The sequence below is a fragment of the Symbiopectobacterium purcellii genome (genome assembly GCF_019797845.1).
In the GTDB taxonomy this organism is placed as follows: domain Bacteria; phylum Pseudomonadota; class Gammaproteobacteria; order Enterobacterales; family Enterobacteriaceae; genus Symbiopectobacterium; species Symbiopectobacterium purcellii.
Genome location: NZ_CP081864.1, coordinates 4,890,814 through 4,942,431, shown reverse-complemented (window position 1 = coordinate 4,942,431; position 51,618 = coordinate 4,890,814). Strand labels below are relative to the sequence as shown.

47 protein-coding genes and 8 pseudogenes (1 of these 55 only partly in view) are annotated in these 51,618 nt (G+C 50.7%); 15 read left to right on the top strand and 40 right to left on the bottom strand.

The window, feature by feature from the left end; genetic code table 11:
• Window positions 1-646 precede the first annotated feature (646 nt).
• The 6 genes from rpmH (at window position 647) to K6K13_RS22980 (ending at window position 4,920) form a co-directional block, all read left to right on the top strand.
• Window positions 647-787, top strand: coding sequence for a 50S ribosomal protein L34 (rpmH, locus tag K6K13_RS23005; protein ID WP_004093983.1), 141 nt, complete (start codon window positions 647-649; stop codon window positions 785-787).
• Window positions 788-805: 18 nt separating this feature from the next.
• On the top strand, window positions 806-1,165 hold the full coding sequence (gene rnpA / locus K6K13_RS23000; RefSeq protein ID WP_222159002.1) for a ribonuclease P protein component: 360 nt from the start codon (window positions 806-808) through the stop codon (window positions 1,163-1,165).
• Window positions 1,129-1,386 carry a membrane protein insertion efficiency factor YidD gene (gene yidD, locus K6K13_RS22995; protein ID WP_222159001.1) on the top strand — a complete coding sequence of 86 codons (258 nt, stop codon included), beginning with the start codon at window positions 1,129-1,131 and terminating at the stop codon, window positions 1,384-1,386. The genes rnpA and yidD overlap by 37 nt, the downstream gene beginning before the upstream one ends.
• Before the next feature lie 2 nt (window positions 1,387-1,388).
• The gene (gene yidC / locus K6K13_RS22990; RefSeq protein ID WP_222159000.1) at window positions 1,389-3,035 is read left to right on the top strand and encodes a membrane protein insertase YidC; all 1,647 of its coding nucleotides are present in this window, start codon (window positions 1,389-1,391) and stop codon (window positions 3,033-3,035) included.
• A gap of 77 nt (window positions 3,036-3,112) precedes the next feature.
• A complete protein-coding gene (mnmE, locus tag K6K13_RS22985) occupies window positions 3,113-4,477 on the top strand; it encodes a tRNA uridine-5-carboxymethylaminomethyl(34) synthesis GTPase MnmE (protein ID WP_222158999.1) in 1,365 nt (454 codons plus the stop codon).
• A gap of 125 nt (window positions 4,478-4,602) precedes the next feature.
• Window positions 4,603-4,920: a putative quinol monooxygenase gene (locus tag K6K13_RS22980; RefSeq protein ID WP_222158998.1), complete on the top strand. Its 318-nt coding sequence runs from the start codon at window positions 4,603-4,605 to the stop codon at window positions 4,918-4,920.
• A 98-nt stretch (window positions 4,921-5,018) separates the two neighbouring features.
• Here the strand turns inward: K6K13_RS22980 and K6K13_RS22975 are convergent.
• Together K6K13_RS22975 and K6K13_RS22970 are read right to left on the bottom strand one after the other, a co-directional pair.
• A pseudogene (locus tag K6K13_RS22975) lies at window positions 5,019-5,183 on the bottom strand (hypothetical protein); the annotation flags it as partial.
• 80 nt (window positions 5,184-5,263) lie between these two features.
• A complete protein-coding gene (locus K6K13_RS22970; RefSeq protein ID WP_222158997.1) occupies window positions 5,264-5,998 on the bottom strand; it encodes a T3SS effector SopD family protein in 735 nt (244 codons plus the stop codon).
• 224 nt (window positions 5,999-6,222) lie between these two features.
• Between K6K13_RS22970 and ddlA the strand changes: the two genes are divergently transcribed.
• Window positions 6,223-7,320 carry a D-alanine--D-alanine ligase gene (ddlA, locus tag K6K13_RS22965; protein WP_222158996.1) on the top strand — a complete coding sequence of 366 codons (1,098 nt, stop codon included), beginning with the start codon at window positions 6,223-6,225 and terminating at the stop codon, window positions 7,318-7,320.
• Window positions 7,321-7,436: 116 nt separating this feature from the next.
• On the opposite strand, the gene K6K13_RS22960 is transcribed toward ddlA, so the two are convergent.
• The 4 genes and pseudogenes from K6K13_RS22960 to K6K13_RS22945 form a co-directional block, all read right to left on the bottom strand.
• Window positions 7,437-8,159, bottom strand: a complete 723-nt coding sequence (locus K6K13_RS22960; RefSeq protein ID WP_222158995.1) for a T3SS effector SopD family protein — start codon at window positions 8,157-8,159, stop codon at window positions 7,437-7,439.
• Window positions 8,160-8,347: 188 nt separating this feature from the next.
• Complete coding sequence (locus K6K13_RS22955; protein ID WP_222158994.1) at window positions 8,348-9,004, bottom strand: DUF799 domain-containing protein; 657 nt, start codon at window positions 9,002-9,004, stop codon at window positions 8,348-8,350.
• Window positions 9,001-9,360 (bottom strand): DUF4810 domain-containing protein, encoded by a 360-nt coding sequence (locus K6K13_RS22950; RefSeq protein ID WP_222158993.1) that lies wholly within the window; start codon window positions 9,358-9,360, stop codon window positions 9,001-9,003. The genes K6K13_RS22955 and K6K13_RS22950 overlap by 4 nt, the downstream gene beginning before the upstream one ends.
• A gap of 20 nt (window positions 9,361-9,380) precedes the next feature.
• A pseudogene (locus tag K6K13_RS22945) lies at window positions 9,381-10,052 on the bottom strand (CsgG/HfaB family protein).
• Between the two features lie 644 nt (window positions 10,053-10,696).
• Here K6K13_RS22945 and aegA point away from each other — a divergent pair.
• Together aegA and K6K13_RS22935 are read left to right on the top strand one after the other, a co-directional pair.
• A pseudogene (gene aegA, locus K6K13_RS22940) lies at window positions 10,697-12,697 on the top strand (formate-dependent uric acid utilization protein AegA); the annotation flags it as partial.
• Between the two features lie 296 nt (window positions 12,698-12,993).
• On the top strand, window positions 12,994-13,728 hold the full coding sequence (locus K6K13_RS22935) for a 4'-phosphopantetheinyl transferase family protein (RefSeq protein WP_222158991.1): 735 nt from the start codon (window positions 12,994-12,996) through the stop codon (window positions 13,726-13,728).
• Window positions 13,729-13,779: 51 nt separating this feature from the next.
• On the opposite strand, the gene K6K13_RS22930 is transcribed toward K6K13_RS22935, so the two are convergent.
• Window positions 13,780-15,117: an NCS2 family permease gene (locus tag K6K13_RS22930; protein WP_222158990.1), complete on the bottom strand. Its 1,338-nt coding sequence runs from the start codon at window positions 15,115-15,117 to the stop codon at window positions 13,780-13,782.
• A 320-nt stretch (window positions 15,118-15,437) separates the two neighbouring features.
• On the opposite strand from K6K13_RS22930, the gene yieH reads away from it, so the two are divergent.
• The gene (gene yieH, locus K6K13_RS22925) at window positions 15,438-16,103 is read left to right on the top strand and encodes a 6-phosphogluconate phosphatase (RefSeq protein WP_222158989.1); all 666 of its coding nucleotides are present in this window, start codon (window positions 15,438-15,440) and stop codon (window positions 16,101-16,103) included.
• Window positions 16,104-16,118: 15 nt separating this feature from the next.
• Here yieH and K6K13_RS22920 read toward each other — a convergent pair whose 3' ends face one another.
• The 3 genes from K6K13_RS22920 to K6K13_RS22910 form a co-directional block, all read right to left on the bottom strand.
• Window positions 16,119-16,856: an amino acid ABC transporter permease gene (locus tag K6K13_RS22920; RefSeq protein WP_222158988.1), complete on the bottom strand. Its 738-nt coding sequence runs from the start codon at window positions 16,854-16,856 to the stop codon at window positions 16,119-16,121.
• Between the two features lies 1 nt (window position 16,857).
• Window positions 16,858-17,610 (bottom strand): amino acid ABC transporter permease, encoded by a 753-nt coding sequence (locus K6K13_RS22915; RefSeq protein ID WP_222158987.1) that lies wholly within the window; start codon window positions 17,608-17,610, stop codon window positions 16,858-16,860.
• Between the two features lie 130 nt (window positions 17,611-17,740).
• Window positions 17,741-18,580, bottom strand: a complete 840-nt coding sequence (locus K6K13_RS22910) for an ABC transporter substrate-binding protein (RefSeq protein ID WP_222158986.1) — start codon at window positions 18,578-18,580, stop codon at window positions 17,741-17,743.
• 440 nt (window positions 18,581-19,020) lie between these two features.
• Here K6K13_RS22910 and K6K13_RS22905 point away from each other — a divergent pair, with 440 nt between their 5' ends.
• From K6K13_RS22905 to K6K13_RS22895, 3 genes are read left to right on the top strand one after another with little or no spacing between them, the layout of a single operon-like run.
• Entirely contained in the window at window positions 19,021-19,260 is a 240-nt protein-coding gene (locus tag K6K13_RS22905) for a pepsin/retropepsin-like aspartic protease family protein (RefSeq protein ID WP_222158985.1), read from the top strand.
• A 5-nt stretch (window positions 19,261-19,265) separates the two neighbouring features.
• Window positions 19,266-20,012, top strand: coding sequence for a pepsin/retropepsin-like aspartic protease family protein (locus K6K13_RS22900; RefSeq protein ID WP_222161233.1), 747 nt, complete (start codon window positions 19,266-19,268; stop codon window positions 20,010-20,012).
• Window positions 19,972-20,244 carry a PDZ domain-containing protein gene (locus tag K6K13_RS22895; protein ID WP_222158984.1) on the top strand — a complete coding sequence of 91 codons (273 nt, stop codon included), beginning with the start codon at window positions 19,972-19,974 and terminating at the stop codon, window positions 20,242-20,244. Before K6K13_RS22900 ends, K6K13_RS22895 begins: the two co-directional genes overlap by 41 nt.
• A gap of 75 nt (window positions 20,245-20,319) precedes the next feature.
• Here K6K13_RS22895 and phoU read toward each other — a convergent pair whose 3' ends face one another.
• The 6 genes from phoU to K6K13_RS22865 form a co-directional block, all read right to left on the bottom strand.
• On the bottom strand, window positions 20,320-21,054 hold the full coding sequence (phoU, locus tag K6K13_RS22890; protein WP_195313242.1) for a phosphate signaling complex protein PhoU: 735 nt from the start codon (window positions 21,052-21,054) through the stop codon (window positions 20,320-20,322).
• 14 nt (window positions 21,055-21,068) lie between these two features.
• Window positions 21,069-21,845, bottom strand: a complete 777-nt coding sequence (gene pstB / locus K6K13_RS22885) for a phosphate ABC transporter ATP-binding protein PstB (RefSeq protein WP_222158983.1) — start codon at window positions 21,843-21,845, stop codon at window positions 21,069-21,071.
• A 51-nt stretch (window positions 21,846-21,896) separates the two neighbouring features.
• A complete protein-coding gene (gene pstA, locus K6K13_RS22880) occupies window positions 21,897-22,784 on the bottom strand; it encodes a phosphate ABC transporter permease PstA (protein WP_222158982.1) in 888 nt (295 codons plus the stop codon).
• Window positions 22,784-23,743 carry a phosphate ABC transporter permease PstC gene (pstC, locus tag K6K13_RS22875; RefSeq protein WP_222158981.1) on the bottom strand — a complete coding sequence of 320 codons (960 nt, stop codon included), beginning with the start codon at window positions 23,741-23,743 and terminating at the stop codon, window positions 22,784-22,786. Before pstC ends, pstA begins: the two co-directional genes overlap by 1 nt.
• 122 nt (window positions 23,744-23,865) lie before the next feature.
• The gene (pstS, locus tag K6K13_RS22870) at window positions 23,866-24,909 is read right to left on the bottom strand and encodes a phosphate ABC transporter substrate-binding protein PstS (RefSeq protein WP_222158980.1); all 1,044 of its coding nucleotides are present in this window, start codon (window positions 24,907-24,909) and stop codon (window positions 23,866-23,868) included.
• Window positions 24,910-25,103: 194 nt separating this feature from the next.
• Complete coding sequence (locus K6K13_RS22865) at window positions 25,104-26,033, bottom strand: LysR family transcriptional regulator (protein ID WP_222158979.1); 930 nt, start codon at window positions 26,031-26,033, stop codon at window positions 25,104-25,106.
• A 67-nt stretch (window positions 26,034-26,100) separates the two neighbouring features.
• Between K6K13_RS22865 and K6K13_RS22860 the strand changes: the two genes are divergently transcribed.
• A complete protein-coding gene (locus tag K6K13_RS22860; RefSeq protein ID WP_222158978.1) occupies window positions 26,101-26,712 on the top strand; it encodes a LysE family translocator in 612 nt (203 codons plus the stop codon).
• 95 nt (window positions 26,713-26,807) lie between these two features.
• On the opposite strand, the pseudogene K6K13_RS22855 reads toward K6K13_RS22860, so the two are convergent.
• The 20 genes and pseudogenes from K6K13_RS22855 to glmU form a co-directional block, all read right to left on the bottom strand.
• Window positions 26,808-28,050 (bottom strand): annotated as a pseudogene (locus tag K6K13_RS22855) (beta-ketoacyl-ACP synthase).
• Window positions 28,047-28,779 (bottom strand): annotated as a pseudogene (locus K6K13_RS22850) (3-ketoacyl-ACP reductase FabG2). Before K6K13_RS22850 ends, K6K13_RS22855 begins: the two co-directional pseudogenes overlap by 4 nt.
• A complete protein-coding gene (locus tag K6K13_RS22845) occupies window positions 28,766-29,257 on the bottom strand; it encodes a hotdog family protein (RefSeq protein WP_222158977.1) in 492 nt (163 codons plus the stop codon). Before K6K13_RS22845 ends, K6K13_RS22850 begins: the two are co-directional and overlap by 14 nt.
• On the bottom strand, window positions 29,250-30,407 hold the full coding sequence (locus K6K13_RS22840; protein WP_222158976.1) for a beta-ketoacyl-[acyl-carrier-protein] synthase family protein: 1,158 nt from the start codon (window positions 30,405-30,407) through the stop codon (window positions 29,250-29,252). Before K6K13_RS22840 ends, K6K13_RS22845 begins: the two co-directional genes overlap by 8 nt.
• A 1-nt stretch (window position 30,408) precedes the next feature.
• Window positions 30,409-30,984 carry a DUF3261 domain-containing protein gene (locus K6K13_RS22835; RefSeq protein ID WP_222158975.1) on the bottom strand — a complete coding sequence of 192 codons (576 nt, stop codon included), beginning with the start codon at window positions 30,982-30,984 and terminating at the stop codon, window positions 30,409-30,411.
• Window positions 30,981-33,302 carry an MMPL family transporter gene (locus tag K6K13_RS22830; RefSeq protein WP_222158974.1) on the bottom strand — a complete coding sequence of 774 codons (2,322 nt, stop codon included), beginning with the start codon at window positions 33,300-33,302 and terminating at the stop codon, window positions 30,981-30,983. The genes K6K13_RS22835 and K6K13_RS22830 overlap by 4 nt, the downstream gene beginning before the upstream one ends.
• Entirely contained in the window at window positions 33,274-33,879 is a 606-nt protein-coding gene (locus K6K13_RS22825; RefSeq protein ID WP_222158973.1) for a LolA family protein, read from the bottom strand. Before K6K13_RS22825 ends, K6K13_RS22830 begins: the two co-directional genes overlap by 29 nt.
• Window positions 33,876-34,298, bottom strand: a complete 423-nt coding sequence (locus K6K13_RS22820; protein ID WP_222158972.1) for an acyl-CoA thioesterase — start codon at window positions 34,296-34,298, stop codon at window positions 33,876-33,878. The genes K6K13_RS22825 and K6K13_RS22820 overlap by 4 nt, the downstream gene beginning before the upstream one ends.
• A gap of 2 nt (window positions 34,299-34,300) precedes the next feature.
• Window positions 34,301-36,010, bottom strand: a complete 1,710-nt coding sequence (locus K6K13_RS22815; RefSeq protein WP_222158971.1) for a glycosyltransferase family 2 protein — start codon at window positions 36,008-36,010, stop codon at window positions 34,301-34,303.
• Window positions 36,001-36,393 (bottom strand): 3-hydroxyacyl-ACP dehydratase FabZ family protein, encoded by a 393-nt coding sequence (locus tag K6K13_RS22810; RefSeq protein WP_222158970.1) that lies wholly within the window; start codon window positions 36,391-36,393, stop codon window positions 36,001-36,003. Before K6K13_RS22810 ends, K6K13_RS22815 begins: the two co-directional genes overlap by 10 nt.
• A pseudogene (locus K6K13_RS22805) lies at window positions 36,380-37,736 on the bottom strand (class I adenylate-forming enzyme family protein). Before K6K13_RS22805 ends, K6K13_RS22810 begins: the two are co-directional and overlap by 14 nt.
• Window positions 37,733-38,293 (bottom strand): COG4648 family protein, encoded by a 561-nt coding sequence (locus tag K6K13_RS22800; RefSeq protein WP_222158969.1) that lies wholly within the window; start codon window positions 38,291-38,293, stop codon window positions 37,733-37,735. Before K6K13_RS22800 ends, K6K13_RS22805 begins: the two are co-directional and overlap by 4 nt.
• Window positions 38,294-38,308: 15 nt before the next feature.
• Window positions 38,309-38,557, bottom strand: coding sequence for an acyl carrier protein (locus K6K13_RS22795; protein WP_222158968.1), 249 nt, complete (start codon window positions 38,555-38,557; stop codon window positions 38,309-38,311).
• A gap of 19 nt (window positions 38,558-38,576) precedes the next feature.
• Window positions 38,577-38,843: a phosphopantetheine-binding protein gene (locus K6K13_RS22790; protein ID WP_222161232.1), complete on the bottom strand. Its 267-nt coding sequence runs from the start codon at window positions 38,841-38,843 to the stop codon at window positions 38,577-38,579.
• 20 nt (window positions 38,844-38,863) lie between these two features.
• Window positions 38,864-39,643: a lysophospholipid acyltransferase family protein gene (locus K6K13_RS22785; RefSeq protein ID WP_222158967.1), complete on the bottom strand. Its 780-nt coding sequence runs from the start codon at window positions 39,641-39,643 to the stop codon at window positions 38,864-38,866.
• Window positions 39,636-40,376 (bottom strand): annotated as a pseudogene (locus K6K13_RS22780) (beta-ketoacyl synthase chain length factor). Before K6K13_RS22780 ends, K6K13_RS22785 begins: the two are co-directional and overlap by 8 nt.
• A gap of 46 nt (window positions 40,377-40,422) precedes the next feature.
• Window positions 40,423-41,493, bottom strand: coding sequence for a methyltransferase (locus K6K13_RS22775; RefSeq protein WP_252120378.1), 1,071 nt, complete (start codon window positions 41,491-41,493; stop codon window positions 40,423-40,425).
• Between the two features lie 61 nt (window positions 41,494-41,554).
• A complete protein-coding gene (locus tag K6K13_RS22770; protein ID WP_222158965.1) occupies window positions 41,555-41,941 on the bottom strand; it encodes a hypothetical protein in 387 nt (128 codons plus the stop codon).
• 499 nt (window positions 41,942-42,440) lie between these two features.
• Window positions 42,441-44,273, bottom strand: a complete 1,833-nt coding sequence (gene glmS / locus K6K13_RS22765) for a glutamine--fructose-6-phosphate transaminase (isomerizing) (protein WP_222158964.1) — start codon at window positions 44,271-44,273, stop codon at window positions 42,441-42,443.
• 179 nt (window positions 44,274-44,452) lie between these two features.
• Entirely contained in the window at window positions 44,453-45,826 is a 1,374-nt protein-coding gene (glmU, locus tag K6K13_RS22760; RefSeq protein ID WP_222158963.1) for a bifunctional UDP-N-acetylglucosamine diphosphorylase/glucosamine-1-phosphate N-acetyltransferase GlmU, read from the bottom strand.
• Between the two features lie 344 nt (window positions 45,827-46,170).
• Here glmU and K6K13_RS22755 point away from each other — a divergent pair.
• A pseudogene (locus K6K13_RS22755) lies at window positions 46,171-48,377 on the top strand (right-handed parallel beta-helix repeat-containing protein).
• Between the two features lie 118 nt (window positions 48,378-48,495).
• On the opposite strand, the gene K6K13_RS22750 reads toward K6K13_RS22755, so the two are convergent.
• From K6K13_RS22750 to atpG, 4 genes are all read right to left on the bottom strand, one after another.
• Window positions 48,496-48,765: a hypothetical protein gene (locus K6K13_RS22750; protein WP_222158962.1), complete on the bottom strand. Its 270-nt coding sequence runs from the start codon at window positions 48,763-48,765 to the stop codon at window positions 48,496-48,498.
• A 158-nt stretch (window positions 48,766-48,923) separates the two neighbouring features.
• Window positions 48,924-49,343, bottom strand: a complete 420-nt coding sequence (locus tag K6K13_RS22745) for a F0F1 ATP synthase subunit epsilon (RefSeq protein WP_222158961.1) — start codon at window positions 49,341-49,343, stop codon at window positions 48,924-48,926.
• Window positions 49,344-49,362: 19 nt separating this feature from the next.
• Window positions 49,363-50,745: a F0F1 ATP synthase subunit beta gene (gene atpD / locus K6K13_RS22740; RefSeq protein WP_222158960.1), complete on the bottom strand. Its 1,383-nt coding sequence runs from the start codon at window positions 50,743-50,745 to the stop codon at window positions 49,363-49,365.
• 47 nt (window positions 50,746-50,792) lie between these two features.
• Window positions 50,793-51,618, bottom strand: partial view of a F0F1 ATP synthase subunit gamma gene (gene atpG, locus K6K13_RS22735; protein WP_222158959.1) — the 3' portion only. The gene runs 38 nt beyond the window's last position; 826 of the gene's 864 nt are visible here — the last part of the coding sequence; its start codon lies beyond the right edge, outside the window; it ends in the stop codon at window positions 50,793-50,795.

The following is a 51,618-nucleotide window of genomic DNA, read 5'->3' as shown; positions in this document are numbered from 1 at the left end:
GGCGGACTCCACTCGAACAAGATTAAAATAGAAAAGAATCAGATACGTTATTTAGTGTAATTCATGATTATGACCCGGAAGCTGCAATGGCAGTCCCCTGGGTGCACCGCGCATCTGATGATGTCCATGCGGTTGCCGAGACGATCCCGAAGAAGGATCGTTCACGGGACGGCGGATCATAACCTAATCCTCGGCAGAGATCTTCCCTTTCCGCACAGTTTCGATCCTTTTTATCCACAGGCTATTCTTATCATTCATGGCCGCCACGTGCCGCACAACGATGACGCAGGCTTGTATCATGCGGACACCTAGCATAACTGAATCAGCATTCACGCTGGAGTGACAGCGATCATGATCCCGCATTAAGGATCGTGTCAGGATCCTTGCGATTTAATGTAGAGTACGTATAATCCTCAGCCCGACGCGTTGATGCTCTTCTGTGCTATTTTAGACAGAAAATTCCCCAAATTTATTGCGGAAAGGGCTCCATAGGCGTGTGATGCCAATTGACTCGGGACTGTACAATTATTACAATCCCGCCTCTTTATCTTTGATGTATGCGATTGAGGCGTCGGTCAGTGTTCACGCCGGAGCGCCAAACGCGTTTACTGTGAAGTCAATTATCCAAGTTTAGGTAGAAATCGCCATGAAACGCACTTTCCAACCGTCCGTATTGAAGCGTAACCGTAGCCACGGTTTCCGTGCTCGTATGGCCACTAAAAATGGTCGTCAGGTTCTGGCCCGCCGTCGTGCAAAAGGCCGTACTCGTCTGACTGTTTCTAAGTAATAAAAGCTAACCCTCCTAGTGGTTAAGCTCGCTTTTCCCAGGGAGTTACGTTTGTTAACTCCCAGCCATTTCACTTTCGTCTTCCAGCAGCCGCATCAGGCTGGCACGCCGCAAATCACCATCCTCGGCCGCCTGAATTCGCTGGGGCATCCTCGCATCGGTCTTACTGTCGCTAAAAAGCATGTCAAACGGGCGCATGAACGCAATCGGATTAAACGTCTGACGCGGGAAAGCTTTCGTTTACATCAACATACCCTACCTGCGATGGATTTTGTGGTGATCGCCAAAAAAGGGGTAGCCGACCTGGATAATCGCGCGTTGACGGAAGCATTGGAAAAATTATGGCAACGGCACTGTCGCTTGGCTCGCGCCTCCTGATCGGGCTGATACGCGGTTATCAGCTCGTTATAAGTCCGTTGTTAGGGCCTCATTGCCGTTTTCGCCCAACCTGTTCACAATACGGCATTGAGGCGATACGCAGGTTCGGCATGATAAAAGGCAGTTGGTTGACGCTTAAACGCGTATTAAAATGCCACCCTTTGAACCCTGGTGGTGATGATCCCGTACCGCCAAAACCCGACAATAACAGAGAACATTAACGATGGATTCGCAACGCAATCTTCTCCTCATCGCTCTGCTATTCGTAAGCTTTCTGATCTGGCAGACGTGGGAGACGGACAAAAATCCGCCTGCCGCTTCAACGCAAGCCATCCAGCAAGCGACGAACGCAGTCAACGGTGATACCGCCAGCCAGGGCGTGCCTAACAGCGGTCAGGGTAAACTGATCACGGTGAAAACCGACGTACTGTCGTTGACTATCAATACGCGCGGCGGCGATATCGAACAAGCCAATCTGCTGGCGTTCCCTGACAAACTGCACTCTGCTACGCCATTCCTGCTGCTGGAAACCACGCCGGAATTTGTGTATCAGGCACAGAGTGGATTGACGGGTAAACACGGTCCGGATAACCCGGCGAACGGCGCACGTCCGCTGTTTACTGCTGCACAGGATCACTTTGAACTGGCTGACGGACAGGACGCACTGACCATTCCGTTGACCTACACCAACGCTGACGGCGTGACCTTCACCAAAACGTTCGTGCTTAAACGTGGCAACTATGCGCTGAACGTGAACTACAACGTGAACAACACCAGCGCGCAACCGTTGGAGTTGACGCTGTTTGGTCAGTTGAAACAGTCTATTGACCTGCCGAAACACCGCGACACTGGCAGCAATAACTTTGCACTTCATACCTATCGTGGCGCCGCGTTCTCCTCCAGCGACGATAAGTACAAGAAATACAGCTTCAGCGACATGAAAGAAAACCTGAACGTCACCACTGAGGGTGGCTGGGTTGCCATGTTGCAGCAGTATTTTGCTACCGCATGGATCCCGACCACCGCGGGTGCCAACACCTTCTATACCTCACAGTTGGGTAACGGTTTGGCTGCCATTGGCTTTAAAGCCACACCGGTAACAGTTGACGCTGGCGCCCAGAAAGACATCAGCGCAGTACTGTGGGTTGGCCCGGAAATTCAGGACAAGATGGCGGCGATTGCACCGCATCTGGACCTGTCAGTGGATTACGGTTGGTTGTGGTTTATCTCCCAGCCGCTGTTCAAGCTGCTGAAATTCCTGCACGGCTTCATCGGTAACTGGGGCTTCTCCATCATCGCCATCACCTTTATCGTGCGCGGTATCATGTACCCGCTGACTAAGGCGCAGTACACCTCGATGGCGAAAATGCGTATGCTGCAACCGAAAATGCAAGCCATGCGCGAGCGTATCGGTGATGACAAGCAGCGCATGAGCCAAGAGATGATGGCGCTGTACAAAGCGGAGAAAGTGAACCCGCTGGGCGGCTGCTTCCCGCTGCTGATCCAGATGCCTATCTTCCTGGCGTTGTACTACATGCTGATGAGCTCGGTTGAGCTGCGCCATGCGCCGTTCATCCTGTGGATCACTGACCTGTCTGCACAAGACCCGTTCTACATCCTGCCGATCCTGATGGGTATCACGATGTTCTTCATTCAGAAGATGTCGCCGACCACAGTGACCGACCCGATGCAGCAGAAGATCATGACCTACATGCCGGTTATCTTTACCGTGTTCTTCCTGTGGTTCCCGTCAGGTCTGGTGCTGTACTATATCGTTAGCAACCTGGTCACCATTATCCAGCAGCAGTTGATTTACCGTGGGCTGGAGAAGAAAGGCCTGCACAGCCGCGACAAGAAAGAGAAGAAATAAGCGGACTGCACCAGTCTGAGAATAAGGCGGCTATGGGCCGCCTTATTTTTTTGTTTAATTGCCACAGAGAAGCCATCATGAGCCATACCGATACCATCGTAGCCCAAGCCACGCCCCCCGGACGCGGCGGCGTAGGTATTTTGCGCGTGTCCGGCCAGCAGGCCGCCGACGTGGCGCGTGCCGTACTGGGTAAATTACCCAAACCGCGCCATGCGGATTATCTGCCGTTTCGCGATGCCGACGGTAGCGCGCTGGATCAGGGTATTGCCATATGGTTTCCTGGCCCCAACTCCTTCACCGGCGAGGATGTGCTGGAACTGCAAGGGCACGGTGGCCCGGTTATCCTTGATTTGCTGATGCAGCGCATTCTGGCACTGCCCGGCCTGCGCATTGCGCGCCCCGGCGAGTTCTCCGAGCGTGCGTTTCTCAATGACAAACTCGATCTGGCACAGGCCGAAGCTATCGCAGACCTGATCGATGCCAGCTCTGAGCAAGCGGCACGATCTGCGCTGAATACCCTGCAAGGCGCCTTCTCTACCCGCATTCACCGTCTGGTGGAGGCGCTGATTCACCTGCGCATCTATGTCGAGGCGGCCATTGATTTCCCTGATGAAGAGATCGATTTCCTCTCTGACGGCAAGATTGAAGCGGAACTCAACGGCGTGATGGCCGATCTGGCGGATGTTCAGGCCGAAGCGCATCAAGGCAGTCTGCTGCGTGAAGGCACGAAGGTAGTGATTGCAGGTCGCCCCAATGCGGGGAAATCGAGCCTGCTCAACGCACTGGCCGGGCGTGAGGCGGCAATCGTGACCGCTATCGCGGGTACCACGCGCGACGTGCTGCGCGAACATATCCATATCGACGGCATGCCGCTGCATATCATCGACACCGCCGGGCTGCGCGATGCCAGCGACGAAGTGGAGCGCATCGGCATTGAACGCGCCTGGCAAGAGATTGAACAGGCGGACCGCGTACTGTTTATGGTCGATAGCACCACCACTGACGCCACATCGCCTGCTGAAATTTGGCCGGAGTTTATGGCACGCCTGCCCGCCACACTGCCGATTACCGTGGTGCGCAATAAAGCCGACATTACGGGCGAGCAACAAGGCATTGAAGAGGTAAACACTTACTCACTGATTCGCCTGTCCGCCAAAACCGGTGATGGCGTCGATATCCTGCGTAACCATCTAAAACAGAGCATGGGCTTTACCAGCAACACCGAAGGGGGCTTCCTGGCACGCCGCCGCCACCTGCAAGCGCTGGAAACCGCCGCACAGCATCTGGAACAGGGCAAAGAACAGTTAGTGAGCGCTTACGCAGGTGAACTGCTGGCAGAAGAGCTGCGGCTGGCACAACAGGCACTGAGTGAGATCACCGGGGAATTTACTTCCGATGACTTGTTGGGGCGGATTTTCTCGAGTTTTTGTATTGGCAAGTAGTCGCCCTAGACGCTATAGACGTTAATCTCATCATTACCGGCTATAGCGTATAATAAAAATCTGCAATATGAGGCCAACGCCATGATGAACGTTTCCTACCTCAGCCTAAAAAACCGAGCATCTACATGCTAAAAGTGATTGCTGAAGATTTTATCCAGCCAGAGGCGATTGAAATCGTCCTCCCGCTGTATCGAGAGTTGGTTGAGGCCACCAAGAGAGAGCCGCTGTGCATTGCCTACGATTTGTATGTCGACGAGAAAGACATCGGGCACTTTATCTTCATCGAAGAGTGGCCAGACCGTGCGGCGCTGGATGAGCACTGCGCCAGCGAACACTTCAAACGCCTGGTGCCGATGATCGATCAGTACAAGCGAAAAGAGGCGACCTATATATTGATGGGCGCTTTTGATGAAAATAATGACACGCGGCTATTTAACCAATAGCAATCAAGAATGAACGTCAGGCCAGTATCAGCAGGAGCTTGATCGGTGCAAAACAAGGTCATACGCGACGCTGGCATCACTGCCAAGGGCGTTCAGGCCTACTGCAATATTCCCACCACCCCCGAAAGAACAAGCTCCACCTGACTCTCCTTGAGCCGTGCTTTCAACGCCGCAGGCGGCATTTCATCAGTAAACAGCGCGGCGGCTTGCGTGATATTGCCGATATCCACCGCTGCCGAAACGTGATACTTGGTGTGATCGGCGGCGCAATGCTCGGCCTGCTGCATATCGTCGGCTGTGGGGTAGTACCAATGCACGTCAAACCCCACTGCCGATAAATATATCACGCCCTGTAATCCCTGCTCTCAAGATATTTGAGTGACACTTGCAAGGTGATCAGTCGGTAATTGATCTTTCCTATTCTATCATCATCGCCTTTGAGTTGAGCCTCCATGTCGTTTACAAAAGCGTTGGTGATATCCAGATCGAAAAGACCGTACTCAAGCAGAGTGAGTTTAATGTCCGGGTTTTTCTCTAAAAAAAAGCAGCTATAATCCATAACCTCATCCCCACCGTAGTTATCTTTTATCTTGGTATCCGGGAATTGTCTTGCAAACTCAATGTCATTATCGGCGGCGAATTTTTTAACAATAGCGCTGTAGTTTTCAACCAAAGGCAACTGATTAACTGACAACTCAGACAGTGATTGCCAATTATTGGGTGTGTCGAAGCTGTAAATATCGACCTTGTCGATTGAAAATGTGTACCGTGTCCCATTCATGCCCAGCGGTTGTGCATTTACTTTAAAAAGATTTCTGTATGCGGGTAATGCTAACGCTTTGAGCTTCTCAAAATTATAAAAACGATAATAGACTGTGCCACCGAGTTTGGCGGCAGGATACTCATTAATGTTTTCATAAAGAGAATCAATAACGTCTTTTTTCGGCGAAATTCTGAAAAGATCGAGAAATCGTTGCCATAAATTCAACGCCGTTGCTTTTTTTTTATCGTCATACTGTACTAAATTCGTCATATTGCAATGGTGTAATTTCCTTCCCCCTGCAAGTTCTATTTCCATCTTGCGATTCCTCCCTCTGTGTTTATTAATGACATCGCCTAGCGTAGGCCACGTATTCGAAACAACAGCACAATGCCGTTTCAACCCGTCATACACGCATCATTCCCTGAGCGGGGATTTTTTTTACCCGTAATACCGTGAAGCGCTTGATCGCAGAGGCACTTGATTATCTAATCAATACCCTAAGCGCTACGGGGTTGGCACTACAACACAGGAATCAACGCATGAAAAAGCTACGCGTGGGCATCATTTTTGGCGGTAAATCCGCTGAGCACGAGGTCTCGTTACAATCGGCCAAGAATATTATTGATGCCATTGATAAAGCCAAGTTTGATGTGACACTGCTTGGTATCGACAAGCAGGGGGCGTGGCATATCAACGATGCGTCTAACTACCTGCTGAATGCCGAGAACCCCGCGCTGATCGCGTTGAACCGCTCCAACAAAAGCGTAGCGCTGATCCCCGGCCAAACACAGCAGCAAGTGATCGAAAGCCAGAATGCCCACGCCCTTACCCAGTTGGATGTTATTTTTCCTATCGTGCACGGCACGCTGGGGGAAGACGGTTCACTGCAAGGCTTGCTGAGAATGGCCAATATTCCGTTTGTTGGCAGCAGCGTACTGGGCTCCGCGGTCAGCATGGATAAAGACGTCACCAAACGTCTACTGCGTGATGCAGGCTTGCTGGTAGCACCGTTTGTTACCCTGAATCGCGCCAATCGCCAACATCACAGCTTCACCAGCGTCAGTCGCGCGCTCGGGCTACCACTGTTTATCAAGCCAGCCAATCAGGGCTCGTCTGTCGGCGTGAGCAAAGTTCGTAACGAAGCAGAATTTCAGCAAGCCGTGGAGCTGGCTTTCCAGTTCGATCACAAGGTGCTGGTGGAAGCGGCAATTGTTGGCAGAGAAATTGAGTGTGCGGTGCTGGGTAACGATCACCCGAAGGCCAGCGTCTGTGGCGAAATTGTGCTGAGCGACGAGTTTTACTCTTACGATACCAAATACATCAACGAACAAGGTGCGCTGGTGCGAGCGCCTGCGGATCTTACGCCTGACATTAACGAAAAAATCCAACATATTGCCTTGCAAGCTTTCCAGGCGCTGGAATGTCAGGGCATGGCGCGTGTCGACGTTTTCCTCACGCCGGACGATGACGTGATTATCAATGAAGTGAATACGCTGCCCGGCTTCACCAACATCAGCATGTATCCAAAACTGTGGCAGGCCAGCGGCCTAAGCTATACCGACCTCATTACGGCATTAATCGAGTTAGCGTTAGAGCGACAGGAAAGCGATCGCGCTCTGGCAAGTTCTGTTCGATAATTCAACACGGCGATTCGTGTTATCGTCAGGCTGTGAAGGTATTTCATTCACAGCCTGGTTGCGGTGTGATGTGATTTTTATCACTGTCGGGAAAAGGCATGTTTTGCATGCCTGCGTTACATCGCATCCCCTTCCAAAGGGTATTCCATTCTCAATGACCCAGCGATGGTTGTAAGGGCAAATCCTCGTCGATTATCTTCAACAGGGATAGTTTTATCCATATCATATTTAATTTCATCCATGACATCGATATTGATAATGCCTCGTTCTAACAGTGTTTTTTTCACTTCACCATGGTTATTTAAAAAAAAGCGACTGTAATTAATTAACTCATCCGAACTGTAATTATCCGTAATCCTAGTCTTTTTATATTCATTTAAAAAATTGATTTCATTGTCTTTAACATAACCATAGACAATCTTCTCATAATTATCGATCAACGGCATTGAATTACATTCTAGTTTGTAAAGGTCGTCCCACCCCTTAACAGACACAGTGGTTATTTCCACATTATCGATTAAAAAAACATATTTATTCTCATCGCCATTTATTTCAGCAACACGCGTGGTAAACAAATGTCTATCATCAGGATCGGCCATATGTCTTAATTGTTCAAAATGATAAAACGCATTTTTTCCGCTATTATCATGACTGCGGCCATCACCATGAATAAGATTAAAGAAAGTATCAATAACTTCACTTTTCTTGCACTTTCTGAACAGATCACAAAACTTGTCCCACAAATTTAAATGGGTCGCTTTATCCTTTTCATTATGCTTTATTAAATTAGCATAGTTTTTAATACTTAACCGTTTTTCACCCAACAGATTAATAGCCATTTTGCACCTTTGAATAAGATTCTGAGTTTTTTCTATTTTGTATTTTTTTATCAAAAAAACTACTAACAATCGGCTTTAGGTGAAGGGGGGTTCCTGAGAACAAACAGATAAGTAACGTGGAGCGCAACCACCGCGCTCCACGTAGGGTGACAATGCCTTCAGGCATTATCGCTCGTGCAGAAAATCACTTACAGGCCATCTTTACCATATTGCAGCGAACGTGGGCCATACAGCACACCGCGCGGCGTGCCCGCGGAGAGCAGGCGCACGCTGGTGATACCCGCAATATCGTGCCCTTTGTCAGACACCGTGCTGGCGATCTGTTCTATCGCCGCCTGCACCAGCGCACCAAGGACGCCATTGGAGTTGGATTGCTGCTCGCTGCTGGAAGCCGTGGCAACGCCGTTCCAAATCTGCTTGCCGGTTTTCAAATCCACCAGCTTTGCTTCCGCCGTTACACGGGTTTCGCTGCTAAGCACCATGTACTTGGAGCCGTAATCTTTAACATCCAAATAAAGCGCAGCATCAGCCCCGAAAATCTGGCGCAGCTTATCGATGCTAACAGCATGAATATCCTGCGCTGTGGTCATGCCGTTTTGCTTGAAGGTTTCATCCACTACCGCCACCGGCAACACATAATATCCCGCTTCCGCCAGCGGATAGGTCACCTGTGTCAACATGCTGGGACCCGCTTTAATATCCGGGGAGTGGTTGAGCGGCGGCAGCACCAGAATAGATTTCGGCCGACTTTGCTTAAACGCGGTGTAATCATACGGTGCCGGCTTGGCACAACCGGTCAGGACCAAAGCGAATGCCAGTCCGAGAAATCCCAACAAACGCGTCATTTGGCCACTCCTTTATTTTTGCTCAACAGAAAATCCATGTACGGCGCAGATTCTGGAAATTGCGCTTTTTCCGTTTCGAACTGTTGACGAGCTTCCGTGCCCCGCCCGGTATTGGCGTAGAGTAAGCCAAGCTGAGCGTGTAAGCCGGGCGGAACCGGTTTATTTTTCGCTTTGGCCTTTTCCAGCGCCAGATTCAGCGCGGTGATCTGTTCTTCAGGGCTGGTTTTGTCCTGTTGATAATATTGATACAGCGTCGGTTGATAATTATCCCAGCTGTAAATCGTTTTGGGTTCTGTGGCACAACCTGCCAACACCGCTGCCGCCAGCAGCAGTGCGCCTTTTTTTCCATAAGACATACGTAGCAATCCCTATGCTGTTAGTTGCTGGGGCGCCATGCGCCGCTCTCAATCCCTGACACCAGGTTGTTCACTGCTTCACGAATAGCAAGATCCAGCACTTTGCCATTCAGGGTGGAGTCATAGCTTGCCGTGCCGCCAAAGCCGATAATTTCACGGTTGGAGAGCGTGTATTACCCCGCCCCTTGCACCGAGTACACCACTTCTGACGTTTGCACATTGACCACGTTCAACGTGGTTTTGGCGTAGGCAACCTGGGTTTTTCCGCGGCCGAGAATGCCCCACAATTGGTGATCGCCTACTTCTTTGCGCCCAAATTCGGTCACATCACCGGTGATGACATAACTCGCGCCTTTGAGTTTCTGCTGCTGACCTTTGATACCCGCTTCGGCCTTGATCTCTTCCATGTTGGTACGATCCAACACGTTGAAGCGACCGGTCTGCTGAAGGTGGCTCACCAGAATGGTTTTTGATTGATTTCCCAGGCGGTCAACGCCATCAGAGAAAATACCGTTCATGTAGTTCGAGCGGTTTTCAAATTTTCCGACAGATATTGGGCTGCGAACGCCCTGATAGGCTGTTTGGTAGGAGGTAACTTTAGGTGTCTCTACGCTGCGTGAAGACTCTGTTGCACATCCACTTAATAATGCCGCGGATACCAATAGAGAACCCAGGATGATTTTTTTGTTCATGGACCAATCCCTTATCAATATTCTTTTGTGATCTCGATAGACCATTTCCGTGGAAATTACATAAATATCGAATAAATTCATTATGTTAAATGTAATTTATTCGCGCCATTACAATATGATGAATGTAAAGACCTGTCACTAGCTGTTTTTCTTAATTTTAATAACAAAAAACGCCAAAACCCCAACAACACCAAGGTTATCGTTTATTATTTCGTCATTTTTTGGCACATTATGCTGAATAATCAAGGTTACCTTAAGTAAAACACCGTAACGTAACCCACTGAGACAACACACTATTTTGTTTTCACTTCCTTCAACGCGTCTCCCCTCATTAACCCTCTATTTACATGTCCTACATCAAGATTACAGACAGAGGGAGCCAGTAGGATGAAAGACAGTAAATGGGGGGAAGTTGTATTTTTTCTTGTGTTTTCTCCTGCAAGTACGAGACCCGTGCCAACCCCTTCCAAACCGCTTTCTGGGTGACCAGACAAAAAATCGAACGTTAACAATCAGAGAGTAACGCCTCGCCGATGATCTTTGCGCATCCGGCGCGGGAAATGTACGCGGCAAACACGCTGCGGGACGTTTGTCGTCACCACTCTGGGTTCTTTTTTATCGGCTAGATGTGTCAGGGAGAGGTTATGAATCGCTTTGTTATTGCTAACGCTCAAGATTGCATGGGCTGTAAAGCCTGTGAAATCGCCTGTGTCATTTCACACAACGACAACCAGTATCCTGCGAGTGCGGACGCGTTTTTACCCCGCATCAAGGCCTTCAACACGCCGGAACTGCGTTCAGCGGTAACCTGCCGCCATTGTGAAGATGCGCCCTGCGCCAGCGTGTGCCCCACTCAGGCGTTGGTGCGCAAAGACAACAGCATCCAACTGTTAAAAGATAAATGCATCGGTTGTAAAACCTGTGTGCTTGCCTGCCCGTTTGGCGCGATGTCGATGGTTGCAGAACCCACCAGCCCAGCCTCACTGGCGCATAAATGCGACCTGTGTATCGGCCGCCCCGAAGGCCAGGCGTGCGTGGCAGCCTGCCCGACGCAAGCGCTCACGCTGGTGAGCGAACAGACGCTGGAGGCGAAGCGGAAAGCCAAGCAACAGGCAATGGCGCAGCGCTCTGCCACCCACTGGCAGCGTGCTACGCCGATCATGCCGACCAAAAGCGTCAATCCACTTAAACAGCGCCAAAACTGGCCGCGCGTTGAGGCGAAGAAAAAGCCCATTGAACTGCGCAAAACCACGTTTGACGAAATTTACCACGGCTTCTCCGCTGAGCAGACGCAAGATCAGGCAAGCCGCTGCCTTTCCTGTGGCAACCATTCCATTTGTGAATGGACCTGCCCGCTGCACAACAGTATCCCGCACTGGATCAGTCTGGCGAAGCAGGGCCGCATACTGGAAGCGGTAGAACTTTCACACCAAACCAGCAGCCTGCCGGAGATCTGCGGTCGGGTATGCCCGCAGGATCGCTTGTGCGAAGGTGCCTGCACGCTGGGTAAAGAGTTCGGTGCGGTTACCGTCGGCAATATCGAGCGTTACATCACGGACAGCGCCATGGCGATGGGCTGGAAACCAGACATGAGCGGCGTTACCCCCACGGGTAAACGCGCGGCGATTATCGGTGCCGGGCCTGCGGGTTTAGCCTGTGCGGACGTACTGGCACGCAACGGCGTTGAGGTTACCGTGTTCGATCGTCACCCTGAGATTGGTGGCCTGCTGACCTTTGGTATTCCACCCTTCAAGCTGGACAAAAAAGTACTGACCCATCGCCGCCACCTGTTTAGCGAAATGGGCATTCACTTCCAGCTCAATACCGAAGTCGGGAAAGATATCGCGCTGTCGCACATCATGGAGGAATACGAAACCCTGTTCCTCGGCGTCGGCACGTACCGTTCGATGAAAGCGGGTCTGGAAAATGAGGACGCGCCCGGCGTTTACGATGCCTTGCCGTTCCTGATTGCCAACACCAAACGGGTCATGGGCTTACCCGATCTGGAAGAAGAACCCTATATTTCGATGGAAGGAAAGCGCGTGGTGGTGCTTGGCGGTGGTGACACGGCGATGGACTGCCTGCGGACCTCATTGCGTCAGGGTGCGGCATCAGTAACCTGCGCCTATCGCCGCGATGAATCCAACATGCCGGGATCGAAAAAAGAGGTGAAAAACTCGCGCGAAGAGGGTGCGGAATTTATGTTTAACGTCCAGCCGCAAAAGATTTGTCTGGATGAGCAGGGCAACGTCTGCGGCATTAGCCTGGTCAGAACCGAGATGGGCGAGGCCGATGCCAGTAAATGTATTGGCTGCCGCACCTGTGAAATCGCCTGTGCCGTCGCCCATGCGGGCGGCGCTGATGCCACCATCGACAAAGCGCGTTTCTTCCCGCGCCTGAAAGTTATCAAAGGTGCGCAGGTGAGCGTGCCGGTATTGTGCCGCCAATGCGAAAATGCCCCCTGCGCCAGCGTGTGTCCTCATGATGCGCTGGTGCGCCATCACGACAGCATTCAGGTCATTCAATCTCGTTGCATTGGTTGTAAAAGTTGCGTTATTGCCTGTCCTTTCGGTGCTATTGACGTGGTGGTGGTGTCGCAAGGCGCTGCGGCAAAAAGCGAGGTGCACAAGTGCGATCTCTGCGTCGATGTTGCTGCATCCCCCTCCTGCGTGCGGGTGTGTCCGACCTCGGCACTGACACTGGTAAGCAACAGTGAACTGCAACAACGGAGTTTCAAAAAGCAGCAACAAGCGGCGCGAGATAACGCGGATATTCGCCTGCTATAAGTAAAATACGATGGCGCCATGGCGCGCCCATCCCCCAAACTTATGGGTGTTTTTACTTTTGTTCATATAATAGTCTGTTAATATGCATATGGTTTATATTTTATCGGGGTGAATCGGAGAGTGCTCACCCCCTGGTGACTATCACGGAGTGAAGCATGACCTGCCATTTTGTCAAGTGGACCGGCACGGAGGCATTACCCGATCTACAACGCTTGCCCGATGCACTGATCGCCGCCGCGCAGGAGCTTCCTGCCTGGCGGCGTGAGCGCTACTTAAAGAGCCGAGCACTGCTGGCTGAGATGATGTTCTATTTTTTCGGCTATCCAGTATTACCTGCCATAACGCTTTCACCGGATGAATGGCCTCATTTCATCGATCCCTATCTTCCTGATTTCAGCCTGGCCTATGCGGGCAATACGCTGGCAATACTGCTTAGCGAAGAGGGGAAAGTGGGGATTGATATCGAGATTGTCCATCTGCGCCCCGCCCATGTCGCATCGATCCATACACAGACGAAAACGCCAGCAGAAACCGCCTGGATCAACGCCCAAAGCGATCCCTTAGAGGCGGCCACACAGCTCTGTACCCTCCGACAAGCCATCACGAAAATATCGGACCCTGAGCTTAGCCATGGCGATAACCTGCGGCTGCACCCTGCCTCCGGTCGATTACGCTCAACCTACTTCCCCTCACTGGAAGCCATCAGTGATATCGATGGCTATCTGGCTTGGGCCTGCGCGCGGACGCCGACCATAAACCATTTAATGACCTGGCGTTATCAGGGGAACGGCGTGATGCATAAAACCGGTGAGATAATCCAGCAGCAACGACAATCGCGCAGTTACATCAAGCTCACCAGCCACGTCACAGAGAAAGTCCCTTCAGCGTGACAGATAAAAAGCCCCGCAAGCGGGGCTTTTTATCACTGGCTGCGCGTGCAATTAATGCGCGTCGATAAAGATAAACTTCAGCAGGAACAGCGCAGCAACCACCACCACACAAGGGCTGATTTCACGCCAGCGTCCAGTCGCTGCTTTCATCACCACATAGGAGATAAAGCCCAGGGCAATCCCTTCCGTGATGGAGAAGCTAAACGGCATCATTACCGCAGTAATAAACGCAGGCACCGCTTCGGTAAGATCGTCCCATTTCACGCGCGCCAGGCTTGAGGTCATCAACACCCCGACATAAATCAGCGCGCCAGCCGCCGCATAAGCAGGCACCATACTGGCCAATGGAGAGAGGAAAATCACCAGCAGGAACAGAAGACCAACCACAACCGCCGTCAGCCCAGTGCGCCCACCAACTGAAACACCGGAAGAACTTTCGATATACGCGGTCACGGAGGAGGTCCCGATAAAGGAACCGGCCACCGAGCTAATGCTATCAACGTAAAGCGCCTGCTTCATACGCGGGAATTTACCGCGTGCGTCGACGAGCCCGGCTTTATCCGTCACACCAATCAGGGTGCCGGAGGAATCGAACAGGTTGACCAACATAAAGGAGAAAATCACGCCGGAAAGCGCCAAATTCAGCGATCCCGCCAGATCGACCTGACCAACCACGGACGTGACGCTTGGCGGCATAGAAAACACGCCAGAAAATTTCACATCACCCAGCAACAGGCCAATAAACGTGGTCACCACAATGGAAATCAGCACAGCGGCGTGAATGTTACGTGAGGCCAGTACCGCAATGATAAAGAACCCCAGCGCACCCAGCAGAACGCTATGAGACGTCAGATTGCCGATGGTCACCAGCGTTTCCGGGTTAGCAACAATGATACCGGCGTTTTTCAGGCCCATCATGCCGATAAACAAACCGATACCGCTGGCAATCCCTAAACGCAAGCTGATCGGAATGTTAGCGATCATCCAGTAGCGAATTTGGAACAGGGTCAGTATCAAAAAGCCGACTGCGCCCCAAAAGATAGCCCCCATCGCGACCTGCCAGGAAATCCCCATGGCGCCGACGACGACGAACGCAAAAAAAGCATTCAGCCCCATGGCGGGAGCCAATGCAACCGGCAGGTTAGCCACCAGTCCCATCAAAATACTGCCAAACGCGGCAATCAGACAGGTGGTCACAAATACCGCTTGAGTATCCATGCCCGCAACACCCAGAATCTGCGGGTTTACGAAAACGATATACACCATGGTAAGAAAGGTCGTGAACCCAGCAATCGTTTCCGTACGCGCCGTAGTGCCATGTTGGCGCAGTTTGAATACGCGCTCCAATAAGCCTTGCTCTCCCGCAAGCTCAGGTTGTGATGTTTTCATTATCAACGTTCCAGATAAGGAATTATGGTCGGTGGGTATCCTATAACAAAATGTACAGAGATTAACGCCATTGGCCGGTTTTTTTTCTTGCTATAAGCCGATGTTATCGCAACCGTTGCCCTCAACGGCATCAGGTACCCTTTTTCCTGCAAATACGCGAGAAAAACAGCGAACGAGCCATATCTCTACGCCTTCAGAACAAAAGATGAAAACCAGGTGAAAAACAGGCTTTTATCGTGTTTACGCCCGGTAAGGTCAAAATACTGACGCCGTGGGGTAAAGTAGTGGGTGAACCACACGCGTTACCAATAAGGAACCCCATGTCTTCGATTGATTGTGTTTTTTTCGATTGTGATGGCACGCTGGTCGACAGCGAAGTGATTTGTTGCCAGGCCTATGTGAATATTTTTATTCCGTATGGCTTACAGTTGTCGCTTGAAGAGGTCATCAAGACCTACAAAGGCGTCAAGCTCTACGACATTATCGACCGTGTAAGTGCACAACATGGCCTGACGGTGGTGCCTGAAACGCTGGAAAAACACTTCCGTGCAGAGATCGCCCGGCTGTTTGAAGAATCTCTGCAACCTATTGACGGCATTCCAGAACTGCTTGCCGCAATTACCGTACCAATGGGCGTGGTGTCGAACGGTCCGGTCAGCAAAATGCACCACTCGCTCGGATTAACCGGGCTGCGTGAGCATTTCGCCGATCGCCTGTATAGCGGTTACGATTTGAAAAAATGGAAACCCGATCCTGCCGTTATTTATCACGCCGCTCAGCAGATGCAGGTCAATCTGGAGAACTGCCTGCTAGTGGAAGATTCGTTTTCAGGCGTGGAAGCGGGTATCGCGGCGGGCATTCCGGTGTACTACTACTGCGCCGACCCGCACAATCCGCCCATCGATCACCCGCTGGTCACCACCTTCCACAACATGGGTAACTTACCGCAACTGTGGCGCGAAAAAGGCTGGAACATCACCGCCTGACGGGAGCAGGCCGCGCTACGCTGGGCGCGGCCGCCAGCGCCACCAAAACCGACGTTTTGGCGCATCAACCCGAGCGTGCACCGCATAGCGCTGGCTGACGCGATGCGCCAGCAGCTCCAATGCCACACAGATAATGAAGTAAACCAGCGCCACAAACAGGAACACCTCAGTGGGGTAGACCATACTGCGGTTATTAACCTGCGTGGCCAGAAACGTCAATTCACCCACACCCACGATATACGCCAGCGACGTATCCTTGATTAAGGAAATCCACTGGTTGATAAACGATGGCACCATCATGCGTAGCGCCTGAGGCAGCACGATAAACCAGAGTACGCGCCAGCGACTGAAACCCAACGACAGCCCAGCCTGCCACTGCCCCTGACTGATAGCGACAATCCCCGCCTTGACGCCATGCGCCAGATAGGCCGCGCCAATAAACGCCAGCGCACACACCACGGTGGTGATTTCAGGAATATCGACACCAAATACGATGGGCAGCAGGAAGTAAGTCCAAAAAATCAGCATGATCACTGGAATAGCACGGAAAAAACCCAGCACCAGCGCCAACAACGCGCCCAGCCAGCCGCGAAACATCGCCAGCGCCACCCCCAGTACCGTGCCCAAAACCGCAGAAGCGATACCGGCCAATGCGCTGATGACGAGCGTCAATGCTGCGCCACCAAGCGGCCCCTCGGGAAAGGTGCCCCACAGCAGATAGCTGAGGTTATCGCTGATAATCGTAAAATCCACGTTAGTGCCCTCGCGCCAATTGACGTTGTTGTCGCCACATGCCCCAGCCCTCAATCAGCGCAATGACAGCGATATACAACACCGTCGCTACACCGAACGCCTGAAAGGTGCGCAAGGTTTCGGTCTCTACCTGACGTGAGGCGTAAGAGAGTTCAGCTACGCCAATCGCCATCGTTAAAGAGGAATTCTTGATGATATTCATGTATTGCCCCAGCAGCGGTGGCATAGCAATTTTCAGCGCCTGAGGCAGCACGACATAACGCATGGCTTGCCAGGGCGTCAGCCCCAATGCCAGCGATGCGTGTTTTTGTCCACGCGCGACCCCGCCTATTCCTGCCCGAATCTCTTCGGCAATAAACGCGCTAGAATAGAGCGTCAGGCCAATCAATCCAGCAAGAAACTCGAAAGAGGGCCAACTTAAAACCTGACCGGCAATGGTCACATCGTGGGGTGAATTCAGCCATTGCAACAGTGCACCCGGCAGCAACTGCGCCGCACCGAAATACCAAAAGAACAACTGCACCAGCAACGGCGTATTGCGAAACAAAGCACTGTAAGCGATTACCGGCCAGCGCAAGAGGTTACGTTGATTGTCTCTTGCCGCGGCAAGCACCATTCCCAGCAACGTTGATAGCACAACCACACACAGTGAAAGCCACAGTGTCAGCAAAAAACCGTGCCACAACCATGACAGATAACGAGGTGCCAGCAGCCAGTTTTCCAAAAAAGAAGCAACGCTTTCAGTCAATGTCATACCCTGTTTGCGGTAGTAAAAACGCTTTGTTGCAGAAACGACAATGCCCTCTGGTCGACAGAGGGCAGAATGCAGTGTTACCTGAAACGTCCTGTAGCCTCACGTTGGCACGTGTGGACGAAGAATGGCATCAGGCTTTAGGTTGTTTATCCAACGGCGCAAAGGTGAAATCACCACGCGGTTGAGCAGATTTTGTTGTCGGTCCAAACCAGCGATCGTAGGTCTGTTTCGCTTCACCGGTTTTTTCCAGTTGCAGCAGCGTTTCATCCACCTTTTGTGTCAGGCGATCTTCGCCCTTAGGCACGCCCACCCCTTGGTATTCCTTAGTGATGCTAAACGGAGAGATCTCAAACTCGGCTTTTTGCGCATCTGGCACGTTGGCCAGTAAGCCAACCAGCTTGGCATCATCCTGAGTAATGGCCTGTACGTTGCCATTGCGCAAGGCGGCGAAAGCAAGCGGTGTGTCGTCATAAGAGATCACTTTTGCCGTCGGGTAATGTTCACGCAACGTGATCTCTTGCACGGTCCCTTTATCCGCACCAATACGCAGCGCTTTAATGTCTTCTGGCGTTTTCAGCACGCCTTTACGGGCGATAAATTTCTGTCCGGTAGCGAAGTAAGGAATACTGAAATTAACCTGCTTGGCGCGCTCATCGGTAATGGTGAAATTGGCGGCGATCAAATCAACTTTCTGCGAGGTCAGCAAGGGAATACGGTTAGCCGGGTTGGTAGCACGCAGTTCGACTTTCACACCCAGCGCTTTGCCGATAGCTTCCGCGATATCCACGTCATAGCCCACCAGCTTTTTGGTTTGCGGATCGACAAAGCCAAACGGCGGGTTGCTGTCAAACACCGCAATTTTTACTACGCCCGCTTTCTGAATATCATCCAGCTTGTCCGCCTGAGCGATACCGGAAACAGAAATTAAACCCGCCAATAACGTTAATGTAACAAATTGTTTTTTCGCCATTTCCCTTATAACCCTTCTACGTTTTGTTAGCCAGCACGCTAACAGCCCGCGGGGCAATCAGGAAATAATAAAAATGGATAATATTATAATCTTATGTCACATAGCCGAGTTTCAGACTCGGAGAAGGCGTTTGAGCAAAGAGAAAACCCAGGTGATGAGGGACAAAAACGGACGATTCGTCCGGGGCATGGGTTTAGATCGTGTATTGCACACTGAAAGCACCACCGAACCAGTCAGCCTCTTTCAGGTAACCACCGCAGTTGGAAATCGACTATGCTTTCAACATGTAAAAAAATTCCGTTGCCCTATTACATACCGTCCAATCAAGGCGCCCCAGACTTAAGAATAGGTCTAATTATTTTAAACAAAAGCATTGTTTATATGTTGTTTAAATCAATAACAATAGAATTTTCAAAAAAATTCAGCAAATAGGAATAAAAATGCCTCTAAGCCATGAAAAAACAACCCAAATAGCATCAATATTACTCTGTTTATCAAGCGTGACCGGATGTGATTATCTGGAAAAGAACCAGCGTGAAACGCCAAATAATAAAAAAGACGGGACGGTTCTCGAAACGAGTATCGAAGATGACATTGTCATTCCGGTCGTGATAAATAACAAAACATTAAACTTTCTCGTTGATACCGGTGCCAGCTCGTTGATACCGGTGCCAGCGTAACCGTTATTGATGAGAAAATAGCGAACACGATAACTCGCCCCTTACTCTCATCAGAAATCCCAAAGAATTATCGCCAGGAATTTTCAAATGTCTCAACGGTTTCCGGACGCTTAGAGGAACATCAATTCTCTCTATTGAAACCAACCGCCTTCGTCATTGGCACAAAAGAGATCAATGACAGCGACATATGGGTTTCACTCGATTTGTCACTGCTGACGCAATCGATGGGAACAAAGATAGACGGCATCATCGGCATTGATACCTTTAGGCGGTTCAATTGGAAAGTCGATAATGACAAGAAAAAGGTGATTATTTCCGACACGCTCCCCTCCGCATCGGATTATCAAGCGTGCACTGGCTATGATGACAGTTATAACCGAATGCCACAACTCTGGTTTAAATATAAAAATAATGATGTGGCATTTCGCATGGATACCGGTGCCGATCACAGTTTTGTTTCCAATGAATTCCTCAATTATGTCAAAGAGAACAAGCTATCGCTTGAATTATTGTCTAGCAATGAACCGACGGCTGAAGCGGGTGGCTTAACAAAAAGCACCCAATATATTTTGCAGGACTTTGTATTTAATGGGTTGCCATTGAATAAAATGGAGTTCTCTGATAATCAGGAGGGGAATTTTCATGTCGGGATGGATTTCTTGTCTCGGTTCAAACGCTATACGTTTATCCCTTCACGTATGATGTTTTGCTATGATGCTGACTCTATTGAAAAAAAACAGCATTCCACATGAACGTTCCATTGCAATTCGCTATTTGGATGGAAGCATTGAAGTATTTTACAACAATAACGAAGAAATACAGAAATATGGATTAAAAAATGGCGATAAGATATTAACCATCAACAACACCACGTATTCACCAGAGAAAATAAAAACGGTGAGAAAACTGTTACTTCAGGAGCCCAAAGGAACCTTGGCGCTGACTATTCAGCGTGAAAATCAAGTAATGGATATTGTGCTGTAAAATAATACGCTTAACGTCTGCCCCGCCTATACCCGTCATACTACGCCCCGTTAGGGGCGTAGTGGCCTGCAAAAATCACTGAGGTGCAGGCCCGTTTTTCTCTTTTTCCAGCAGTTTTTCCAACGCATCACCGCCGATATGGCGGAAATCCTGCCCTTTAACGAAGTAGAAAATAAACTCGCAGATGTTCTGGCAACGGTCGCCGATGCGTTCGATTGAGCGGGCGCAAAACAGCGCGGTCAATACGCTCGGAATGGTGCGTGAGTCTTCCATCATGTGCGTCATCAGTTGGCGCACAATGCCTTCATACTCTTTATCGACCTTCTTGTCTTCGCGATAAATACGGATAGCTTCATCCAGATCCATGCGCGCAAAGGCGTCCAGTACGTCATGCAGCATTTCTACCGTATGGCGACCCAATGACTCCAGGCTAACCAGCAACGGCTGATGCTGATGCGAATATTTCTCCAACGCAGTGCGACAGATTTTATCCGCAACGTCACCAATACGCTCCAGCTCAGAAATGGTCTTGATGATTGCCATCACCAGACGCAAATCACTCGCCGTTGGCTGGCGCTTGGCGATGATACGCACGCAGGCTTCATCGATGGTCACCTCCATCAAGTTCACCTTGGCATCACCTTCAATCACGCGCTGGGCCAATTCCGCGTCACGGTTATGCATTGCCGTAATGGCATCCGTCAGTTGCTGCTCGACCAAACCGCCCATGGTCATCACCTGGGTGCGAATGTGCTCAAGCTCAGCGTTGAACTGCCCGGAAATGTGTTTGTTCAGATTCAGATTGTCCATGATGCTTCCTGTAATCAACCATAGCGACCGGTAATGTAGTCTTCGGTCTGTTTCTGTTTGGGCGCGGTAAACAGGGTATCTGTATCGCTAAATTCGATCAGTTCGCCCAGGTACATAAATGCCGTATGATCCGAACAGCGTGCTGCCTGTTGCATGTTGTGGGTGACGATCACCACGGTATAATCTTTTTTCAATTCGGAAATCAGCTCTTCGATGCGTCCCGTAGAAATAGGGTCCAGCGCCGAACAGGGTTCATCAAGCAGCAACACATCGGGACGAATAGCGATACCGCGCGCAATGCACAAACGCTGCTGCTGACCCCCCGAGAGGCTGTATCCGCTCTGGTGCAGCTTATCTTTGGTTTCCTGCCACAATGCGGCTTTGGTCAAAGCCCACTGCACGCGCTCATCCATATCAGCGCGGGAAAGTTTTTCGAACAAGCGCACACCAAAGGCAATATTGTCATAAATCGACATCGGGAACGGGGTTGGCTTCTGGAACACCATGCCTACCTTGGCGCGTAGCAGTGCCACATCCTGCTTGTCGGTAAGAATATTGTTGCCATCCAGCAAAATATCCCCTTCCGCACGCTGCTCCGGATACAGTTGATACATTTTATTCAGCGTACGCAACAGCGTGGATTTACCGCAGCCAGACGGACCGATAAACGCAGTCACCTGATTGGTGGCAATATCCAGCGTAATGTCTTTCAGTGCATGGAATTTTCCGTAATAGAAATTCAGATTGCGCACCTGGATTTTGTGGTTGGATGTCTCGGTAGCAATACTCATTAAGACTTCTCTCTTTTAACTGGCGTGTCGTCCGACACGCCGTTGAATCCATTAATATTTTTTATTCGCAAACAGAATGCGCGCCACAATGTTCAACAACAGCACGCACAGCGTAATCAGCAACACTCCCGCCCACGCCAACTGTTGCCACTCGATAAATGGGCTCATGGCGAATTTGAAGATAGTCACTGGCAGGTTGGCGATCGGGTGCATCATGTCGGTGTTCCAGAACTGGTTGGACAGCGACGTAAACAGCAACGGTGCGGTTTCCCCGGCGATGCGGGCGATTGCCAGCAGCACGCCAGTGATAATGCCGGAAACAGAGGCTTTTAATGTGATGGCCGAAATCATTTTCCACTTCGGCGTTCCCAGCGCATAGGCCGCTTCACGCAGGCTATCGGGAACCAGTTTCAGCATGTTCTCCGTAGTACGAATCACGATAGGCACCTGCAACAACGCCAGCGCAATCACCCCCGCCCACCCCGAGAAGTGCTGCATCTTGGTCACGACAATCGAGTAGACAAACAGGCCAACCACAATGGAAGGTGCCGACAACAATATATCGTTAATAAAGCGAATTACTTCGGAAATAATGGATTTACGACCGTATTCCGCCAGGTAGATACCCGCCATAATGCCGAGCGGTGTACCCAATACAGTGGCCCAGAAAATCAGCAATCCGCTGCCAACAATGGCGTTGGCAAGCCCACCGCCTGCGGTATTGGGCGGTGGCGTCATTTCGGTAAACAGCGCCAGCGACATGCCGTCGATCCCTCTCACCACAGTGGAGAACAGGATCCACACCAGCCAGAACAGGCCAAACGCCATGGTGGTCATGGAGAGGCATAGCGCAATGCGGTTCTTCTGGCGGCGCCAGGCCTGCATTTTCTGCCGGGTACGCGCCAGCGTGGCTTCTTGTTCCATTCCTAACGCAGCCATTAGCGTGCCCCCTCATTTTTTGCCAAACGCATAATCATCAACTTAGACAGCGCCAGCACGATAAAGGTAATCACAAACAGAATAAGACCAAGCTGCATCAATGCCGCCGTGTGCAGGCCAGATTCTGCTTCGGCAAATTCGTTCGCCAGCGCGGAAGTGATGCTGTTGCCGGGCATAAACAGCGACAGGCTGTCCAACTGGTAGGTGTTACCGATAATAAAGGTTACTGCCATGGTTTCACCCAGCGCACGCCCCAACCCCAGCATGACGCCGCCAATCACCCCGTTTTTGGTGTAAGGCAATACAATGCGCCAAATCACTTCCCAGGTAGTACAACCAATGCCGTAGGCTGACTCTTTCATCATTACCGGTGTTTGCTCAAACACGTCGCGCATTACGGCAGCGATATAAGGAATGATCATGATAGCCAGAATCACGCCAGCGGCCAGAATGCCGATACCAAACGCCGGGCCAGAAAATAGTGTGCCCAAAATAGGAATGCCGGACAGGATACTCCCGACCGGTTGCTGGAAGTATTTGGCAAACAACGGTGCGAAGATGAACAGACCCCACATGCCGTATACGATACTCGGAATGGCGGCCAATAATTCGATGGCAACGCCCAGCGGGCGTTTTAACCAGTTCGGTGCCAGTTCGGTCAGAAACAAGGCGATACCGAAGCTGATAGGAATAGCGATGATCAGGGCAATCAGCGAGGTCACGACGGTACCGTAAATCGGCACCAGCGCACCAAACTGCCCGGCAGGCGCGTCCCACTCTTTAGTCCACAGAAACGCAAAGCCAAACTTCTCAATGCTCGGCCAGGATGCCACGATCAGCGATACGATGATGCCACCCAGCAGCAGCAGCGTCAGCAGCGCGGAGAATCTCACCAATGCGCTAAAGATGACGTCGCCCAGCTTTCCGGGGGCTTTCATGGTTGGCTTATACTCAGCCATAGGGCTCTCTTCTTCAGTGTTAATCATTTGACAGGCAAAGGCGGACGGGCTTCCCGCCCATCCGCCATAACTTATGTCAGTGCCTTGTTAACCGCACAAGGGCTTGCATAGCGTTTCAATGCTTATTTAAACAGCGCGTTACCGCTGCTGTCTTTTACACTGGTTTTCCATGCGGCACGAATTTGCTCAACCACTTCGGTTGGCAACGTAGCGTAATCCAGCGCTACCGCTTGCTCACCGCCTTTCTTGAACGCCCAGTCAAAGAACTTCAGCACTTCAGCGCCCTGCTCTGGTTTGTCTTGTTTCTGGTGAACCAGAATGAAGGTAGTAGAGGTTATTGGCCATGCGTCAGCACCGTGCTGGTTGGTCAGGTCCTGAGCAAAAGATTTGCTCCAGTCGATGCCCTTGGCCGCGTTACTGAATGATTGGCCTGTCGGTTGAACGGCTTTACCGTCGGCAGAAATCAGCTTGGTGTAAGCCAGGTTATTCTGCTTGGCATAAGCGTATTCAACATAACCGATTGAGCCTGGCAGACGCTGAACGAATGCGGCAATACCGTCGTTACCTTTACCGCCCAGACCGGTCGGCCAGTTAACCGTAGAACCAGCACCAATTTTCTCTTTCCATTCAGCGTTCACTTTCGCCAGATAGCTGGTGAACACGAAAGAGGTACCGGAACCATCAGCGCGACGAACGACGGCGATATCCTGATCCGGCAGTTTAACGCCCGGGTTCAGTTTAGTAATGGCCGCATCATTCCATTTTTTGATTTTACCCAGGTAGATATCACCCAACGTTTTACCATCCAGCGTCAGTTCGCCAGATTTAATACCCGGGACGTTTACCGCCAATACCACACCACCGATTACGGTAGGGAACTGGAACAGGCCATCTTCAGCCAGCTTTTCATCAGCCAGTGGTGCATCAGATGCACCGAAATCAACGGTTTTTGCTTGAATCTGCTTAACGCCGCCAGAAGAACCAATACCTTGATAGTTAACTTTATTGCCCGTTTCTTTCTGGTAAGAGTCTGCCCACTTGGCGTAGACCGGCGCTGGGAACGTAGCACCTGCACCGGTAAGGTTAACGGCAGCTGAGGCGTTGACCGCCGTCAGGGAGAAGGTTGCCATAACGAGACCGGCAATCGTGGTACGCATCAGTTTCATAATCCCTCCTGTGGGATTTTTTAAAGGTGTCGACCCAGATTCTTTATTGATCAGAGTGTAGTTCGCAGGAGGAAAAATAGGACAATTACATGACAGTAAAATGTATTTAATGTGACAGTTTTATGACATACAAAGTTTGTTCACGAGCAATTGCATTAAACGCGGCATTTTACCTGAACGCGCGCGGCGTTGATTCAGGCCATAGCACGCAACCAGGCCAATAAATCTGCCTGAAAAGTATCAGGAAATAATGGGGAGGGCGATAGCAGACAGTAACAGGAGCCCTCCTCGACAAATCCCAGCGGTGCGGCCAGAACCCCACTGGCGATATCATCTCTGACCAATTGCCACGGCCCAATGGCGACCCCTAATCCGGCAACGGCAGCCTGTAAGCTGAAATAAAAATGCTCGAAGGTTTGTCCGCTATTGTCATGCAGTGGGTGTTGCGTGACCACACTCCATGTTTGCCAGGCACTTAAACGCGTGCGGCTGTGTAAACGTGGCGCAACGGTTCGCAATGACAATCCGTTTTCCGCGGGAGAAAACCAGTCAGTCACGTTATCAGGCCGGCAAACCGGCCCGACTTTTTCACTGAACAGGTATTCTGCATGGTAACCGTCAGGTAACGGGAAATCATCGCGCCGAATGGCCAAATCAATGCCAGAATTAAATGAAAAAGCCCCTCCGCCAGCAACCAGATGAATATCCCGATCCGGATATTTTGCCTGAAACGCTGGCCAACGGGGAATGAGCCAACGCATCAGCAGAGTGGGTTCACATGACACCACCCAGCGCCGTTGCTGACGCGCGCTGGCACGCAGTTCACTGGTGGCGCGCTGCATGACCGCCAACACTTCATTTACCGCCTGCGCCAGCGTACGGCCTGCTTGCGTCAGAAAAACGCGGCGACTGCGCCGTTCAAACAGCGCGACCCCTAAATCATCCTCCAGCATACGCACCGCACGACTAATTGCACCGTGCGTAAGATGTAACGCTTCGGCAGCACGCGTGAAGTTCTCAAACCGTGCAGCGGCCTCAAAGCAGCGCAAGGCTATCAGTGAAGGAAGGCGGGTTTGATTTAGCGCTAATGGTGAGTCTAGCTCACCATTGCTGTCAGAAATCATCGTTAGTTATCCCTACATCGTTTGCATAGCATGTTGATATATAATTTAATGTTAAAAAAGGTTATCTATGGTCGAGTATCTCGCTGTATTCACAATAACACTGTTTGCCGTTATTAGCCCGGGGCCTGATTTTGCCATGGTGACACGCAATAGCCTGATGCTGTCGCGCCGCGCGGGAATCTTAACGGCTATCGGGATCGGTGGCGGCATTCTGGTCCATGTGAGCTACACCCTTATAGGCATTGGCTTTATCATTCAGCAATCGCTTTGGCTGTTTAACATGATCAAACTGATTGGCGCGGCATACCTCATTTGGCTCGGCGTGAAAATGTTACGTGCCAACCCCACCAGCGCTCAGCCCGATACCGGTATCGCCTCGGTTTCCGATGGGATAGCGCTACGCACCGGCTTTCTCACCAATGTATTAAACCCGAAAACAACAATATTCATCATCAGCCTGTTTATGCAGGTAGTAAGCCGACAGACACCGTTGGCGGTGCAAATCGGTTACGGTATTTTTATCTCCGTAGCGCACATCTCATGGTTTTGTCTGGTCGCCCTGTTCTTCTCTTCAGGTGCAATCCGTGAACGGCTGCTCGACGTGCGTCATTGGATCGACAGAACCTTTGGCGGCGTCTTGGTGGGATTAGGGGTGTTGTTGGCTTTAGCGCGCAGGTAACCACCAACACGTTCTCTTTTTTATACATCACGAGGGGAACAACAATAACGGCTCCCCCTATTAGCGCTTTGATATCGAGATGATTATTATCTATATCAGGTTGATGATGACACCCAGCGCTTGAATATCAACGAGGTATTAATGCCGCCAAAGGCAAAGTTGTTAGATTGAATATAATCGGTGTCGATATGTCGAGGTTCACCCATGATGTAATCGAGATCGCCACAATCTTCTGCGGGTTGAGACAAATTCAGCGTTGGAGCAAACCAACCTTCGCGCATCATCTCAATACTCATCCAGGCTTCCAACGCGCCACAGGCACCTAAAGTATGTCCGAAATAGCTTTTAAGTGACGAGATCGGTGTGGTGTTGCCGAAAACGGCTGCTGTAGCCTGACTTTCGGCAACGTCTCCCCGATCGGTAGCCGTTCCGTGTGCGCTAATATAACCAATGTCACTGGGTAGCAAGTTAGCACAACGCAATGCGCCTTCAATGCATATCTGCATGGTTTCACGCTGTGGCTGAGTAATATGTGCCGCATCACAGTTGGTATAAAACCCCACTAATTCGGCGTAGATAGTCGCACCGCGTGCTAATGCATGTTCCAATTCTTCCAACACCAATGTTCCGGCACCTTCACCAATGACCAACCCGTCACGCCCACTATCGAACGGTGCTGGCGTCAACTCTGGATTATTATTTTTTTGGCTGGTGGCAAACAGCGTATCAAAGACTGCAGCTTCCGATGGACACAGCTCCTCCGCCCCGCCCGCCACCATCACGGTTTGGTAGCCATGACGAATGGCCTCCCACGCATAGCCGATTGCCTGGCTACCAGACGTACATGCGCTTGACGTGGGAATAACACGCACACGCAGGCCAAAGAACAGACCCGCATTAACCGCCGTAGTATGGGGCATCATTTGCACATACGTCGTCCCGGTGATGTTATTGGTATGCTTCTCCGTCAGCATGGTGGCAAACTCACTCACCGGCCCAGTACTTCCCGTAGAAGAACCATAGGCAATACCGGTTTCTCCATTCGTCAGCACCGGGTGCCCAATCAACCCCGCCTGTTCAAGCGCTAACTCGCTGGCTCGCGTTGCCATCATTGATACCCGGCCCATGGCGCGAATACGTTTACGCGTGTAATGCTCGGGCAAGGTAAAATTATCAATGGGTGAACCCAATTGAGTGTGTAGACCATCATAGACTTGCCATTCCGGCATTTTGCGAATGGCATTGTGCCCCGAACGCAACCCTTCAGAAACCTGTTGCCATGACTCACCAAATGCGGTCACTCCCCCCCATTCCCGTAACAACCACTCGGTTTATCACAACATACCTCCGTTTATCGAAATCACCTGGCGCGTGACATAACCCGCTATGTCAGACATAAGATAACTTGCCAGTCCTGCCACTTCATCGGCCTGTCCCATGCGCTTCATTGGGATCATCTTCAGCGCCTCATCCACAACCACCGGTTCCATTTGAATCATGCCGGTATCAATCAATCCTGGGGCGATGCAATTTACTGTGATTTTGCGCTTGGCCAGTTCAATCGCTAATGCCTTGGTCGCACCAATAATGCCTGCTTTCGCAGCACTGTAGTTAACCTGTCCACGGTTCCCCATGATCCCGGAAACGGAAGACAGTGTAATGATGCCCCCCCTGCCGTAGCCCAATCATCGGCATAACACAGGGATGAATAACGTTGTAGAAACTATCGAGATTGGTGTGAATCACACTGTCCCACGCATCGTCATCTAAGGCCGGGAAAGCACCGTCGCGAGTAATGCCAGCATTGCTCACTACGCCGTAATAAGCACAGTGTTGTTCAATATCCAGCTCAAGCCGGGAGCGGCAGACTTGACGATCGCTGATATCAAACCCAATCGTTCTTCCACTACCTTGGCTCGCGGTAATAAGACCTAACGTTTCTTCTGCACCCTGTTTATCGCTGTGATAATGCACCACAACACAAAATCCATCCGCCGCCAGACGTAACGCAATGGCGCGCCCTATCCCCTTGCTGGCACCGGTCACCAATACGCTACGCTTGTTCATTTTGCTTTCCCTGCTGAGTCAGTTGCTGCAATTCAATACTGTCGGGTTGGTAGGTATTTAATCGGCCCGAAGCAACCCGCTTGCCATTGATGAGGATTTCTCCGTCAAAACTGCCAATTTTTTCATCACGTATCAATAGGTTGATAAACACATCCAGCCGAGCCTGTGAGGGGAATTGTGCGTGCTGGCAACGATATCCCCGACCGCCCAACAGCATACCGAGTTCCGGTTTGTCTTTCCTCTCAGCCTGTTTGCGTCGATGCCAACCAGACCATACCCCGATCGTCTGGGCAATGATTTCGATGCCAAACCACGCTGGCAACGCACCTTGTTCATTGAGAAACGGCGCAAGTACCCCGTCATTGGAAATCGTTACCTGGCAATGAGCCCGTTCTTCATCAACATGAAGTACGTTATCCAGCAGCACCATAGGCGCGTCATGGGGGAGATAACTCGCAACGGGTAAATAATCACACATCTACTTTCCCCAATATCAGGCTCGTATTGTTACCGCCAAAGGCAAAAGAGTTAGACATGATTACCGGACGCGCCAATCTCGCAGGCTCCCGCAACAAACCGCAATCTGGCAGCTGTTCATCCCATGCATTTTGCGAAAAATCCTGTGCGGGTAGCGGTATATCCTGAGTTAGTAACAACCAACAAATTACCGCTTCGGTAATGCCTGCGGCTCCCAGAGTATGCCCACACAAATGCTTGGTAGAGCTACAAGGAACCCGATTACCAAACAGGGCGTGCACGACGCCAGACTCAATGTCATCGTTCAGGCGTGTAGCGGTGCCATGCAGGTTGATATAACCAATATTATCAGGCTGTAACCCAGCCTGAGACAACGCCATGGTGATAGCCCGCCGCGCACCGTCACCTTCAGGATGAGGAGCTGACATATGATAGGCATCGGAAGACTCCCCAATGCCCAGAATGGCCACGCTGTCTTGACGTGTGCTAATCAGCATCAACCCCGCAGCTTCACCAATTGAAATACCGTTACGCAGTGCACTGAACGGTTGGCAACAGTCCGGCGACAGAGATTCCAGGCCATCAAATCCGTTGAGTGGCATCCGACTTAAGGTATCAGCACCACCGACAATCGCGGCATCCACTACCCCCGCATCAATCAGTCGCATCCCACTGATCAACGCTCGGGCACTCGAGGAGCACGCGGTAGAAATCGTGTAGGCCGGCCCTTTTAACTGCAAATAGGCGGCAAGAAAACGGGAAGGATCGCCCAATTCTTGTTGTACATAACGATAGCTGGTCGTGTGTTGGCTAACAAAGCGATCGGCCTCATCCAGGCCAGAAGTACTGGTGCCAAGGATCACTGCCACGCGATCTGAACCGAAAGCGGCAATAGCCTCATCAACAGCGGGGCGAATTTGCGCTAACGCCGCCATCAGTAAGCGATTATTACGGCTATCATGTGCAGCCAATGCCGCAGGAACAGCAGGCAGATCACCGTCCACCTTTCCCGTCCAGCAAGGCTTATCGTGCAGCAACCATCCGCGATCGGGGCGTAGTGCCGTTTTCACATTAGCAGACAGGCTGGCCGCAATACTGTTCAGATCGTTACCCAAGGCATTGAGGGCAGCGACGGCATTAATGTAAATCATGTCAGCCATCCAGGTGTTGAATAGTAATGTGGTAACCAAAGACAAATTGCTGAACGCTGATCGGCACACGCTGCTGATTACGATTCATGTAACGAATTTCAGTGATCAGCTTGCCGTTATTGTCAGTCAATTGCCGTTTATCACCCAGGTCGCGCAGTTCCCACCCCGGTGGTAACAGTGATCGCCACTGTGTTACAGGCCAGTGGCTCAGCATAATATCCGCTAACACCTGACTGGCGGGCGGTAACTGCGGTAATACAATGGATTGTTCGGTATGAATACCACGTGAGTCATAAGTAACGAGAAAAAGACGAATACCAATAGAAGAGAGCCCAACCAGTGTCAGTTGCTGTTCATCCCCATTGATCATGACCAATAAAGATTGCTGCTGGCCCTTAAAGGTTCCGGTCAATAGCTGTTGTTCATTAAAGGCGGGGGTGATGGCTGGTGCAGGCAATGTCACTTTCACGCCCGGTTTAAGCCACGCTTGTGGGCGCCCCGCTTCAGGCTGTTGATTGGCACACGCACAAAGCAGCAATGCGTAAACCAGGGACAAGCCACGTTGAAACATCCTCATTTTCTCTTCCCTTTTGCGTCCGGCAATGCCAATGGTGACAACAAAAATGCGGTAAACACGCCGCTGCATAGCACAATGCCAAAATTGCTAATGGCTTGGGTTTGACTAAACACCAGCATACCCAGGGTGAGCAGAGCCACACTCATCGCCAGCGTAACGGCCAGCAATGACGTCATCGGCGTCCCGCGTGGATTACTGAAAAACAGCGTATAGTTGATACCAATTCCCAACACCAGTATCAGCGCCATCAACGAAAACAAATTCAGCGAATGCCCACTGAGCGCCAAGACCGCAAGCCCAGAGCCAAGAGAAAGCACAGAGGGTATCGCGCTCTTCAGTCCACGACGCCACCCCAGACGTAGCATAAAACTTAAGGCAATAACGCCCACAGAAGCCGCCAATAACCACCCCAGCATCACGCGATAAAAACCGAACAGCGCATCAAAAGTGCTCTTGCGATCAATCCAGCTCACACCAGGCAATGTTTGCGCCAAATGCGCTAATGCCTGGCTATCTTTGACACCACTCACGGGAACCAAGACGCCACTTTTTCCTGAAGGGAGCGTCAACCAGAGCAAACGCCACCCCTCGCTCACCGGGCTTTGCAACCAGTCTTCCGGCGTTACAGGCGTAGCGGTTACCATTGGCGGTTCAACAACCACTCCTGCGTCACCAAGACGCGCAAGCACGGCAGGTGCCGCAGCCGTAATCAACTGAAGGTCTTTCTGCTGCTGGGCTAAAGAAAGCAGCGGTAGCACGCGGTAGTGCTCTAACCACCCATGACGCTGCGCATCACTTAACGCGGGTGCAAGTTTTTCAACTCTTTGCAATGTGGTCTGCGGATCATCACCGTAAACCACAAACCATGTCTGATCGGCACGTTGTCCGGTTAACGTGGTTACTTGCCGTTCTTGCATCAGCAGTTCCTGCGGCAACGCTTGCAGCTGTGAAATATCATCATTGATATCTAATCGAACCAGTCCAACCACTGAGAACAGCAATACAGCGACCGGAATGCCAATGCTTACCGCTGGTTGCCGACGCCAGGCCGCTAGCCAGCGCCCCATTAATACCATTGCAGGCGCCGGTCTGACCTGTAATCGCTTGACGAAGAAAGGATACCAACACACGACAGTCATGCAGGAAGCCGCCAGCCCACTCGTTGCAAACACCGCTAACTGCTGCAAACCGGGGAAGGGAGCCAATGCCATGATAAGGTAGGCGATCATGGTGGTAAAAAGCGCCAACAACAGCGCTGGCAACACCTTTTTCAGGCTCTCCATCGCGGAAACATGGGCGCCATGTACCAGCCGTTCCGTTAGGTAATAGAGGGTGTAGTCGGCGGAGATCCCAACAATGCTGATACTCATTATCAGCGTCATCAGATACAACTCACCGAACACCATCAGCGTAACAATCGTGCCGGTGAGCGCACCAATCCCAACAGAAAGCGCGCAGAGCAGAAGTGGGCGCACAGAGCGAAAAACAGCGAAAATTAATAACAGCACCCCCACCAGGGTTGCGGTACCGAGGGTTGATACATCTTGCCTTGCCTGCTGGCTGGCATAATGGCTGAACAATACCGTGCCACGCGTCAACACATCCGCATCAGGAAACGTCGTTTTCAATGAAGCCTTTAGGACATCTAATTTTTCAACGACGGCTTGATGCGCGGACATATCAAACGAGTTGCCACTCAACTCGCCGTGCAAAAAATACCAGGTTCTGCCCTCGCTATCTTTGGTGACAAGCCAGCCTTGTGACAACCCTAACTGGCTGGCATTTTGCTGCATGGCTAACTGCGAACCACGCACCAACATCAGCGGATCATGGTTCAATTCATTGCCACTCACCCCGGCAAAAGCAGAGTAGAGTTGAGCCAACACCCAATCAGCTTGAGCGCTACCGCCGTTGGCCAAACGCGCACGGGTCGCGGTATCAACTAAACCGTTGCGATGATCGTAGACAAAACGTCCCCACTGCTGTTGTGTATCAGCATCTATCGGGCCATTTACTTGTTGTAATTCAGGCATCGCCTGCAATTGTCTGAACCACCAATCAGCGACGGCAGGATCTGGCTGATGACCGGATGTCACCATCCAGACCATTTGACGATCGAGTCGTTCGAGAAACCCTTGCTGCAATGCGGTGGGAATATCCCCCATGGCTTGCTTCGGTAGCAGCGACAGTACGCTGCTGTTGATCTGAGCCTTGGGCAACAACAATACCGCTGCTAGCAGTAACACTGCACAACATGCTACCCAGAACAACGCGGCACGCCGGACCCAATCAGAAAACGAAACGCTGCTTTTCATCATCACTTAACGTCCTGGGAGTGAGGCGCTGATTACTCAGGGTTATACGCGTTACGTCGCCCTGGCGATCGTTGAGTTCAATGCCATCAAGAAACGTACCGCCACGCAACGTAATATCGTTAAACAGCTTATCCAGCGGGGAGGTTTTCGGTATCAGCACCAATCGCCACTGTTCCTCAGGAAGTGAAGTAAAAGCCACGGTAAAATTTTGTTCTAGCACCTGGCGATCCGCTTGAAACAAGGCGCGCAACAGATGATTAAACTGAAACATCTGTGGATTGGTTTCTGCCGTGACGATCTGTGGCGCTTGGCCGTTCATCACTTGAACCATTCGTGTTTCATCCAGAACCATCGTCAAAGGGAAAGGTGCTACCTGATGCCACCACAGCCCTTTATCCTGAGCGATCAGCATCTGGCCATTGGATGTGAGTGGCTTAACCATTCCTTTTATCTGACGCTGTTGAGTAAAATCAGCACGCACCACAGGCTCCTGACTGAAGCGCAGCTGTAGTTCATCAAGTGTCACCGCTTGCACACTGCCCGTGAGCAACACGAAACCAGCAATCAGGATTTTTATCACGGCGTGACTCCAAGGCGTTCGAACAGAATAGAGGGAGAAACAAAACTGAGCTCGCGTTGACCTTCTTGTACCGCAACCTGGGTGGTATAGCCGGTGGTCGTCCGCTGGCCACTCTCGGCGTCAAAGATCTGGTAAGCAATACGCAACCGGTTCTCAAATTCTTCAATGGTGGCCCGCACGCGAATATGCTGCTCGTAGGTTAAGGCCGCGCGATATTTAACGCGCGTATCCACAACCGGCCAGACATAACCCGATGCCAGCATTTCGCGGTAGCCATAGTTAAATTTGCTCAGTAGCGCTTCACGCGCAACTTCAAAGAAACGGAAGTAGTTACCATGCCAGACAACACCCATAGGATCGCAATCATGGAATGACACCGTCAGCGTGACTTCATGGCTTAAGCGGGAATCCTTTAACACCCTTACTCCTTTTTTTCTGTCGAATGTTCTTCGCCAGGCAAAGACCAAAAATCAAAAAAATTAAACCAATCAAGCGGGGATTTCAGCGCGTAATGCCCCAAGCGCTCAGCATAACGATCCACAATCTCCTGCAACGCGGTCTGCCGTGTGGCTCGCGGTAATACAATGGGGTCAGCAAAGGGTTCACAGTGGACTCGCAATATATTGGCTTCGCGAATAACGAACATGAGCAACACAGGACAGCGCAGAGCGGCTGCCAGCAAAAAGGGTCCTTGAGGAAAGGGGGCTTTGCGTCCAAGGAATGAACTCCATACCACGCGGCGAGTCCCCCCGCGTTGACGATTCACCGCAGTACGATCGCCAACAATAGCCACCCATTCACCCGCTTCAATTTTTTCTTGCAGCATAATGGCCGTATCAGGGCCGATGTTATTAACAGGAATGAGGTTAACGCCAGCCTGAGGCGCTATCTCTTCCAGTATTTGCTTAAAACGCTGTGAGTTGTCCGTAAAAACCAACGCGTTAATGGTCAAATAGCTGACCTGCCTGGCCAATGCACGACACACTTCGATGTCACCTAAATGTGACGCCAGAATGAGTTGCCCACGTGGCCGACTTTGTTTGACGATGTCGCGCGCACCGGGGGCGAAATCGATAGCGGTTCCCCAGTGTAAATCACCGCGCCAGCTGGCGACTTTATCCAACATTGACTGACCGAAACGCAGAAAATGTCGATAGCTATTCAGTGGCTTAGGTAAAGCGATGCCATGTTGAAAGGCGTAGTCCTGACAATGGCGTAGCCATCTTTGAGAGGCGCGTCGCTGAACGCCACCCGTTAACCAGTAGAAAGCAATCACAGGCCAAAGTAGCAGGGTGAAGAAGGGGCGTCCAAGACGCTGGTAGACCGCCAGCATAAGGCGCATGCCGAGCAACCCTTTACGCTCACTGGCACTCGCCCAATGCTTCTGGTGACGTCGGTTCAGCAACCCAGGAATTCGCGGCAGCATGCCGAAAAACAAGCGCGTATGCATCCATGAGATACGCAGATTGTCGTACAGTGCATCAAAATGGGACAGGCCGTTTTCTGGGTAGGTTACCGCCGTCTCAACAAAACGACTCGGCGTCCCCGACCAATAAAGTCGTACCATAATTTCCGTATCAAAATCCATACGCTGGCCTATCGCTTGTCGAGCAGCCAAGGACAAGGTTGCCGCAATAGGGTAGACACGAAAACCACACATACTGTCTTTCAACGAAAAAGAGAGCGTTTCAATCCAGACCCAGACATGGGTGATATAACGACCATAAAGTCGAGCTTTGGGTACAGAGGTATCATATCGAGGCTGACCAGAAATTAGCGTCTCAGGGTGACTTCGGGCCTCATCCAACAAACGCGGTATATCTTCTATTTGATGTTGACCATCCGCATCCACCTGAAGAGCATGGGTAAAACCAGCCTCAGCCGCGACGCGAATGCCATGGATCACCACAGCCCCCTTACCACTATTTTGCGCCAAGCGAATCAAAGTAATGCCGACGTTATCCGCAGCCAACCGATTCAGTTCCTGCTGTGTCGCCAGGTCGCTGCCATCATCAACAATGATAACGGGTAGCGAAAAAGGTGTCAGACGAGTAAGCACAGAGGCCAACGTCGCGCCGTGGTTGAAACAGGGGATCACCACGCAGGGCAAGAAAGCGTTCGTTATGGACATGGCGTCACCACAACATGATCAATCAGTGTGATCTTTCCACTGCTGGCAACCCGATCCTCATCCCTATCCAAAATATGAAAAGTAAAACTCAACTGCTGCTTAAAGGCACACCATCGCAGCGTCAAACGCAGCCGATTATTGGGCTGTACAGGTCTTTGAAACTTAACATTTTCTATAGCGGAGAAGCGATACCCTTGGGGGACCAGTATTTCAGTGCCATAGTGCATCACCCAATCCAGTTGCGCCACTCCGGGCAGGATGGGTTGATGTGAAAAATGGCCGTCAAACCAAAACAAATTATCATCAACAAGCAATTCCAAAATAATCTGGTCAGCAGCATCAATGACACGCTTTTCGCTTCGGGCTATTTCAATGGGTAGCATCGAATAGCTCCTGAATTTGAGGCCATGAACGCTTGCTCTGGCTGTTATGCGGAATCACATCAACAAACCGCCAATAACGCGGCATGGCCAACGGCTCCAGCCACTTGTGCAATTCGTGGCGCCACTGACGTTTTAACTGAGAGAGATCGTCACGCATTACTGAACGATTCAACACCAACACAACACCAATACCACTGCGTTCTGGGCGAGCCACCTGTAAAGCCACCGCATCCTCGATATTGGGCAATGCCAGCAACCGTCGCTCAATTTCACTTAATGAGATACGTTTATCTTCGATTTTTACAACGCGATCGTGACGGCCTATCAATGTAAAATGGCCATCGGAATCAAAAGATAAGTAATCATCCAGAGAATGACCCTGTGAATGAGGGATCAACGCGGATTGCACCGTCCATTTTTGTTGCTCATCGCAACACAGCGTTACGCCAGAAAAAAGTTGCCATGGGGTAGCCTCTGCTGCACGCAAGCGCCACGCCATTATCCCTGTTTCAGTACTGCCATATATTTCATTAACGGGGTGAGTAAACCAGTCCATCGCAGCCTGAGCACTTAGCCAGGGTAAAATGCCCCCCGCAGACACAATTAGCGAACAGGTTGGTGGTATCAAAGAACGATCGGTGCGACGTAAAAAGGCCGGGCTACTGATAAAAACATAATGGTATTGGCAATCTTGCGCGGCGAGTTGCTCGGTATACAGCAATTGTCGGCTATCAAACGGTAATTGGAGCGCTAACGGTAACCAAATACGAAAGGTCAGCCCATAAAGATGCTGATGCGTAACGGAAGCAATAATATTGCATCCTTGCAAATGGGTTCCCCACAGTCGAGCCAACCAACGCGCTTCCTCATCCATGCAGCGTATGGGTTTTATTACCTCACACGGTGAGCCCGTCGAACCAGAGGTAAACAGGACAATGTAAGCATCAGCAGGAATAGCGGGAAGTACTACTCCACATTCGACATCTTTCAGATCGACATTCAAGGAAATACAGGGACAGGGCAATACCAGAGCGATATCGGTGAGCACGCCATCAAAGGTATCCATCTGTTCTTGCAATACCGATTGACGACAATGCCCCGGAACCACAGGCACTTTTCCTGCATGCAATACCGCCAGCAATCCGATGGTAAAACGATAACTGTCGTCAAAACATAATGCCCAATGCCCAGCGCAATTCTGGCCTACTGAGCAGTTGCTGACAGAGTGCAGACACCTGCATTCGGAGCATCGCAAGCGTATAGGTTTGGCCGTCGGCGCGTGCGATGACACGCTGCATATCATTTTCCTGCAAGAGCCAATCTTTAACCGATTGAGCATTCATGCTTGCTTTCTCAGGCGTTGGCGCACGATCCACTCGCACCCCATCAACATCCCTATCAACAAGTAACTGATCATGCCGTTCCATAACATCCACCAATGCACATTGCTGACAACACACGTCAGGGCAGCAATACTGCCGTTAACAATAAAAAACAGACACCAGATTTGCGTAACGCGGTAGGTGTAGGCAATAGCTTGTGGGGGCAAATTCTGTTCTCTTAACCGGGCAAAACGCTCTACCAACGGCATCCCATAGAATAGCGAGCTGCCGAATAGCAACAACATGATCCCATTAACCGCTACGGGATACCAAAGCAGCCACTGATTGTCTCGCAGCAACAGACTCGTACCGGCAAGGGCAACCCCCGTCCCCGAGATCAGCAATGCCGTTCCTTTCAAGAAAGACGTTTCACCGCGCAAGGTAATCAGGCGTAATAGGAGTAGCAGCACCAAAAAAGCTATCAGCCAGCGGTGCTCCAGATGATAAATACTCAACCAGACGCAGAACGGCCAGCTTAGTGTTACAAGCACACTCAAACAGCGTATTAACACAGGCATCACCAGATTATCGCGTTACTGTTCCTCAATCAGCTGTTCAACGGCAACAACAACATGCTGTACTGTACGCACCGATTTAAAGGTGTCAGGGGAGATCTTTCGCCCCACGCGTTTTTGCAAATGCACAACCATGTCGACGGCATCGATACTGTCCAACTCAAGATCTTCATAGAGACGGGACTCTGGTGTTATATCGTCTGCATTCAATTCAAACAAATTGACCAATAAGCTGACAATTTCCTGATAAATATCGTTCTTATCCATTTTCCACTCGTCTTTCTTATCAGGCACTCATCGTGCGCTGTGTAGTAATAAATGCCGCCAACGTCGCCACAGAGAAAAAATGTTGTCGCATTTGTTCACTTTCCGCAGAAAGTATCACGCCATAACGATTCTTTACTGCAAGGCCCAACTCCAGAGCATCAATAGAATCCAGCCCTAAACCATCACCAAAAAGCGGAGCATCAGTATCTATCTCATCCTTGCTGACATCTTCAAGATTGAGAGACTCAATAATCATCTCTTTGATTTCATTATGTATATTTTCCATAAACTCGGTACCTGTCACGATTATTTTTCTAAAGTTAAAGATTGTTGTAAATAGAGATTTAATCGACGAGCAGCCAATGAACTCGCGATATCTGCTGATGCAAAAGTTTTATTATCAATGCGTTCACACACAGCCACCGAAAAGTAAGGTTTTTCCGGTGGAATATGATACCAACGACTTTGCTTGCCTAATGTGTCCTGGCTACAGCGAATATGAACAATACGTACATCGCAACCGCACCGTACGGCAATATTGGCAGCACCACGCTGTAACACGATCGATTCACCGTAACGAGAGCGTGTCCCTTCCGGAAAAATGATGATCGATTCCCCACGCTGTAAGCGTTGTTCACATGCGGGAAGCAAGGTGTCAGATTGGCTATTAAGCAAATAATCAGCGGTGCGAATCACTCCACTGAAAAACGGATTTTTGCGTAGTTCGGCCTTTACGAGACAATCAGCCTCCGGCATAACGGATGCCAGTAGCACATAATCAATCAATGTGGGGTGATTCGCGACAACCAGACAAGCCCGATCGCGTCTTAATATATCGCCCCCTTCAATATGGTAATCCAGCACTCGCGCACTGCGTAAAAAAAAGCGAAAACAAGCAGAGATACTGCGGCGAGCCAGTTGACGCCGGCTTATACCGTTACGTTTTAACAGCAGCAGGTTGAACCATATTACTGACAATAGAAGCCCACCGATGCCAAACATCGCGAAACAAAAGCCGGTCATCACTAAACGCCATAGCCAGTTCAGATAGGAAGATGAGCGTAAAATGAGTGATGTCTCAGACATGAGCGCACTCCCACAACCAGTCATGCTGCTCACCGGGAATAGAATAGGTGCTCTTGTTCGCCAGTAATGCGTGTAAAAACATCATACTTTGCGGTAATTGCACGGAAGGATCGTGCTGTTTTGCGATCGATTGGCAACAATAGTTCTTCCCGCCCTCCGCAGAATCGCTCAGCAACAGAGCGACTTAATAAGGGAAGTTTGGCGTATGCTCCGGCAAATGCGGATGATAAAACAAGGGAATGGCACCATCAAAATCAACCAATAAGATGTTTTTATATCCGGCTGACCGTAGTGCACAGACTTCAAACATCCCTTGCTGGAAAGAGTCTATGCCCGCAGATATCGATGTTGATACCAGCGACACTTTTGCTGCAATGGTAAGGCTACCAACAGCAGCATTATGCACTGACATCGCGAAATCAGTGGGAGAGAGGCTCTGCTGGTTAGCAAGTGCGGTCAGTATGTTGAGATTGCGCTCAAGCTCACCATGACGTGAGGTAAAAATGACCGCATCGACAGACTGTCGTGCCAAGATAGCCATACCACAATCAACGGCCAGACGGCTGCCAGGAAGCAATCGACGCGCCATCATCATTGGAACATGGCCGCATTTATCTACCGGCAAATCTGCATCAATAGCGATGGGGCGTTGTGCCCATTTTTGCCAATCTTCATGTTTACTGAGCCCTGGTGCGCTCGCTTGCCAATCAATAATCGAAAACGGTAATTTCATCATTGTCATGTTCCAACGCACTCTGTTTTTGATAGTACGTTCCGAATTACGTTACTTTTTTACAAATGAGTAGCGTATGGCCGATACCTATACGGTCAATCTGGTGCTCTACAACAAATCCAGCTTCTTCAAGCAGCGCTAAAAAGCGATCTGCTGAATAAAAGCGGCTATTACCGTTAGCCAAGCACGTAAAGTAGAGAGAAGAGACATTGAGGCTAAAAGCGCCTGCTTCCCACTGTTGTTTGTCCCAGAACAGATCCAAGATGCATACGCGAGCACCGGCTTTCATTGAAAAAGCAATGTTTCGCAGAATAGCGACAATTTGAGTTTCGCTAAAACAATCAAGGAATTGGCTCATCCACCATACATCTGCTTCCTGCGGTAATGGTGTGACCGTGAGCATATCGACGGGGAGAGTGTAAATACGATCGGACTTACCAGATTTGTTGATATTTTCCATTGCCAGATCAATCTGTTCCGGCAGATCAAGCAAGGTGACCTTGACTTCAGGGTCATAGTCATAACAGCGCATGGCCCATTTACCCGTATTACCACCGATATCGTATATATGTTTGGGTTTTAGCTGAAAGATATGCGGAAGCACCTTGTCATACGCTGCATCAGAATAGAAATGATCAAATGCAAACCAACTGTCCCTGACCTTCGGTGGCAGCTTGCTTAATGCCGGGTATATCGTCGACCAATCCCCAAAGACCTTCAGCCCTGAAGGGGTGTTTTTCACCAACGCCTCATCGAGGTGGAACATTGCCTGATAGCAAACATCCTGGGTGAAATCCATATTAATGCGTGTCATACGATCGTGAAGGAGGTAGTGCCCCATCTTGGTTAACGTGTAGTTATCACCGCGCTTTACCAGGATGCGACTACTCAGGCCGACATCCAGTAATAACTCCGTTGAATAAGCAGACAGGGGCGTTGACGTCATGATGGCTTCAAGGCTCGCCCCCTGAGCACCACATTGATCCAAAAAATCCAGGATGTTGTTATTCCGCAGGCTCATCGTTGCCTGGAATATCATTGGTGCAAATGCAATACGCTGTGCCTCAGTGATCGCATCAAGCGCGCTGGTATTATCTTCGTCATATCCGTAAGACACAGCCATTCCTTTGATAAACTGATAATATAATGGCCGAACAGAGAACATCCGGCCTAAACGATTACTGAATCGTGGCACTCGCCAACTTAATTTGAATCTCGCGATCCAGATTATTTATCCAGCGATTGTAGTTATGATGAATATTTCCACTGCCCGCCATCAGGTTTTTACTGCTCACGTAATTGATCGTATAGTTAGTTTGCGTATAGTTAATACGAATATCGGCTACATGGTCACGCTGGGTGAGACGCCCCTCAATCACGCCAGGGGAGACGGCCGTAAGTGCCCAGCCACGTTCCAAACCAGCCTGAAGAATCGCTTTCTTCACTTGATCATTGGACACTTGCACAGCGATGGGTTTATTTACGTTAACCACAGGAGCTGTGCGAGCACACCCCGCTAAAGCCAACACACACACGATCCCCAAACAAATAAGCTGTTTTTTCATAAAATCCCTATCATTAAAGAAAAAGACAAACCCCTTAAGTAAAGGATGCTCGCTTGTGATACAAAATATATTAAACATGCACCACTAACGCTATTTTACACAAATATAGATTAACTGACAAAAAAAACCGCATCTCGGATAAAAAAATACCATTTAAAAATCAATAAAATAGATATTTATGAACGAAATTTTAGACAAGGGATAAAACCGTTTTAATTAAACACTTACACAACATTTTTTATTAAATCCCATTAAAGGGAATGGTAGCCAGGGATAAAAAGAGAGGTTTATAGAAAAAACAAAAAGGGTTAAATGGCATTATCGTCATGTTACTAAAAACATTTAGGGTAATATCATTGTAATAGAAAATAAAATTTGAATTTTAATTAAAAAACCAAACACCATGCAGCAAATGTAACAAACAAAACCATATGGCAACATATAAAAAAGCCCAGCCAACATACATGGCCGGGCTTTTATCGCTTTACCTGCTAGGTAGTTACTCTACCGTTACCGATTTCGCCAGGTTACGCGGTTGGTCAACGTCAGTGCCTTTGATCAGGGCCACGTGGTAGGAGAGCAACTGCAACGGCACGGTGTAGAAGATTGGGGCAATCACCTCTTCCACATGCGGCAGCGGAATGATGCGCATGTTTTCGCTGCTGGTAAAGCCCGCTTCTTCGTCGGCAAACACATACAGCTCACCGCCGCGCGCGCGCACTTCTTCGATGTTGGATTTCAGTTTTTCCAACAGCTCATTGTTGGGTGCAACCACCACCACAGGCATATCCGCATCAATCAGCGCCAGTGGGCCGTGCTTCAACTCACCCGCCGCGTAGGCTTCTGCATGGATGTAGGAGATCTCTTTAAGCTTCAGCGCCCCTTCCATTGCGATAGGGTACTGATCGCCGCGTCCCAGAAACAACGCATGGTGCTTATCCGAGAAACCTTCCGCCAGAGACTCAATCAGCTTGTCCTGCGACAACATCTGCTCAATACGCGCAGGCAGCGCTTGCAGGCCGTGGACGATATCGTGCTCTATCTGGGCATCCATACCGCGTAGACGGCCAATACGCGCCACCAGCATCAGCAGCACCGTTAACTGGGTGGTAAACGCCTTGGTAGACGCCACGCCGATTTCCGTACCGGCTTTGGTCATCAGCGCCAAATCGGATTCACGGACCAGAGAAGAGCCAGCCACGTTACAAATCGCCAACGATCCCAGATATCCCAGCTCTTTGGACAAACGCAGCGCTGCTAACGTATCCGCCGTTTCACCGGACTGAGAGAGGGTGATCATCAGGCTATTGGCGCGCACAGCTGGTTTGCGATAGCGGAATTCAGAGGCGATTTCCACATCACAAGGCACACCTGCCAATGCTTCAAACCAGTAACGCGATACCATGCCTGAGTTGTAGGACGTGCCGCAGGCAATAATCTGGATATGCTGCACCTTGGCCAGCAGTTCATCCGCCTTAGGACCCAGTTCAGACAGATTCACTTCACCGTGGCTAAAACGCCCTTCCAGGGTGTTTTTGATCGCCAGCGGCTGTTCGTAAATCTCTTTCTGCATGTAATGGCGGTAAGCACCTTTGTCACCGGCGTCGTAATTAACTTTGGACTCAATCTCTTCGCGCTCAACGACATCGCCCGCGCGGTTGAAAATACGCACAGTACGGCGCGTCACTTCAGCCACATCGCCTTCTTCCAAGAACATAAAGCTGCGGGTAACCGGCAGCAGAGCCAGTTGGTCAGACGCGAGGAAGTTTTCACCGACACCACGGCCAATCACCAGCGGGCTCCCAGAACGGGCAGCCACCAGCACGCTCGGATCGCGACTGTCCATCACTACCATGCCGTAAGCACCACGCAGTTGAGGGATCACGCGTTTTACCACATCAACCAGCGCACCGCCGGTTTGTTGCTGTTCCCAGTGCACCAGGTGCGCAACCACTTCGGTATCGGTTTCAGAAACAAAGCGATAGCCACGCCCGATCAGCGTTTCACGCAGCGGTTCATGGTTTTCGATAATGCCATTGTGAACGATGATAATAGGGCCGGAAACGTGCGGGTGCGCATTCTCTTCTGACGGCTCACCGTGCGTGGCCCAACGAGTATGGGCAATGCCCGTACCGCCCGTCAGCGGATGCTCTTCCACCGCTTGCGCCAGCATTTGTACCTTACCCAAGCGACGCACGCGGGCAACGTGCCCCTCAGCGTCAACCACCGCCAGCCCCGCAGAGTCATAACCACGGTACTCAAGGCGGCGAAGCCCTTCTAACAGAATTTCAGAAATATCGCGTTGCGCAACTGCGCCTACAATTCCACACATGGATGTGTATTCCTATACGCGTGACATATTGTGTCACTTTCGACGTCTTAGACCTGATAGTGCCGGTTTTTCCGGCGTCCCCGAGCCTTGTAGAGAGTTGGGGATTATTATGTTTTGCGCAGTGCTTTAGCCTAAAACACTGCGCAAAACCGCCTCCACGAAAGGGGAGGCGACATCACTTATTTTTTCTTAACGGGCCGCGTCCAACCTGAAATATGGCGCTGTTTAACCCGACTTATCACCAGCGCGTTTTCTTCCACATCGCGCGTTACCGTGGTGCCAGCGCCAATGGTCACGTCACTGCCTACGGTCACAGGGGCTACCAGTTGACTGTCAGAGCCGACAAACACCCGATCGCCAATCACAGTTTTGTGCTTGTTGGCACCGTCATAATTACAGGTGATGGTGCCTGCACCAATATTCACATCATCACCAATTTCCGCATCGCCAAGATAGGTCAAATGGCCCGCTTTGGAACCTTTGCCCAGGCGCGCCTTTTTCAGCTCAACAAAATTACCAACGTGTGCACCTTGTGCCAGCTCGGCCCCCGGCCGCAAACGCGCAAACGGCCCTACCGTACACTCAGCGTCCAGAACCGCATTTTCTAACACGGTGTACGGGCTGAGGATACAGCCATCGCCAATAACGCTGTCTTTAATGATACAACCCGCACCAATCTCAACCCGATTCCCCAAAGAAACCCGGCCTTCAATGATCACATTAGCATCAATACTCACATCACGTCCGTGCGTCAATGTCCCACGCAGATCAAAACGCGCGGGATCGAGTAACATGACGCCCGCCAGCAGCAACTTATTGGCCTGTTCCCGCTGATAAACACGTTCCAGCGTCGCCAGTTGCAGACGATTATTAACCCCTTCAACTTCGCTCAGATTATCAGGATGCACAGCTTCAACACGGCGACCTTCTGAAGCGGCCATAGCGATAATGTCGGTGATGTAATACTCGCCTTGCGCGTTGTTATTATCTAACTGGCTCAGCCAGCGTTTCAGATCCTGACCGTTTGCGGCCAGAATGCCGGTGTTGATCTCGTTAATCTGACGCTGCTGTTCCGTCGCGTCCTTGTGCTCGACAATCCCGACCACAGACCCGTTATTATCGCGCACAATGCGGCCATAACCGGTGGGGTCGTCCAGTTTAACCGTCAGAAGCGCAATGCCACCCTGTGGCTTATCCGCCAGCAAGCGTGCCAGCGTGGCGGGTGATATCAAAGGAACATCACCGTACAGCATCAGAATATCTTCATCATCAGCAAAAAACGGCGCGGCCTGCTGCATAGCATGCCCGGTACCGAGTTGCTCTGCTTGCAGAACCCAATTCAAATCCGGGTTGGTTAACCTGTCTTTCAGTAAATCACCACCGTGTCCGTAGACCAAATGCACCTGTTTGGCACCCGTTTCCATAGCCGCATCAATCACATGCTGAACCATCGGCTTGCCTGCGAGCGGATGAAGTACTTTTGGAAGATCGGAATACATACGTGTTCCCTTGCCAGCGGCAAGGATAACCACGCTCATGACACTGTTAGACATGCACCACCCTGATGAAACGAATTGATAACCCACGGATTCAATTGGATGAAAGTAAACCCGTTATCGCTGCGGATTACTACATATTTTTCAACGAAAAATACCACAATGCCGCGCGTGGCAAGGAATAAAGAAAGTGTACCCAAGTCTAAACCTTACTGGTGGTTTTTTTAATTCATCTTTTCCGAAAAATAGCTAAAACGCGACGGTGGATAGTGAATTCCGGTTTCATTAAAAACAGATTTTTGTTTTATATTTTTACATTTACGACAAACAAAAAAAGAAACATCGTTTCATTTTTGTCATCATAGCCCCACAACTCAATAAACAATACCCAAGGGGATACAATGAAACTCAGTGCTTTACGGCTTGCCACGGTAGCCCTGGCGCCGTCCTTTCTGTTCCTTAGCATCACTGCACACGCAACTGAACAACCCACTCCGGTATGGCATAGCATCGCCTTCGGCCAATCAACCGACGTTAACTTCTCCTCCAACGTTCTGCCGGAAAAAATTGGCGTTAACGATGTCACCATCAACGGCAAAAAACTGACGGTTGACGATAAGGCCGACCTCTCAGCGCCAATCACCATCGAGAGCCGTGGCGGTAAAATTGCCAATACGCACGATGGGCTAACCTTCTTCTACACAACGCTGCCTGCCAATGTGAACTTCACCTTGCAAGCCACCGTGACCGTCGATCAGTTTGGCCCGGAAAATGGCGCTAAACCAGCCGCACAGGAAGGGGCTGGGATTCTGGTGCGCGACATTATCGGTGCTCCGCGTCAAAACCCGTTGAAGGAAGGCTATGAAGAGTTCCCTGCCGCCTCCAACATGGTGATGAATGCCATCATGACGCAGGATAAGAAATCCCATACGGAAGTCAGGTTGCAAGCCATTGTACGTAACGGTGTAATGCAACCGTGGGGTAACGCGGGGGCCAAGATCACCAAGACCAATATTCAGGAAAAAATTAACCTGGAACAGACCCCTTATTTCCGTATGAAGGTAGAACGTACCAATGATGGTTTTGTGACATCCTATGCGCCCAAAGACAGCGACAACTGGGTAAGCAAAGACGTGAAGGGGGCGGATCTCGTCACCAAACTGGATAAAGACCATTACTATGTGGGCTTCTTCGCATCACGTAACGCCAAAATCACCGTCAGTGACGCGCAGTTGACGACGTCTCCTGCACAAACCAAAGCGTCGCCGGAATTCAAATTTGCCGCATTTGCCCCAGTATTGCAGGTGATGTCCTCGACCAAGAGCGCGAGCGATAACTATGACGTGCAACTGCGTGCGAACTACGCCGGTACCGTCACCATCACTCAGGGCGACAAGGCGCTGGGCGCAGCACATACCGTCAAAGCCGGTGAGTTGCTGAGCGTTCCGGCCAAGCTGAGCGCGGGCAGTGACTTCAAAATCGTTTATCTGCCAACAGAAGGCGATGATAAAGCAGCGAAAGAAGCCACGTTCAGCGTAGAGAAAGTCAAACTGGCCGATGCCAAGAATGTCTATGTTTCTGCGCAAGGTCAGGCAAGCAACGCTGGCAGCAAAACTGCCCCGTTAGATTTCGCAACCGCCATTAACGTATTGCCAGCAGGAGCAACCTTATGGCTAGCAGACGGCGATTACAGTGCTTCTTCCATTCCCGTCAGCGCCAGCGGCAGCCAGAAAGCACCGAAAAAACTGTTCGCTCAGGGCAAAAAAGCAGTGATTCACGGACTGCAACTGAATGCCAGCCATTGGCATGTGAAAGGCATCGAAATCACTGAGAAGCCGTTCCGTATCGAAGGCAGCTACAACACCATCGAACAAGTACTGGCGCACCATTGTGACGACACCGGGATTCAGGTTTCTTCTTCCGGTGACGTAGGCCGTCCGCTGTGGGCAAGCCACAACCTGATTCTGAACTCAGAATCACACAGCAACCAGGACCCAGGCAAAATCAACGCCGACGGTTTTGCGGTGAAAATGCGCGTGGGTGAAGGCAACGTGATTCGCGGTGCGTTCTCTCATAACAACATTGACGATGGTTTCGACCTGTTCAACAAGATTGAAGACGGTGCTAACGGCGTTGTGGTGATCGAGAATTCCATTGCCATGAACAACACCAGCAACGGTTTCAAAATGGGCGGTGAAGGTGTGAAGGTCAGCCGGTTGCACACAAAGTGAAAAACAGCATCGCGGTTGGCAACCAACTGGATGGTTTTACTGATAACTTTAACCCTGGCGCGCTGGTGGTAGAAAACAACACGGCGCTGGATAACCAACGCTTCAACTTTATTTTCCGTCCAAGTCCTTACTCTGGCCCGGAAAAACAAGGCGTGTTTAAAAACAATGTGTCCCTGAAAACCCAAGAAGGCAAGTACGACGACGCCGTTGTAGGTAACGTGGACAACAGCAACTTCTTTATCAAAGACGGTCGCTCTGTTAACGCTCAGGGAAAAGAGATCACTGTGAAGAACTTTGTCTCCGTAAAAGTACCGGAAACCTTCGCACGCGATGCGAAAGGCAACCTGGTGCTGGGTGATTTCCTCGAGAAGAAATGATTGACTGACAACATCTGAATAAACGGCGGGGATAACCCCGCCGTTTTTTTATGGACTCAATCGGTTTTCATTGTTCAATACATCGAGAAAAACGCGATTAACATATTGAATTTAATAATTACTCTTCTGATTTAATCTTACTGGCAATCTCATCAAGCACCCCGTTGTGATGTAAGTATTCAAGCCAGGCGAATTCAGGATCGATGTCCTTGTAGCCACGCTCTTTGTCCATCGTCTCACAAACGGATTTAGGCATGCTCATCACAACCGAGCGATCGCGGATATCCTCAACTTCTTCCTGCGTCAGCAATGCACCTTTTTTCTCCTGAGCGTTGATGAGTATCGAAATCAACGACGGCATAAAAACACAACCCAATTCCTGTTCCATGTTTCACTCACGTCCTTTTTCGTTTTATTTGAATGCTATACAGGCAGATATTTGAAAAGGTTCAGACTGCCACGGTTGTTCATCAAAGGGATATTTTCAGGCCTCAGAAATAAAAAAAGGCCGATCGCTAGATCGGCCTTTTTGACTGAATGCGCACGTTACATCGCTTTTTTGGTCAGCTCAATAACACGCAGCTTCGCAATTGCTTTCGACAATTCTGCGGAAGCCTGTGCGAAATCCACATCGCCATGGGAATTGCGAATGTGATCTTCCGCTTTACGCTTGGATTCCAGCGCGCGCGCTTCATCAAGGTCCTGCCCACGGATGGCGGTATCGGACAGCACGGTCACGGAGTTCGGTTGCACCTCAAGGACGCCGCCGGACAGATAGATATACTCTTCTTCGCCGTGTTGCTTAACGATACGCACCATACCAGGTTTAATGGCAGTGAGCAGCGGGGCGTGGCCAGGGTAAATACCCAGTTCGCCCTCACTCCCCGTCACCTGGATCTTTTGCACCAGGCCGGAGAACATTTCCTGTTCTGCGCTAACGACATCCAGATGGTAAGTCATAGCCATATCAACCTCCTAACAGACGTTACAGTTTCTTGGCTTTTTCCACTGCTTCGTCAATGGAGCCAACCATGTAGAACGCCTGCTCCGGCAGATGGTCGTATTCACCGTCCATGATGCCTTTAAAGCCGCGGATAGTGTCTTTCAGTGACACGTATTTGCCCGGAGAACCGGTAAATACTTCTGCCACGAAGAACGGCTGCGACAGGAAGCGCTGGATTTTACGCGCACGGGCAACGACCAGTTTGTCTTCTTCAGACAGCTCGTCCATACCCAGGATCGCGATGATATCCTTCAGCTCCTGATAGCGTTGCAGAATGGACTGCACGCCACGCGCAACGTCGTAGTGTTCCTGACCAACCACCAGCGGATCCAATTGACGGCTGGTGGAGTCCAGCGGGTCAACGGCCGGGTAGATACCCAGAGACGCGATTTGACGGCTCAGTACCACGGTCGCATCCAAGTGGGCGAAGGTGGTGGCTGGCGACGGGTCAGTCAAGTCATCCGCAGGAACGTATACGGCCTGTACAGACGTGATAGAACCGGTTTTGGTGGAGGTGATACGTTCTTGCAGCACGCCCATCTCTTCCGCCAGCGTCGGCTGATAACCTACCGCAGAAGGCATACGACCCAGCAGTGCGGATACTTCCGTACCGGCCAGGGTATAACGGTAGATGTTATCGACGAACAGCAGTACGTCACGGCCTTCATCACGGAATTTTTCCGCCATGGTCAGGCCAGTCAGTGCTACGCGCAGACGGTTGCCTGGCGGCTCGTTCATCTGGCCGTAAACCAGTGATACTTTGTCGATAACGTTGGAGTCGGTCATTTCGTGGTAGAAGTCGTTACCTTCACGGGTACGTTCCCCTACACCGGCAAATACGGAGTAACCAGAGTGCTCGATCGCGATGTTACGGATCAGCTCCATCATGTTTACCGTTTTACCTACACCCGCACCACCGAACAGCCCCACTTTACCGCCCTTGGCAAACGGACACATCAGGTCGATAACCTTGATACCCGTTTCCAGCAGTTCCTGGGAGTTGGAGAGCTCTTCGTAGCTCGGCGCCTGACGGTGAATAGCCCAACGCTCTTCTTCGCCGATCTCGCCTTTCATGTCGACCGGTTCGCCCAGTACGTTCATGATACGGCCCAGCGTAGCTTTACCTACCGGGACTTCGATCGGATGGCCCAGGCTGTTCACTTTCAGCCCACGACGCAAACCGTCAGAAGAACCCATTGCAATACAACGAACAACGCCGCCGCCCAACTGTTGCTGCGTTTCCAGCACCAGTTTTTCAGCACCGTTTTCAACCTCAAGCGCATCGTACACGTTAGGTACGGCATCTTGCGGGAACTCGACGTCGACCACGGCGCCGATTACCTGGATGATCTTTCCAGTTGCCATCTTGAATCCTCTACGTAATTCGACAATACGTAATTCGTAAACCTGGTTTAAACCGCGGAGGCTCCCGATACGATCTCGGTGAGTTCCTGCGTGATGCTGGCCTGACGAGCCTTGTTGTAAACCAACTGCAACTCTTTGATCAGGCTACCGCCGTTGTCCGTTGCGGCTTTCATCGCAACCATACGAGCGGCCTGTTCACTGGCCAGGTTTTCTACGACGCCCTGATAAACCTGAGACTCCACATAGCGGCGCAACAGGGTATCCAGCAGCGACTTAGGATCGGGTTCATACAGGTAATCCCAGGATTTCTTCTTCAGTTCACCATCGTCCGCAGGCGGCAGAGGCAGAAGCTGAACCACTTGGGGTTCCTGAGACATGGTATTGATGAACTTGTTACTCACGATGTACAGCTTGTCCAGACGACCTTCGTCATAGGCTTGCAGCATCACTTTTACCGGCCCGATCAGTTCGGACAGGCTAGGGTTATCCCCCATGCCGGTAACCTGAGCAACAACGTTACCGCCCACAGAACCGAAGAACGAAACCCCTTTGGAACCGATCATCGCCAGATCGCTCTGTACGCCTTTATCGCTCCAGGCTTTCATGTCTGCCAGCAGTTTTTTGAACAGGTTAATGTTCAAACCACCGCACAGGCCACGGTCCGTGGACACCACCAAATACCCGACGCGCTTAACGTCACGCTCTTCCAGGTACGGATGTTTATATTCCAGATTCCCTAACGCCAGGTGACCAATCACCGTGCGGATGGTCTCTGCATAAGGACGGCTGGCCGCCATACGATCCTGCGATTTACGCATTTTGGAAGCGGCGACCATTTCCATCGCTTTAGTGATCTTCTGCGTGTTCTGGACG

Bases quoted from the DNA above. Each gene is read 5' to 3' on its own strand.
- rpmH (WP_004093983.1), top strand. From the start codon at position 647: ATGAAACGCACTTTCCAACCGTCCGTATTGAAGCGTAACCGTAGCCAC.
- yidD (WP_222159001.1), top strand. From the start codon at position 1,129: ATGGCAACGGCACTGTCGCTTGGCTCGCGCCTCCTGATCGGGCTGATA.
- yidC (WP_222159000.1), top strand. From the start codon at position 1,389: ATGGATTCGCAACGCAATCTTCTCCTCATCGCTCTGCTATTCGTAAGC.
- mnmE (WP_222158999.1), top strand. From the start codon at position 3,113: ATGAGCCATACCGATACCATCGTAGCCCAAGCCACGCCCCCCGGACGC.
- K6K13_RS22980 (WP_222158998.1), top strand. From the start codon at position 4,603: ATGCTAAAAGTGATTGCTGAAGATTTTATCCAGCCAGAGGCGATTGAA.
- K6K13_RS22970 (WP_222158997.1), bottom strand. From the start codon at position 5,998: ATGGAAATAGAACTTGCAGGGGGAAGGAAATTACACCATTGCAATATG.
- ddlA (WP_222158996.1), top strand. From the start codon at position 6,223: ATGAAAAAGCTACGCGTGGGCATCATTTTTGGCGGTAAATCCGCTGAG.
- K6K13_RS22960 (WP_222158995.1), bottom strand. From the start codon at position 8,159: ATGGCTATTAATCTGTTGGGTGAAAAACGGTTAAGTATTAAAAACTAT.
- K6K13_RS22955 (WP_222158994.1), bottom strand. From the start codon at position 9,004: ATGACGCGTTTGTTGGGATTTCTCGGACTGGCATTCGCTTTGGTCCTG.
- K6K13_RS22950 (WP_222158993.1), bottom strand. From the start codon at position 9,360: ATGTCTTATGGAAAAAAAGGCGCACTGCTGCTGGCGGCAGCGGTGTTG.
- K6K13_RS22935 (WP_222158991.1), top strand. From the start codon at position 12,994: ATGACCTGCCATTTTGTCAAGTGGACCGGCACGGAGGCATTACCCGAT.
- K6K13_RS22930 (WP_222158990.1), bottom strand. From the start codon at position 15,117: ATGAAAACATCACAACCTGAGCTTGCGGGAGAGCAAGGCTTATTGGAG.
- yieH (WP_222158989.1), top strand. From the start codon at position 15,438: ATGTCTTCGATTGATTGTGTTTTTTTCGATTGTGATGGCACGCTGGTC.
- K6K13_RS22915 (WP_222158987.1), bottom strand. From the start codon at position 17,610: ATGACATTGACTGAAAGCGTTGCTTCTTTTTTGGAAAACTGGCTGCTG.
- K6K13_RS22910 (WP_222158986.1), bottom strand. From the start codon at position 18,580: ATGGCGAAAAAACAATTTGTTACATTAACGTTATTGGCGGGTTTAATT.
- K6K13_RS22905 (WP_222158985.1), top strand. From the start codon at position 19,021: ATGCCTCTAAGCCATGAAAAAACAACCCAAATAGCATCAATATTACTC.
- K6K13_RS22895 (WP_222158984.1), top strand. From the start codon at position 19,972: ATGATGCTGACTCTATTGAAAAAAAACAGCATTCCACATGAACGTTCC.
- phoU (WP_195313242.1), bottom strand. From the start codon at position 21,054: ATGGACAATCTGAATCTGAACAAACACATTTCCGGGCAGTTCAACGCT.
- pstB (WP_222158983.1), bottom strand. From the start codon at position 21,845: ATGAGTATTGCTACCGAGACATCCAACCACAAAATCCAGGTGCGCAAT.
- pstA (WP_222158982.1), bottom strand. From the start codon at position 22,784: ATGGCTGCGTTAGGAATGGAACAAGAAGCCACGCTGGCGCGTACCCGG.
- pstC (WP_222158981.1), bottom strand. From the start codon at position 23,743: ATGGCTGAGTATAAGCCAACCATGAAAGCCCCCGGAAAGCTGGGCGAC.
- pstS (WP_222158980.1), bottom strand. From the start codon at position 24,909: ATGAAACTGATGCGTACCACGATTGCCGGTCTCGTTATGGCAACCTTC.
- K6K13_RS22865 (WP_222158979.1), bottom strand. From the start codon at position 26,033: ATGATTTCTGACAGCAATGGTGAGCTAGACTCACCATTAGCGCTAAAT.
- K6K13_RS22860 (WP_222158978.1), top strand. From the start codon at position 26,101: ATGGTCGAGTATCTCGCTGTATTCACAATAACACTGTTTGCCGTTATT.
- K6K13_RS22845 (WP_222158977.1), bottom strand. From the start codon at position 29,257: ATGTGTGATTATTTACCCGTTGCGAGTTATCTCCCCCATGACGCGCCT.
- K6K13_RS22840 (WP_222158976.1), bottom strand. From the start codon at position 30,407: ATGATTTACATTAATGCCGTCGCTGCCCTCAATGCCTTGGGTAACGAT.
- K6K13_RS22835 (WP_222158975.1), bottom strand. From the start codon at position 30,984: ATGAGGATGTTTCAACGTGGCTTGTCCCTGGTTTACGCATTGCTGCTT.
- K6K13_RS22830 (WP_222158974.1), bottom strand. From the start codon at position 33,302: ATGATGAAAAGCAGCGTTTCGTTTTCTGATTGGGTCCGGCGTGCCGCG.
- K6K13_RS22815 (WP_222158971.1), bottom strand. From the start codon at position 36,010: ATGTCCATAACGAACGCTTTCTTGCCCTGCGTGGTGATCCCCTGTTTC.
- K6K13_RS22810 (WP_222158970.1), bottom strand. From the start codon at position 36,393: ATGCTACCCATTGAAATAGCCCGAAGCGAAAAGCGTGTCATTGATGCT.
- K6K13_RS22800 (WP_222158969.1), bottom strand. From the start codon at position 38,293: ATGCCTGTGTTAATACGCTGTTTGAGTGTGCTTGTAACACTAAGCTGG.
- K6K13_RS22795 (WP_222158968.1), bottom strand. From the start codon at position 38,557: ATGGATAAGAACGATATTTATCAGGAAATTGTCAGCTTATTGGTCAAT.
- K6K13_RS22790 (WP_222161232.1), bottom strand. From the start codon at position 38,843: ATGGAAAATATACATAATGAAATCAAAGAGATGATTATTGAGTCTCTC.
- K6K13_RS22785 (WP_222158967.1), bottom strand. From the start codon at position 39,643: ATGTCTGAGACATCACTCATTTTACGCTCATCTTCCTATCTGAACTGG.
- K6K13_RS22770 (WP_222158965.1), bottom strand. From the start codon at position 41,941: ATGAAAAAACAGCTTATTTGTTTGGGGATCGTGTGTGTGTTGGCTTTA.
- glmS (WP_222158964.1), bottom strand. From the start codon at position 44,273: ATGTGTGGAATTGTAGGCGCAGTTGCGCAACGCGATATTTCTGAAATT.
- glmU (WP_222158963.1), bottom strand. From the start codon at position 45,826: ATGTCTAACAGTGTCATGAGCGTGGTTATCCTTGCCGCTGGCAAGGGA.
- K6K13_RS22750 (WP_222158962.1), bottom strand. From the start codon at position 48,765: ATGGAACAGGAATTGGGTTGTGTTTTTATGCCGTCGTTGATTTCGATA.
- K6K13_RS22745 (WP_222158961.1), bottom strand. From the start codon at position 49,343: ATGGCTATGACTTACCATCTGGATGTCGTTAGCGCAGAACAGGAAATG.
- atpD (WP_222158960.1), bottom strand. From the start codon at position 50,745: ATGGCAACTGGAAAGATCATCCAGGTAATCGGCGCCGTGGTCGACGTC.